Annotated in this window: 45 protein-coding genes and 2 pseudogenes (1 of these 47 cut by a window edge); 27 read left to right on the forward strand and 20 right to left on the reverse strand. The window is 73.8% G+C overall.

Annotated elements, in window-relative coordinates:
- Positions 1-42 precede the first annotated feature (42 nt).
- Complete coding sequence (locus ABZ354_RS01210) at positions 43-1,305, forward strand: D-arabinono-1,4-lactone oxidase (protein ID WP_358651627.1); 1,263 nt, start codon at positions 43-45, stop codon at positions 1,303-1,305.
- 245 nt (positions 1,306-1,550) lie between these two features.
- Entirely contained in the window at positions 1,551-2,129 is a 579-nt protein-coding gene (locus tag ABZ354_RS01215) for a WHG domain-containing protein (RefSeq protein WP_358651629.1), read from the forward strand.
- A 39-nt stretch (positions 2,130-2,168) separates the two neighbouring features.
- Here ABZ354_RS01215 and ABZ354_RS01220 read toward each other — a convergent pair whose 3' ends face one another.
- A complete protein-coding gene (locus ABZ354_RS01220; RefSeq protein ID WP_358651631.1) occupies positions 2,169-3,929 on the reverse strand; it encodes a DUF2264 domain-containing protein in 1,761 nt (586 codons plus the stop codon).
- 297 nt (positions 3,930-4,226) lie between these two features.
- Between ABZ354_RS01220 and mmuM the strand changes: the two genes are divergently transcribed.
- A complete protein-coding gene (gene mmuM / locus ABZ354_RS01225; protein ID WP_358651633.1) occupies positions 4,227-5,156 on the forward strand; it encodes a homocysteine S-methyltransferase in 930 nt (309 codons plus the stop codon).
- Positions 5,157-5,467: 311 nt separating this feature from the next.
- On the opposite strand, the gene ABZ354_RS01230 is transcribed toward mmuM, so the two are convergent.
- Positions 5,468-7,090 (reverse strand): carboxylesterase family protein, encoded by a 1,623-nt coding sequence (locus tag ABZ354_RS01230; RefSeq protein WP_358651635.1) that lies wholly within the window; start codon positions 7,088-7,090, stop codon positions 5,468-5,470.
- 311 nt (positions 7,091-7,401) lie between these two features.
- On the opposite strand from ABZ354_RS01230, the gene ABZ354_RS01235 reads away from it, so the two are divergent.
- Positions 7,402-7,896: a DUF3515 family protein gene (locus ABZ354_RS01235; RefSeq protein WP_358651637.1), complete on the forward strand. Its 495-nt coding sequence runs from the start codon at positions 7,402-7,404 to the stop codon at positions 7,894-7,896.
- A gap of 46 nt (positions 7,897-7,942) precedes the next feature.
- Here the strand turns inward: ABZ354_RS01235 and ABZ354_RS01240 are convergent, their stop codons facing one another.
- Positions 7,943-8,605 carry a ThuA domain-containing protein gene (locus ABZ354_RS01240; protein WP_358651639.1) on the reverse strand — a complete coding sequence of 221 codons (663 nt, stop codon included), beginning with the start codon at positions 8,603-8,605 and terminating at the stop codon, positions 7,943-7,945.
- 396 nt (positions 8,606-9,001) lie between these two features.
- Here ABZ354_RS01240 and ABZ354_RS01245 point away from each other — a divergent pair, with 396 nt between their 5' ends.
- Complete coding sequence (locus ABZ354_RS01245) at positions 9,002-11,665, forward strand: SpoIIE family protein phosphatase (protein ID WP_358651641.1); 2,664 nt, start codon at positions 9,002-9,004, stop codon at positions 11,663-11,665.
- A gap of 73 nt (positions 11,666-11,738) precedes the next feature.
- A complete protein-coding gene (locus tag ABZ354_RS01250; protein WP_358651643.1) occupies positions 11,739-12,140 on the forward strand; it encodes a VOC family protein in 402 nt (133 codons plus the stop codon).
- Between the two features lie 15 nt (positions 12,141-12,155).
- Here the strand turns inward: ABZ354_RS01250 and ABZ354_RS01255 are convergent, their stop codons facing one another.
- A complete protein-coding gene (locus ABZ354_RS01255; protein ID WP_358651645.1) occupies positions 12,156-12,848 on the reverse strand; it encodes a helix-turn-helix transcriptional regulator in 693 nt (230 codons plus the stop codon).
- 51 nt (positions 12,849-12,899) lie between these two features.
- The gene (locus tag ABZ354_RS01260) at positions 12,900-14,042 is read right to left on the reverse strand and encodes a YihY/virulence factor BrkB family protein (protein WP_358651647.1); all 1,143 of its coding nucleotides are present in this window, start codon (positions 14,040-14,042) and stop codon (positions 12,900-12,902) included.
- A 120-nt stretch (positions 14,043-14,162) separates the two neighbouring features.
- Here ABZ354_RS01260 and ABZ354_RS01265 point away from each other — a divergent pair, with 120 nt between their 5' ends.
- From ABZ354_RS01265 to ABZ354_RS01335, 15 genes are all read left to right on the forward strand, one after another.
- Positions 14,163-15,797, forward strand: a complete 1,635-nt coding sequence (locus ABZ354_RS01265) for an acyl-CoA dehydrogenase family protein (protein WP_358651649.1) — start codon at positions 14,163-14,165, stop codon at positions 15,795-15,797.
- 283 nt (positions 15,798-16,080) lie between these two features.
- Entirely contained in the window at positions 16,081-17,370 is a 1,290-nt protein-coding gene (locus tag ABZ354_RS01270) for a GAF domain-containing protein (protein WP_358651651.1), read from the forward strand.
- A gap of 342 nt (positions 17,371-17,712) precedes the next feature.
- Positions 17,713-19,080 carry a hypothetical protein gene (locus tag ABZ354_RS01275; RefSeq protein WP_358651653.1) on the forward strand — a complete coding sequence of 456 codons (1,368 nt, stop codon included), beginning with the start codon at positions 17,713-17,715 and terminating at the stop codon, positions 19,078-19,080.
- A 61-nt stretch (positions 19,081-19,141) separates the two neighbouring features.
- Positions 19,142-19,714, forward strand: coding sequence for a GNAT family N-acetyltransferase (locus tag ABZ354_RS01280; RefSeq protein ID WP_358651655.1), 573 nt, complete (start codon positions 19,142-19,144; stop codon positions 19,712-19,714).
- A 126-nt stretch (positions 19,715-19,840) separates the two neighbouring features.
- Positions 19,841-19,924 (forward strand): putative leader peptide, encoded by an 84-nt coding sequence (locus tag ABZ354_RS01285; RefSeq protein WP_310591794.1) that lies wholly within the window; start codon positions 19,841-19,843, stop codon positions 19,922-19,924.
- A 150-nt stretch (positions 19,925-20,074) separates the two neighbouring features.
- On the forward strand, positions 20,075-21,772 hold the full coding sequence (locus ABZ354_RS01290; protein ID WP_358652221.1) for a nitrite/sulfite reductase: 1,698 nt from the start codon (positions 20,075-20,077) through the stop codon (positions 21,770-21,772).
- The gene (locus ABZ354_RS01295) at positions 21,769-21,951 is read left to right on the forward strand and encodes a hypothetical protein (RefSeq protein WP_358651657.1); all 183 of its coding nucleotides are present in this window, start codon (positions 21,769-21,771) and stop codon (positions 21,949-21,951) included. The genes ABZ354_RS01290 and ABZ354_RS01295 overlap by 4 nt, the downstream gene beginning before the upstream one ends.
- Positions 21,948-22,658 (forward strand): phosphoadenylyl-sulfate reductase, encoded by a 711-nt coding sequence (locus ABZ354_RS01300; RefSeq protein ID WP_358651659.1) that lies wholly within the window; start codon positions 21,948-21,950, stop codon positions 22,656-22,658. Before ABZ354_RS01295 ends, ABZ354_RS01300 begins: the two co-directional genes overlap by 4 nt.
- A complete protein-coding gene (gene cysC / locus ABZ354_RS01305; protein WP_358651661.1) occupies positions 22,655-23,269 on the forward strand; it encodes an adenylyl-sulfate kinase in 615 nt (204 codons plus the stop codon). Before ABZ354_RS01300 ends, cysC begins: the two co-directional genes overlap by 4 nt.
- Positions 23,266-24,201: a sulfate adenylyltransferase subunit CysD gene (gene cysD, locus ABZ354_RS01310; RefSeq protein ID WP_358651663.1), complete on the forward strand. Its 936-nt coding sequence runs from the start codon at positions 23,266-23,268 to the stop codon at positions 24,199-24,201. Before cysC ends, cysD begins: the two co-directional genes overlap by 4 nt.
- 2 nt (positions 24,202-24,203) lie before the next feature.
- Positions 24,204-25,538, forward strand: a complete 1,335-nt coding sequence (locus ABZ354_RS01315; protein ID WP_358651665.1) for a GTP-binding protein — start codon at positions 24,204-24,206, stop codon at positions 25,536-25,538.
- Positions 25,539-25,758: 220 nt separating this feature from the next.
- The gene (locus ABZ354_RS01320) at positions 25,759-26,865 is read left to right on the forward strand and encodes an aliphatic sulfonate ABC transporter substrate-binding protein (protein WP_358651667.1); all 1,107 of its coding nucleotides are present in this window, start codon (positions 25,759-25,761) and stop codon (positions 26,863-26,865) included.
- 50 nt (positions 26,866-26,915) lie between these two features.
- Complete coding sequence (locus ABZ354_RS01325; RefSeq protein WP_358651669.1) at positions 26,916-27,704, forward strand: ABC transporter ATP-binding protein; 789 nt, start codon at positions 26,916-26,918, stop codon at positions 27,702-27,704.
- Positions 27,691-28,608, forward strand: a complete 918-nt coding sequence (locus ABZ354_RS01330; protein WP_358651671.1) for an ABC transporter permease — start codon at positions 27,691-27,693, stop codon at positions 28,606-28,608. The genes ABZ354_RS01325 and ABZ354_RS01330 overlap by 14 nt, the downstream gene beginning before the upstream one ends.
- An 8-nt stretch (positions 28,609-28,616) precedes the next feature.
- Entirely contained in the window at positions 28,617-29,354 is a 738-nt protein-coding gene (locus ABZ354_RS01335; RefSeq protein WP_358651673.1) for a sirohydrochlorin chelatase, read from the forward strand.
- Positions 29,355-29,394: 40 nt separating this feature from the next.
- Here ABZ354_RS01335 and ABZ354_RS01340 read toward each other — a convergent pair whose 3' ends face one another.
- Positions 29,395-29,769, reverse strand: coding sequence for a nuclear transport factor 2 family protein (locus tag ABZ354_RS01340; protein ID WP_358651675.1), 375 nt, complete (start codon positions 29,767-29,769; stop codon positions 29,395-29,397).
- Positions 29,762-30,307: pseudogene (locus tag ABZ354_RS01345) on the reverse strand (DUF1697 domain-containing protein). The gene ABZ354_RS01340 and the pseudogene ABZ354_RS01345 overlap by 8 nt, the downstream one beginning before the upstream one ends.
- A gap of 534 nt (positions 30,308-30,841) precedes the next feature.
- On the opposite strand from ABZ354_RS01345, the gene ABZ354_RS01350 reads away from it, so the two are divergent.
- Positions 30,842-33,109 carry an MMPL family transporter gene (locus ABZ354_RS01350; RefSeq protein ID WP_358651676.1) on the forward strand — a complete coding sequence of 756 codons (2,268 nt, stop codon included), beginning with the start codon at positions 30,842-30,844 and terminating at the stop codon, positions 33,107-33,109.
- A gap of 172 nt (positions 33,110-33,281) precedes the next feature.
- Here the strand turns inward: ABZ354_RS01350 and mgt are convergent.
- The 4 genes and pseudogenes from mgt to ABZ354_RS01370 form a co-directional block, all read right to left on the reverse strand.
- Positions 33,282-34,566: pseudogene (gene mgt, locus ABZ354_RS01355) on the reverse strand (macrolide-inactivating glycosyltransferase).
- 159 nt (positions 34,567-34,725) lie between these two features.
- A complete protein-coding gene (locus ABZ354_RS01360) occupies positions 34,726-35,988 on the reverse strand; it encodes an extracellular solute-binding protein (RefSeq protein WP_358651678.1) in 1,263 nt (420 codons plus the stop codon).
- A 122-nt stretch (positions 35,989-36,110) separates the two neighbouring features.
- Positions 36,111-36,944, reverse strand: a complete 834-nt coding sequence (locus tag ABZ354_RS01365; RefSeq protein ID WP_358651680.1) for a carbohydrate ABC transporter permease — start codon at positions 36,942-36,944, stop codon at positions 36,111-36,113.
- Positions 36,941-37,837, reverse strand: coding sequence for a sugar ABC transporter permease (locus ABZ354_RS01370; RefSeq protein WP_358652223.1), 897 nt, complete (start codon positions 37,835-37,837; stop codon positions 36,941-36,943). Before ABZ354_RS01370 ends, ABZ354_RS01365 begins: the two co-directional genes overlap by 4 nt.
- Before the next feature lie 218 nt (positions 37,838-38,055).
- Here ABZ354_RS01370 and ABZ354_RS01375 point away from each other — a divergent pair, with 218 nt between their 5' ends.
- A complete protein-coding gene (locus ABZ354_RS01375; RefSeq protein WP_358651682.1) occupies positions 38,056-38,943 on the forward strand; it encodes an aminoglycoside phosphotransferase family protein in 888 nt (295 codons plus the stop codon).
- A gap of 108 nt (positions 38,944-39,051) precedes the next feature.
- On the opposite strand, the gene ABZ354_RS01380 is transcribed toward ABZ354_RS01375, so the two are convergent.
- Together ABZ354_RS01380 and ABZ354_RS01385 are read right to left on the reverse strand one after the other, a co-directional pair.
- Positions 39,052-39,774 (reverse strand): 3'-5' exonuclease, encoded by a 723-nt coding sequence (locus ABZ354_RS01380; RefSeq protein ID WP_358651684.1) that lies wholly within the window; start codon positions 39,772-39,774, stop codon positions 39,052-39,054.
- 114 nt (positions 39,775-39,888) lie between these two features.
- Positions 39,889-41,127 carry an SAV2148 family HEPN domain-containing protein gene (locus ABZ354_RS01385; RefSeq protein ID WP_358651686.1) on the reverse strand — a complete coding sequence of 413 codons (1,239 nt, stop codon included), beginning with the start codon at positions 41,125-41,127 and terminating at the stop codon, positions 39,889-39,891.
- A 994-nt stretch (positions 41,128-42,121) separates the two neighbouring features.
- Between ABZ354_RS01385 and glgX the strand changes: the two genes are divergently transcribed.
- From glgX to ABZ354_RS01400, 3 genes are all read left to right on the forward strand, one after another.
- Positions 42,122-44,239, forward strand: coding sequence for a glycogen debranching protein GlgX (gene glgX / locus ABZ354_RS01390; RefSeq protein WP_358651688.1), 2,118 nt, complete (start codon positions 42,122-42,124; stop codon positions 44,237-44,239).
- 142 nt (positions 44,240-44,381) lie between these two features.
- The gene (gene treY, locus ABZ354_RS01395) at positions 44,382-46,748 is read left to right on the forward strand and encodes a malto-oligosyltrehalose synthase (RefSeq protein WP_358651690.1); all 2,367 of its coding nucleotides are present in this window, start codon (positions 44,382-44,384) and stop codon (positions 46,746-46,748) included.
- A gap of 158 nt (positions 46,749-46,906) precedes the next feature.
- Positions 46,907-48,157: a M14 family zinc carboxypeptidase gene (locus ABZ354_RS01400; protein ID WP_358651692.1), complete on the forward strand. Its 1,251-nt coding sequence runs from the start codon at positions 46,907-46,909 to the stop codon at positions 48,155-48,157.
- Positions 48,158-48,227: 70 nt separating this feature from the next.
- On the opposite strand, the gene ABZ354_RS01405 is transcribed toward ABZ354_RS01400, so the two are convergent.
- The 3 genes from ABZ354_RS01405 to ABZ354_RS01415 all read right to left on the reverse strand — a co-directional run bounded on the left by ABZ354_RS01405 (position 48,228) and on the right by ABZ354_RS01415 (position 50,704).
- Positions 48,228-48,659 carry an SSI family serine proteinase inhibitor gene (locus tag ABZ354_RS01405; RefSeq protein WP_358651694.1) on the reverse strand — a complete coding sequence of 144 codons (432 nt, stop codon included), beginning with the start codon at positions 48,657-48,659 and terminating at the stop codon, positions 48,228-48,230.
- Positions 48,656-49,975: a M14 family zinc carboxypeptidase gene (locus ABZ354_RS01410; RefSeq protein ID WP_358651696.1), complete on the reverse strand. Its 1,320-nt coding sequence runs from the start codon at positions 49,973-49,975 to the stop codon at positions 48,656-48,658. Before ABZ354_RS01410 ends, ABZ354_RS01405 begins: the two co-directional genes overlap by 4 nt.
- A 177-nt stretch (positions 49,976-50,152) precedes the next feature.
- Entirely contained in the window at positions 50,153-50,704 is a 552-nt protein-coding gene (locus tag ABZ354_RS01415; RefSeq protein ID WP_358651698.1) for a DUF1707 and FHA domain-containing protein, read from the reverse strand.
- A gap of 239 nt (positions 50,705-50,943) precedes the next feature.
- Between ABZ354_RS01415 and treZ the strand changes: the two genes are divergently transcribed.
- Positions 50,944-52,689, forward strand: coding sequence for a malto-oligosyltrehalose trehalohydrolase (gene treZ / locus ABZ354_RS01420; protein WP_358651700.1), 1,746 nt, complete (start codon positions 50,944-50,946; stop codon positions 52,687-52,689).
- Positions 52,690-52,772: 83 nt separating this feature from the next.
- Here the strand turns inward: treZ and ABZ354_RS01425 are convergent, their stop codons facing one another.
- From ABZ354_RS01425 to cyc2, 4 genes are all read right to left on the reverse strand, one after another.
- Positions 52,773-53,726: an aminoglycoside phosphotransferase family protein gene (locus ABZ354_RS01425; protein ID WP_358651701.1), complete on the reverse strand. Its 954-nt coding sequence runs from the start codon at positions 53,724-53,726 to the stop codon at positions 52,773-52,775.
- A 61-nt stretch (positions 53,727-53,787) separates the two neighbouring features.
- On the reverse strand, positions 53,788-54,915 hold the full coding sequence (locus ABZ354_RS01430) for an aminopeptidase P family protein (RefSeq protein WP_358651703.1): 1,128 nt from the start codon (positions 54,913-54,915) through the stop codon (positions 53,788-53,790).
- Between the two features lie 130 nt (positions 54,916-55,045).
- A complete protein-coding gene (locus tag ABZ354_RS01435) occupies positions 55,046-55,699 on the reverse strand; it encodes a PDZ domain-containing protein (RefSeq protein WP_358651705.1) in 654 nt (217 codons plus the stop codon).
- Between the two features lie 173 nt (positions 55,700-55,872).
- A protein-coding gene (cyc2, locus tag ABZ354_RS01440) for a germacradienol/geosmin synthase Cyc2 (protein ID WP_358651707.1) crosses the window boundary here: on the reverse strand, positions 55,873-57,671 show its 3' portion. It continues 358 nt past the right edge of the window; only the last 1,799 of its 2,157 coding nucleotides appear in the window; the start codon falls outside the window, past its right edge; it ends in the stop codon at positions 55,873-55,875.

The following is a 57,671-nucleotide window of genomic DNA, read 5'->3' on the forward strand; positions in this document are numbered from 1 at the left end:
CGGGGACCCTCCCGGTCCTTCACGCCCCGGGGAAGGACGACGATGACCGAGACCGCGACCGTGACCAACTGGGCCGGCAACATCACCTACGCCGCCGGGGAACTGCACCGGCCGCGCTCGCTGGACGCGCTGCGCGCGCTCGTCGCGGGCAGCGCCCGGGTGCGGGTGCTCGGCAGCGGGCACTCCTTCAACGAGATCGCCGAGCCCGGCGCGGACGGCGTCCTGCTGTCGCTGGCGGACCTGCCGGCCGGGGCCGACGTCGACACGGCGGCCCGTACCGTGCGGGTCGGCGGCGGGGTCCGGTACGCGGAGCTGGCCCGGCTGGTGCAGGCCCGGGGGCTCGCGCTGCCCAACATGGCGTCGCTGCCGCACATCTCGGTGGCCGGTTCGGTCGCGACCGGCACGCACGGCTCGGGTGTCGGCAACGGCCCGCTCGCCGCGGCCGTGCGCGAGGTGGAGCTGGTGACGGCGGACGGCGCCACCATCACGATCAGCCGGGGGGAGGAACGCTTCGGCGGCGCGGTCACCTCGCTCGGCGCGCTCGGCGTGGTCACCGCGCTCACCCTCGACCTGGAGCCGACGTTCGACGTCGAGCAGTACGTGTTCACGGAACTGCCGCTGGACGGGCTGGACGCCGGCACGTTCGAGACGGTGATGTCGGCGGCGTACAGCGTGAGCCTGTTCACCGACTGGCGCGCGCCGGGCTTCCGGCAGGTGTGGCTGAAGCGCCGCGCCGACCGGCCGCTGCCCGGCTTCCCGTGGGCGCCGCCCGCCACCGAGAAGATGCATCCCGTACCGGGCATGCCGGCCGTGAACTGCACCGAGCAGTTCGGGGTGGCGGGGCCCTGGCACGAGCGGCTGCCGCACTTCCGGGCCGAGTTCACGCCGAGCAGCGGCGCGGAACTCCAGTCGGAGTACCTGCTGCCGCGGCGGTACGCCGTGGACGCGCTGCACGCGGTCGACGCGATCCGGGAGACGGTCGCCCCCGTGCTGCAGACCTGCGAGGTGCGCACCGTCGCCGCCGACGAGCAGTGGCTGAGCCCGTCGTACGGGAGGGACACCGTGGCGGTGCACTTCACGTGGGTCGAGGACTCGGCGGCGGTGGTGCCGGTGGTACGGCGGCTGGAGGAGGCACTGGACGGATTCGGGGCCCGGCCGCACTGGGGCAAGGTGTTCACCACTCCGGCCGCGGTGCTGCGCGGGCGGTACCCGCGGCTCGGCGACTTCCGGGAACTGGTCCGGTCGCTGGACCCGGAGGGCACGTTCACGAACGGGTTCGTGCGGACGGTTCTCGGGGAGGCGTAACGCGGGACCGTCCTCGCGGGGAGGCGTGATGCGGGACCGTCCTCGCGGGCGGTTCCGGGGCGGGCCCGGCCGCAGCAGAGAGGAGGCTGCGGGAGGCGGCACCGCACGCGCCTGCCGGCCCGGCTGCGGGAGGCGGCACCGCTGGCGCCCGCCGGCTCCCCCTCACCGCGCTGTGGGAAACTGCGCTCCCGGACCTCGGCCCCCGCGACCGTCCCCCAGTCTCTCCTTCCGGAGGCATCCCGCCCATGCCCCGCGCCGGCCTCAGTGCCGACCGCCTCGTCGAAGCCGCCGTCGCACTGGCCGACGAGACGGGCTTCGAGAACGTCACCCTGTCGGCGCTGGCGCGGCACTTCGGGGTGAGGGACGCCAGCCTGTACTCGCACGTCAAGGGGCTGCGGGACCTGCGGACGCGGATGGCGCTGCTGGCCGGGGCCGACCTGATCGAGCGGATCGCGGCGGCCGTCGAGGGCCGCTCGGGCCGGGACGCGCTGGGGGCCTACGCCGACGCGTACCGGGCGTACGCGCTGGAGCATCCGGGGAGGTACGCGGCCACGCAGATCCGCGTCGACCAGGCCGTCGTCGCGTCCAGCCCGGCGATGGCCAGGACCGCCGAGGTCACCTACGGCCTGCTGCGGACGTACGGTCTCGACGAGCCCGACCTCACGGACGCCGTACGGCTGCTGCGCAGTGCCTTCCACGGTTTCTGCACGTTGGAGGCCGACGGCGGTTTCGGCGCCCCCCGTGACCTGTGCGCGTCGTGGGAGCGTGTCGTGGACGCCCTGCACGTCGCGCTGGAGAACTGGCCCGCCCGGCCCCGCCCGTGACCGTCCGCCCTCCCGGCCGAGGTGTCCCGGACGCCGCGCCTACACGGCGCGCACGGACCAGGTGCCGTCCTCGGTCCGCGTGAACCGGAAGCGGCGGTCGGCGCCCGAGGCCCAGTGGACGGTGATCTCGTCGCCGTCCGGTACCGCCGCCACCTCCACCGACACCAGGTCCGCGAGCGGCGCCGGTGCGGGTTCGCCGGTCAGGCGTGCCAGCGCGACGAACAGCGTGCCGCCGTCCGTCGGACCGGTCACGCCGACGGCCTGTTCGGAACCGGAGAGGCCGTGCACGGGCAGGAGTTCGGCCCGTGTCCCCTCTCCCGGCGTCCAGCCCGTCACCCGTACCGGCGTCCCCGGCGCGGCGCCCGCCACCAGGAAGGCGCGCACCTCGGCCGGCCCCGAGGCCGCCACCAGACTCACCACGTGGGCGCCCGCTGCGGCGGTGTGCCGGGATGCCGCCCAGCCGTCTCCGTCTCCGTCTCCGGCCCCGGCCCCGGCCCCGGCCCCGGCCCCGGCCCCGAGCGGCACGATGCCCGTGCGGCCCGGGTCACCGCCGACGATCACACTGTTGTCGTGGGCGGGTGACGGGCGCGTGGCCGTCGAGTAGGCGAGGCGCGTGTAGTGCGGGTCGTAGCGGACGTCCTCGCTGCCGTGGTTGTGGAGCCGGACCAGGCCGTCGGAACGCGTCGACTGAAGCAGCCAGTTGGGGGCCGTGGCGGGGGTGACGGCGTCGGCGCGCCCGGCCGGGCCCGGCTGTTCGGCGGCCGTCCACACCTCGTGGTCGGCGGGCAGCAGCAGACCGAGGAAGCCCTTGCTCGCCCAGTACGGGGAGGCGGGGCCCGAGTAGCCCTGCAGGACGGTCTCGTCGGGGCCGTGCCAGCCCAGGGTGAGCAGTCCCCGGTCGTCCACCGCGCCCCGCTCCAGGAAGTACCGCAGCGCCCCCGAGGCCAGCCGGCGCGTCTCGCCCGGCGGCAGCGGGGTCCGGCCGGTCAGCGCGCCGAGCCACAGCGGGGCGGCGGTCGCGAACCGGTAGGTGAGGGAGCGGCCCTGGTGCACGGGGGCGCCGTCGCCGCCGAACAGCCGGGCGTAGTCGGCGAGGTGTGCCTCCAGGCGGGCCCCGTACCGGTCGAGGAGGCCGGCGTCGTCGGCGAGCCAGGCGTGCAGCACCGGATAGAGGTGCAGGGCCCAGCCGTTGTAGTGGTCGAAGGCCCGGTGCGGGCCGTCCGTGTACCAGCCGCCGCCGACGTACCACTCCTCTACGCGTCCCAGACCCCGCTCCACCGCCGCCCGGCACGCCTCGGGCTCGTGACCGGCCTCCTGGAGGAACCCGGCGACCGTGACGGGGAACAGTTCCCAGTTGCACGGCCAGGGTTCGGCGGTCAGCGCGGCCCCGAGCCAGCCGGCCGCCCGCTGCCGTACGGCGTCGTCGAGGCGGTCCCACAGCAGAGGGCGGGTGAGCCGCAGCGCGAGCGCGATCGACGCCGCCTCCACCAGGGGCTGGCCGCGGTCCTCGATACGGGGCCACACGCCGCCCACCCCGGCCGCGAGCCCCTCGGCATACCGGCCGAGGGGCTCCTCGTCGCGCCGGAACGCCGCGAGCAGCAGGGTGCGGGCGTAGCCCTCCAGCCCGTCGGAGAGCCGCCCCGACCAGCCGGCGCGGTCGCCCGGCAGGTGGTAGAGCGCGCGGTCGGCGGTGGCGTACGGCTCGACGGCGGCGAGCAGCGCGTCCGCCGCGGCCTCCCAATGGGCGCGGGTGTAGCCCGTGTACGGGCTGCGGGTGCGGTCGTCGGGAGGCAGTCGCATGGGGTCGTCCTTCTCGCGGGTCTCGTCTCGTACGGGCCTGGGGAGGGCGGGGACACCGGGCTCGGGTTCCGGTCCCGCTGTGCTTCCGGCTCCGGCGGTCCTTCCGGTTCGGGGCTGTTCTCCCGGTTCCGGCGGGGCTGCGGTCTGGTTCCGGCTGGCTGCCGTTCCGACTACGGCTGCGGGTCTGGTTCCCGTCGGGGCGTCGTCAGAACCTCCGCGCGGATCGGACCGGACGTCACTCCCGCCGGGGCCGGCCACCGCCCTGCCCGGTGACCGTGCGTCGGTTACCGTCGCCGCATGACCGGCACGCCCACCCTGCTCGAAGCCCTCACCGCCGGAACCGTCGTCCTCGACGGCGGGATGTCCAACCAGCTGGAGTCCGCGGGGCACGACCTCGGCGACGAACTGTGGTCGGCGCGGCTGCTCGCGGAACAGCCCGAGGCCGTCACCGAGGCGCACCTCGCCTACTTCGAGGCGGGCGCGGACGTGGCGATCACCGCCAGCTACCAGGCCACGTACGAGGGCTTCGCGCGCCGCGGCATCGACCGCGCCGGCGCCGGTGAGCTCCTCGCCCTCAGCGTGGCGTCGGCCCGTGAGGCGGCCCGTCGCGCCCGGGCCCGCGGGATGACGCGCCCCCTGTGGGTGGCGGCCTCGGTCGGCCCGTACGGGGCGATGCCGGCGGACGGCTCCGAGTACCGGGGCCGGTACGGCCTGACCGTCGGCGAGCTGGAACGCTTCCACCGCCCCCGCGTCGAGACACTGGCCGCCACCGGGCCCGACGTCCTCGCCCTGGAGACGGTTCCCGACGCGGTCGAGGCCGAGGCGCTGCTGCGGGCGGTGCGCGGGCTGGGTGTTCCGGTCTGGCTGTCGTACAGCGTCGCCGGGGACCGCACCCGCGCCGGACAGCCGCTGGAGGAGGCCTACGGTCCGGCCGCCGACGCGGACGAGGTGATCGCGGTCGGCGTCAACTGCTGTGCGCCCGAGGACGTCCGGCCCGCGATCGGGACCGCGGCCCGCGTCACCGGCAAGCCGGTCGTGGCCTACCCCAACAGCGGCGAGACCTGGAACGCCGGCACCCGCGCCTGGACCGGCCGCCCCACCCTCACACCCGACCGGGTCCGCGCCTGGCACGCCGCCGGCGCCCGACTGATCGGCGGCTGCTGCCGGGTGGGACCGGAGACGGTCGCGGAGATCCGGCGGGCGCTGTCGGAGGTACGGGACGGGTAAGGGGCTCAGGCCCGGGAGGGTGCGGGGGCGGGCCGGTCCGTCTCCCACGACCATGTGCCCGACCCCCACAGCGCCCGCCCGCGCCCGCGCCCGCCCGCCGGCCTCCGCCCCCTTGCCCCGCCCGCCTCCCTGGACCGTCGCGCCTTCGGTGTCTTCGCCCCTCTCCGTGGTCCGGTGTGCTCGCCCGCTTCCGTGAACCGACGGCCTCGCCCGTCTCCGTGGTCCGGCGGCCTCGCCCGCCGTCGTGAACCGGTGCCGTCTCCGGTGCCGTCTCCGGTGTCTTCGCCCGTCTCCGCGGTTCCGGTCCGGGGTCAGGGCCTCCGCAGGGCTCCGGCGCGCCGCAGTCGCCCTATCACCGCGCGGAGTTCCGCGCGCCGGACGGCCGTGTCAGCGGGCAGGAATTCGGACAGGGGGCGTGGCCGGAACTCGGGCCTGGGTCGTGGCCGGCCGGGGGCCGCCCGGCGGAGGGTGCTGTCGGCGGTCCACACGGCGTATTCACGGTCCCGGGGACCGTACGCCGTGTGCGGCGCGCCGTCGCCGAAGATCCTCACCGGGTGGCCCGGGTCCCAGCGCTCCCAGCCCGGGTCGCCGTCCGTGGCGAAGCGCACCCAGGCCGTGTGCATGGCCTCGGCCAGGTCCCGCGGGGTGTCCTCGCCGGCGAGAAGGGCGGAGGCGGGTGTCGTGCCCGTGTCGAAGACGAAGCCCAGCTCCAGGGCGTGGCAGGCGCCGAGGCCGGGCCGGCGGGAGGGCCAGGCGAACTCGTAGACGTACGACGCCTCCCGGCGCGCGTCGGCCAGCCGGTGCAGCGGGATGCGCAGCAGGTGGTCGGTGACCAGCTGGCCGACGAGTTCGGCGGCGCCGGCGTCCGGGTGCAGGGCGCGGTAGGCCCGCGGCACCTCGGGGCCGCAGCGGCAGCGGGCACGTGCGCCGGCCAGGGCGAACGAGCCGAGCCGGTCGACGCGTTCCAGCAGCCCGCCGGGCACCAGCCAGAGCCGGTACTCGTCCCGGGTCCAGCCCGCCAGCAGGTCCACGCCACGGGCCGCGCCGCCCTCGGTGAGCGCCTGCAGCGGATCACGCGGCACGACGTCGCCGTCGACGACGATCCCGAAGGCGGGCCCGCCGAGTACGGGACTGCTGAGCCTGCCCACCTCGGCCTGGGTGCGCAGCAGCAGGTCGCGGTCGACGGCGGCGAACGCCTCCGCGGTCGCGGGCACCTTCAGCCGGGCCGCCATTCGGCGCACCACGCGCCGCACCTTGTCACGGTCGGTGGCCTCGGGCGCGCCGCTCTGCAGGACGGCCCGCCGCACCAGGCCCTGGGTCTGCGGTGCGGCGAGCAGGGCGCCGACGCTGACGGCGCCCGCGGACTGGCCGCCCAGCGTGATCCGGTCCGGGTCGCCGCCGAAGGCGTCGATCGCCTCGTGCACCCAGGTCAGGGCGGCGATCTGGTCACGCAGGCCGGCGTTGGCGGGGGCGTCCGGGAAGAGGCCGTACCCCTCCACGCCGAGGCGGTAGTTGAGGGAGACGCAGACGACGCCGTCGCGGGCGAAGGCGTGGCCGTCGTACACGGGGACGGCGGACGAGCCCCGGGTCAGGGCGCCGCCGTGCAGCCAGACCAGCACGGGGAGCCGGGCGGCCGGGTCGGGGCCGGGGGTCCAGACGTTGAGGTTGAGGCAGTTGTCGCCGGGCAGCGCGGGGTCGTGGAGGTACTGCGCGAAGGCCTCCGAGTACGGCGGTTTGGGCGCCGTCGGCCCGAAGGAACCCGCGTCGCGGACACCGTCCCAGGGTTCGGGCGGCACGGGCGGCCGGAACCGGCGCGGGCCGAAGGGCGGCGCGGCGTAGGGGACGCCTCGGAATACGGCGATCCCCCGGTCGTACCGGCCGCGCACCGCCCCGTACGGGGTTGTCACCACGGGCTCCGCCCGGTCTGCCGTCATCCGCTCACCAGCCTCCTCCGCCCGCGCGCTCACCGCGTGTCCCTGTGTATCCGGGTTCTACCCACCGGGTTCCCTCGAACCCGGTCCCATGGTCCCCCGGTCCCCCGGGTGGAGTGGCGGGCGATCCGCCCTGGTGGGCGGCGGCTCCTCGGGCGGGGCTAGGCTGGCGGTCGCCGCGTCGCCGGCCGCACTGTCCCGGCAGCGGCGGACGACCGTGGACGACACCAGACACCAGACACCAGACACCAGTGGACAACCGCGGACAGCAGCGCACGACGACGGATCGGACCATGCAGGCCGGAAGCCCTCCAGTGAGCAGGTGGCGCAAGAAGCCCGGCCCGAGGACGTGGATCGTCCTCGCCGTGGTCGTGGCGGCGGTGATCGCCGGGGTGCGGATCGTCGACAGTCACCGGATCGGCCCCGCCCCGCACGCCGATCACCCCCGGTGCGACAAGGTCCTCTCCCGCGCCCCCGAGACCATCCCCGGCATGTCGCGCGACTGGACGATCGGGGACGCCGTCGCCTCCTGGGGCGACCGGGCGGCGGTGCTGCGCTGCGGCGCCGAGGAACTCCCCCCGAACATCAACCTCTGCCTCACGGTCGACGGCGTCGACTGGGTCCTGGACGAGAAGCGCCTGCAGGCGGACGGTGTGAGCGTGCTGAGGACGTACGGCCGCTCCCCCGCCGTCGAGTTCACGTACACCGGGTCACGCTCCGAGGTGGGCGGCCTCCTCGCCGCGCTGAATCCCGCCGTCGACTGGATCCCGCAGAAGCGGCGGTGCGTCGGCCTCCAGGACGCCGCGTAGTCACCGCCCGCTGCTCCGTTCGCGGCCGCTTCCGCGCTGGCGCCTTCTACGTCCGTGCCCGTTCCTGCGTCCGTGCCGCCCAGGTGACGCCGCCCAGCAGGTGGGCCCGGAAGTCCGGATCCCGGTACGCCTCGGAGGTGTGTCCCAGCGCGGTGTAGAAGACGCGGCCCCGGCCCTGCTCACGGCACCAGGCCAGCGGATGGTCCCCGCCCATGCCACCACCGTCGTACGACGTCTCGTCGGCGCTGACGAGGACGCGTACCGCCGGGCGCGGGTTGGTGCGGAAGTCGTACCACTCGTCGGTGAAGTCCCACACGGCCGGCAGGTGCCGGGTGGCCGGGTGGTCCCGGTCCTCGACCACGGCCCGGCCGGGCTGAAGGGCGGGGTGGCGGTCGAAGCGGGCGCCGAGCAGCTCGCCGTAGTAGGGCCAGTCGTACTCGGTGCAGGCCGCCGCGTGCACGCCGACGAAGCCGCCGCCCGCCTCGGCGTACGCGGCGAGCCCGTCGCGGCCGGCCGGGGTCAGCACCTCGCCGCTGGTGGACAGGAACACGACGGCGGCAAAGGCGTCCAGGGGCGCTTCGAGGGCCGTCGGGTCCTCGGTGGCGGTGACGTCGAAGTCGCCGAGGGTGCGCAGGGCGGCGACGGCGGCCGGGATGGACTCGTGCCGGTACTCGGTGGTGCGGGTGAAGACGAGCAGTCGGGGCGCCATGCCGCCGAGCCTATGCGGGGACGACGGGCCAGGCCGACGGCCGTGCGGCAGCCGTCCTCCGCCGGCGGCGTGCGGGCCGCGGGACGGTGGGCGAGCCACGGGACGGTGACCGAGCCACGGGACGGTGGGCGGGCCACGGGACGGTGGGCGGCACGCCCGCCCGGCCCGGCCACGGACCGAACCGGGGACCTGAACCCGTTCACCGACCGGACCCGAACCCGGGACCCGCCCGGCGGACCCGGACCCGGATGCTCCGGACCGGGCAGTGCGGTGGCGCGGGCGCCAGGGCACGGACCGGCCGTGTTCACCCGCCCGGCCTACCCCGCCACCCCGTCGGCCTGCGCAAACGTACGTGATCTTGGCCTCCCCGCCGCCTCGTGCGGCACACTTGACCGCATGGGCAGTCCCGATCCACCCGGGGCGCTGCGGAGCCGGTTCCCGCGGAGTCCGAGAAGCGCGGCGTCGGCTCGGAGTCTGGTCGCGGACGCGTTGGGCGCGTGTGCTCCGGACGTGGTCCACACGGCCCGGCTGCTGGCGGGTGAGCTGGTGACCAACGCGCTTCTGCACGCCGCCACCGAGGTCGAGGTGGCCGCCTGGACCATGAACGGCAGGGCCTGTGTGCGGGTCGGCGACCACCGGCCGAGCCGCGCGCCGGTGCCGCACGACCTGCCGCCGTACGCCGGTACGGGCCAGGGGCTCGCCCTGGTGCGGCGGCTGGCGTCGCGGCACGGCGTGGAGAGCGACGCGTGCCGCAAGACGGTGTGGTTCGAACTGTGGCCCGAGGGTCCGCCGGCGCCGCCGTCCGAGCCGCCCTCCGAGTGGCGCTCCCCGGCGGCGTCCACCACGGACGACGCGACCCGCGAGACCGTGACGCTGGTCGACGTGCCGGCCGCGCTCTGCTCGGCGTCCCTGCAGCACCGGCACGCGCTGCTGCGCGAGGTGCTGCTCGCCGTGGCGGGCGGAACGGACCTCGGGGTGGCGCCGGAGGACCTCGCCGTCGCGCTCGACACCAACAACGTGATCAGCGCCTGCGTCACGGCGGCACTGCTGGAGCAGCCGTCCGGCACGGACATGCGCGCCCTGCCCCTGGTGCTGCCGGCGGACACCGCCCCCGAGGTACGCACCCTGCGGCGGGTACTGGACGCGGCCGAGCGGGCGGCCCGGGAGGGGGCCCTGCTGACGCTGCCCGCACTGCCCCGTGTCCGGTTCTTCCAGGAGTGGCTGTTCGACCAGATCGTCGGCCAGTCGGCGGGCGGGCGGCCCATGGCGTGGACGCTGGTGCCGCGCGTCCCGGGAGCGGGACCGTCGGAGCTGGCGCCGTGGGACGCCGCCCACGCGCGGACCGGCCGGACCCCGACCGTCGCCGCGGACGAGAGCAACCGCATCGTCGCCGTCAACGGGCCCGCGGCCGAACTGCTCGGCTGGCACGCCGACGACCTGGTCGGGCGGAAGCTGACCACGCTCATCCCCGAACACCTGCGGGAACGGCATCTCTCCGCCTTCACGTCCCTGCTGCTGACCGGCGAGTCCCGCATCGTGGACCGGTCGGTTCCGCTGCCCGCGCTGCACCACGACGGCCACCACATCCCCGTCCGGCTGTTCGTGCAGACGCAGGAGATGGCCGACGGGCGCACCGTGTTCGTCGCCCAGCTCACTCCGAGGGCGGCGGCGTCGCCCGAGATCCAACCGACGCCCCACGTGCCCAGCAGGCAGAGCCCACCGCGCCCGGATCCACCCTCATCGACGACTGCGGCGGAACACCCGGCCCACACGGAACACCCCGCGGCCGAGGCCGGCATGTCCGCGCTGGACCGGCTCTCCCTCCTGGCCGAGACGAGCGGGACGCTGAGCACCACCATGGATCTGGAGGAAGGGCTCCGGACCGTGGGCCGGCTCCTGACGCGGCGGCTGGCCGACTGGTGCGCGGTGGACCTGCTCACCGAGGACTCCCAGGTGGACCGGGTGTGTGTGGTGCACCGCGAGCCCGGCGAGCTGCGCCCGGAGACGTACGAGGGCAGGCTGCCGCCGGTGGACGAGACGACGCGCGGGCCCCTCGCACGCGTCCTGCGGGGCGCGGGCCCGCTGCTGCTCCCCCAGACGTTCCCGAGCCAGGCCGCGGGCCGGCTGGACGCCGGGTACCGGCAGCTGTTCCGGCACCTCGACGCCACCAGCGCGATCGTGGCGCCGCTGCGGGCCCGGCGGGAGATCGTGGGCGCGCTGACGGTGGCCCGGACGGGCGGACGGCGGCCGTTCGGCGAGGAGGACCTGTCGCTGGTCGACGACCTGGTCCGCACCCTCGCGCTCGGCGTGGACAACGCCCGCCTCTACCAGGACACCCGACACGTCGCCGAACGCCTCCAGCGGTCCATGCTGCCCGTCCTGCCGGACATCCCGTACCTGGGGCTGGCCGCCCGCTACGCCGCGTCGTCCACGACCACGCAGGTCGGCGGCGACTGGTACGACAGCTTCCTGCTGCCCAGCGGGCACCCGGCGCTGGTCATCGGTGACGTGACCGGGCACAACCTCGACGCGACGATCGCCATGAGCCAGCTGCGCAGCATGCTGCGGGGTATCGCCGTCGACCGGCAGGAGCCCCCGGAGACGGTGCTGCGCCGCCTGGACCTGGCGAATCACACCCTGTACCGGGAGGCCACCGCCACCTGCATCTACGGCCTGCTGCGGGGCGGCGACACCGGCCCGTGGGAGCTGGACTGGTCGTCCGCCGGGCATCTGCCACCGCTGCTGACCGCCGCCGACGGCGGCACCCGCTACCTGTCGGAGGGCTCGGGCCTGCTGCTCGGCATGGACCCGGAGGCGGCACGGCAGCGGGCCACGTGCGCCGTACCGGCCGGTTCCACGCTGCTGTTCTTCACGGACGGGCTTATCGAGCGGCGCGGCGAGCACCTCGACGAGGCGCTCGACCGGCTGCGCGGGCGGACCGCCGACCTGGCGCGGGAGCCGCTGGACGTGTTCTGCGACGAACTCCTGATCGGCCTCGGCGCGGACAACGACGACGACATCGCGATCCTCGCGGTGCGCGTCGAGCCGCAGGACGGCTGACGCCCGTCCCGCGCACCGGTCCGCGTCCGATTCCTTCAAGACCGCCCGCCGGGGCGCCTCCTACGGTGGCCCCATGAGTGCACGATTCGATGCCGTGGGCCTGGTCGTCTCCGACATGGCCGCTTCCGTCGCCTTCTACCGCCGCCTCGGGTTCGCCTTCCCGGAGGGGTCCGAGGTGCTGCCGCACGCCGAGGCCGCACTGCCCGGCGGGCTGCGTCTGCTGCTGGACACCGAGGAGACCGTGCGGTCCTTCCACCCCGCCTGGCGTCCCCCGCGCGGCGGCGCCCGCGCCTCGCTGGCCCTGCGGTGCGACGACCCGGGCGAGGTGGACACGGTGTACGCGGACCTGGTGGGCGCCGGCTGCCACGGGGAGCGGGCTCCGTGGGACGCCGTGTGGGGCCAGCGGTACGCCGTGGTGCTGGACCCCGACGGCAACGGCGTGGACCTCTTCGCCCCGCTGCCGGCAGCCCCGTGAACCCGCCTTCCCCCTCTACCGGCGGCCCAGCAGCCGGCAGGGCGTGAGGCCCGTCAGGTCGCGCACGTCGCGGGCGAGATGGGCCTGGTCGGCGTATCCGGCGCGGGCGGCCGTCGTGGCCAGGGGGACCCCGGACCGGGCGAGGGCGAGGGCTCGTTGCAGGCGCCGTACCCGCGCCAGGGTCTTGGGGCCGTAGCCGAAGGCGGTCAGCGAGCGGCGGTGCACCTGACGTGCGGTGAGACCGAGTTCGTCGGCTACCGCGGCCACGGGGCGGCCCGCGTCCAGGCCGGTCACGAGGTGCCGCAGCAGCGGGTCGGGGGTGTCGGCCCCGGTCTCGCGGGCCAGGCGCAGCGCGAGTTCCTCCAGGCCGGTCGCCGGGTCGTCGGCCGCGTTCACGCCGGCGGTCAGGCGCCGTACGAGGGGCGTCGGCCACAGGTCGCCGAGCGGCAGCCGCCGGTCGCGCAGCTCGTGGGCGGGTACGCCGAGGAGGGAGGGCGCGGTGCCGGGGAAGAAGCGGACACCGGCCCAGGCGCCGGGCGTCCCGTCGGTGACATGGGCGCGGGTGTCGGGCCCGGCGACCAGCAGGGCGCCCTGGTGCTCGCTCCACAGCAGGTCCATGCAGCCGTCGGGCAGGACACGCCCCGGCCCGGCCGGGTGGCTGGTCCACAGGACCGCCCCGGTCAGCCGGGCCGCCCGCTCGGTGTACACGCGGCCAGGCTACGCGCGCCCACCGGCCCGCCGGCCGTCGGCCGGCCGGCGTCACTTCTCGTCGTGGGGCGGCCCGGTCCCGTGGCGCGAGGCGCTCCTGGCGTGGGTGCGCAGGCGGGCGGTGACGTCCTCGGGGGGCAGGAAGCGGGACCAGCGCTCGGGGAACTCGGACGGCATGTCCGGGTCGCCTCCGCTGTCGGCGGCGGCCGCCGTCCGCGCGACGTATTCGGCGACCTGCGCCTGCCGCAGCCGTTCGTTCGCCTCGCGGGCGGCGGCGGTGGCCGCGGCGGGCCAGACCCGGTCGATCGCGGCGTTGACGGCGGCGCCCACGAGCACGGCGAACGCGGACACGCCGATCCAGAGCAGTACGGCGACGGGTGCGGCGAGCGAGCCGTAGATGGTGGGGCCCTCGACGGTGCTGGTGAGGTAGATGCGCAGCAGGGAGCTGCCCAGTACCCACATGCCGAGGGCGACGAGCGCGCCGGGCACGTCCTCGATCCACGGCGAGCGCACCGGGACGGACACGTGGTACAGCGTCGTCAGGAAGGCGATCGACAGGAGGATCACCACGGGCCAGTACAGGATCTGCACGACCGTCGTCGACCAGGGCACGATCCGGACGACGGCGTCGGGCCCGGCGACCATCAGGGGCAGCGCGATCGAGCCGATCAGCAGCGCCACGATGAACAGCAGGAAGGCCAGCAGGCGGGTGCTGACGATGCCGCGGACGCCGTCGAGGCCGTACATCACGGTGATCGTGTCGATGAAGACGTTCACCGCCCGCGAGCCGGACCACAGCGCGAACAGGAAGCCGAGGGAGATGATGTCGGGCCGGCCGCCCTTCATCACGTCGTGCAGGATCGGCTCGGCGACCTGTTCGACACCCCGGTCGGACAGCACGGTGTGGGCGGCTTCGAGGATGTTCTTCTGGAGGCTCACGATGGTGTCGGCGCCGGTCCAGGCGTCGACGTAGCCGAGCAGTCCGATCATGCTGAGCAGCAGGGGCGGCACCGACAGCAGCGTGAAGAAGGCGGCCTCGGCCGCGAGGCCCAGGATGCGGTACTCGATGCACGAGTTGACGGTGTCCTTCAGCAGCAGCCAGGCGGTCCTGCGCTTGGAGACGTTCCGGTAGAGCGCGCGGGCTCGGTGGAGGCGGCCGGAGGGCCTGTCGGGGGTTTCACTTGCTGGCTGCACGCCTTAACGGTATCTGCCACGCGAGGCCCCGTTCATCCACCGGCCCCGGCTCCGTCCGCCCGGCCCGCCCGCCGTGTCACTCTGGTGACCTCCGACGTGCCGAGGGATAGGTTCGCAGACATGCCAGGCAGCACCCACAGCGTGACCAACCAGGCTCCGCCGCTGGTCGGATACGACGTCTTCGCCGCCGACCGGCCCCTGACGGAGGCGGTCGGACGGCACCTGGACCCGGCGGTGCTGGACGAGGCGCGCGGCGAGTTGTCGGCGCTGGGGCGGTCGGCGGGGTCGGCGCAGGTGCGGGAGTGGGCGGCGCAGGCCAACGACCACCCGCCCGTGCTGCGCACCCACGACCGGTACGGGAACCGTGTCGACGAGGTCGACTTCCATCCGGCGTGGCACCGGCTGCTCGGCAAGGGCGTGTCGGCGGGGCTCACGTCGGCGTGGACGCGGCCGGGCGGGCATGTGCGGCGCGCGGCCGGGTTCCTGGTGTGGACGCAGGCCGAGGCGGGCAGCGGCTGCCCGCTGTCGATGACGCACGCGGCGGTGCCCGCGCTGCGCACGGACCCGGCGCTCGCCGCCGAGTGGGAGCCGCGGCTGACGTCCACGATCTACGAGCGTGAGCTGCGGCCCGCCGGACGCAAGCCCGGTGTCCTGTTCGGAATGGCCATGACGGAGAAGCAGGGCGGCAGCGACGTACGGGCGAACACCACGGCGGCCCGGCCGCTCGCCGAGGACGGCACGTACGGGCTGACCGGGCACAAGTGGTTCTGCTCGGCGCCCATGTCGGACGCGTTCCTGGTGCTGGCGCAGGCGCCGGGCGGGCCGACGTGCTTCCTGGTGCCGCGGGTGCTGGCGGACGGCACGCGCAACGTGTTCCTCCTGCAGCGGCTGAAGGACAAGCTGGGCAACCGGTCGAACGCGTCGGCGGAGGTCGAGTTCGACGGCACCTGGGCGCGCCGGGTCGGCGAGGAGGGTCGCGGGGTGCGCACCATCATCGGGATGGTGGCGGCGACCCGGCTGGACTGTGTGCTGGGCTCGGCGGGTCTGATGCGGCAGGCCGTCGCGCAGGCCGTGCACCACTGCGCGCACCGGGAGGCGTTCGGCGGGAAACTCGTCGACCAGCCGCTCATGCGCAACGTCCTCGCCGATCTGGCGCTGGAGTCGGAGGCGGCGACGACGCTCGCGCTGCGGCTGGCCGCCGCGTACGACGACGGCGGCGAGCAGGAGCGGGCGCTGCTGCGGCTGGCGCTCCCGGCCGCCAAGTACTGGGTGACGAAGCGGTGCGCGCCGGTCGCGGTCGAGGCGGCGGAGTGCCTGGGCGGCAACGGGTACGTCGAGGAGTCGGGGCTGCCGCGGCTGGTGCGGGAGTCGCCGCTGAACTCGGTCTGGGAGGGTGCGGGCAATGTGCAGGCGCTGGACGTGCTGCGGGCGCTCGGCCGGGAGCCGCAGGCCCTGGACGCGTATCTGCGGGAGGTGGGTCTGGCGCGCGGCGCGGACCACCGTCTGGACCGGGCGATCAGGGACCTGCTGACGGAACTCGCGGACCTGGCGGGTGTGGAGGCGCGGGCGCGGCGGCTCGCGGAGCGGCTGGCGCTGGTGCTGCAGGGTTCGCTGCTGGTGCGGTTCGCGCCGCCGGAGGTCGCCGACGCGTTCTGCGCGTCCCGGCTGGGCGGCGACGGCGGCGCGGCCTTCGGGACACTGCCGCACACCCTGGACCTGGCGTCCGTGGTGGACCGGGCCCGCCCGGAGAGCTAGGGGGTGTCCGTCCCGGTGTCGCGGGGGTGGTGCTGCGCCGACACGGCACCACCCCCGCCGCACTGGCCCTTTCAGGCCACGCGCGTCGCCGGGGCGACGCGCTCAGTTTCCGGGACCGTACGGGTGCCCCACCAGGGTTGCGGAAGGTTGCAAGTTAGTTGCCACTGTGAGTGGACCCGGTGCTTCCGCCCGTCCGGGACGGCACTATGAGACAACCAGTCAGGGAAGGCTCACCCCCTCCGCCTTCCCCGTTCTTCCTTCGCTCTACTTCACGGGAGGACCAGTGGCGCTCACGTCGGCGGACGTGGCTCGGCTCGCCGTCGTCGACGCGACCCGCGCGGCCCGGGTACTCAGCGAGGTCCGCTCCGCGGCGCTCTCCGGCCGGCCGACCCCGCTCCCGCCGCGCCCGGTGATCGGCCAGTCCTGGGAGCGGGTGCTGCGCGGCGGTCTCGACCCGGATCACCCCTGCAGAGTCGCGCCGCTCGGCGCCGACGAAGTACGGCGGCGGCGCGAGACGTCCCCGCTGCGCCACGTCCTGCCCGTGCTGCGCGAGGGCCTCGTGTCGGTCGCCGACCTCACCCGGCACATCGTGGTGGTGGCCGATTCGGACGGCCGGGTGCTGTGGCGGGAGGGCAGCACGCCCGTCCTGCGCAAGGCCGACGTGATCGGCTTCGACGTGGGCGAGGACTGGGGCGAGCACGTCGTCGGCACCAACGGTGTCGGCACCGTCGCCGTGACCCGCCGTCCGGTCCAGGTGTTCGCCTCCGAGCACTTCACCCGCTCACACACCGGCTGGACCTGTGCCGGGGCGCCCATCACGGACCCCCGGGACGGCCGGCTGCTCGGCGTGGTGGACGTGAGCGGGCCGCTGGACACGATGCATCCGGCGACGCTGGCCTGGGTCGACTCGGTGGCCAAGCTCGCCGAGGCGCGGTTGCGGGAGCTGCACGTCGGGTCGCTGGAACGGCTGCGGGCGGTGGCGGCGCCGGTGCTGGCCCGCATCGGGGGCCGCGCGCTGGTCGTGGACCGGGACGGCTGGACGGCGGCGGTGACGGGGATGCCGTACACGGAGCGGATCGCACTGCCCAAGTCGCCGACGGCGGGCCCGCGCTGGCTGCCGGCGCTCGGGCTGTGCTCGGTGGAGCCGATGGCCGGCGGCTGGCTGGTGCGGGTCGAGGAGCAGCCGGTGCGGCACGGCGTCACCCGGATGGTGCTGGACCTGCGCCGGCAGCGCCGCTGGTCGCTGGAGGTGGCGGGCAGCGCGGGTTCGTTCCGTCATGAACTGAGTCCCCGGCACGCAGAGCTGCTGTTCCTGCTGGCGACGCATCCGGCGGGGCGCAGCGCGTCGGGGCTCGCCGAGGACATGTTCGGCGACCCGGCCCGCACGGTGACGGTACGGGCCGAGATGTCGCGGATCAGACGGTATCTCGGAGGGTTTCTGGAACACCGGCCGTATCGTTTCTGCGACGGGGCGGAGGTCGAGATCCTGTTCCCGGACGATCCGGCCGGCCTCCTCCCCCACTCGACGGCCCCGGCGGTCGACCGCCACCGCACCGGGAGGACGCGTGGCTGAACCGGCCCGCGGAACCGCCCCGATGACGCGGGGCCGGACCCACTACGCGGAAGTGAGACGCCCTCACGGCAGCGATCCGCTCCGCACCCCGGGCGCACCGAGTCGCCGGACCGACACCCGGTCAACTCCGGCCTCGGTGGCCGAAACAGACCGGACGGGCGGCTTGGCCGGAGGGCCCGATGCCGCATCCTTCCCCCAGACAACTCCCGCATCTGCCGCATATGTTCGGGCGTTCGTCTCCGGGCCGCCCGGTCTGTCGTAGCATCCGAGTCCGGGCCGACCCACCCGTCTCACGCACCATGGGGACCGCCCGGCGCAGTTGGCCCGCATCGGGAGGACGGCATGAAGCAACGTGGCAGACACCGTCGGCGCAGGCGTGGCCGTGTGCTGCGCGGCGTCCTGTCAGGTGCCGCCTTCGCACTGACGGCCGCGGCGACCATGATCAGCGCCTCGCAGGCCACGGTCGCCGAGTATCCGGGCGCCGCGAAGGCCACGGTCGCCAAGCCCCCCGCCCCGCACCCGCTGACCGCGGTCGCCGAGACGGGCGCGCTGCGCCTCACGGAGCACCCGACACCCCCCGCGGCCGGCCGGCTCGCCTCCGCGCTGGGCCGCCCCGTCGGAGTGGGCGCCGTACTCGCCGAGGCCGACCGCGCCCTGCGCGAGAAGGCCCGCTGCACGGCCCGCGAGCGGGCGGCCCTGCCCGTCTCTCCCGCGGCCACCCGCGCCTACTGCTGGGACGACGCCGACACGGCGGGCTGGCGGCCGGGGGCCGTCACCACCTCCGGCGACGCGGACGACGACGGCCGCTGGGGCGAGAACCGCGTGATCCTGTCCGCCTGGAGCCGGGAAGCGCCCGCGGGCCGGACCCCCGGACGGGGCGCCACGGCGCGCGGGGGCCTCGCCCGGGTCGCCTTCGTCGACGCGAACGACCCCCAACACCTCGCCTACACCTGGGTGCTGCTCGCCGCCCCCTCCCCCGACGGCCGCGACCTGCGCGGGCTCGGCTCTCCGGTGTCCGGGATGGTCTGGTACCAGAACAAGCTGCTCGTCACCGCGGGCCGCGCGGACCGCGCCGCACTGTACGTGTACGACGTGGAGCACATCCGCCGCGCCGGCCCCGGCTCCCGCCCCGCTCCCGGTTCCGGCGCCGCGGCCCGGGTCGCCGACGACGCGTCCGCGCACGACTGCCGTTTCATACTGACGCCGATCGCGTCCTACCGGCTGTCCGGCGGCGCCGACGCACCGCGCCCCGACAGCGTCTCCCTGGACCGCAGCACGGTCCCGGACAGCCTGGCGGTGACCGACCGGGTCCCCCTGGGCGACAAGGGGGAGCGCGAGGGCCGTACCCGGCTGTGGCGCTACCCGTTCAGCGGGGACCCGGACCGCCCGGGCCTGCTGGAGACCGACGCGGCCGGGTACGTGCGGGCCGGCGAGGCGTACGAGAGCAGGGTGACCGGCGTCCAGGGCGTGCTGTCGCACCGCGCCACCTGGTACCTGGGCCGGCCGGCCCGGACCGGGCAGGGACACGGCGCGCTGTGGCGCCAGGACACCGAGGACGCCCACCCCGTCCGCTGCGGCACCGACCGGACCCGGCGCTGCTGGAGCGCCCCGGCCACCTCGCTGTCCCACTGGGAGAGCACGGGCGAGGTCTGGTCGCAGTCGTCCGGCGCCCTGTTCGCGGTCCCGCTGGCCTCCCTCGCGAAGCCCTGAGCCCGGGCATCCCGCGGCCCTCGATCGACAGATTCCCGACCGGGATGATTCTCTGGCCGGCATGACTCGCATCGTCGTGACCACCTGGTCCCTGGAGCAGACCGCTCCGAGCGACCTGCTGCCCGCCGCCGCACCCGAGGGCGATGTGCGGATCGTGCGCGCCGAAGTGCCCTCCCCGGAGTTCAGCCGCTTCCTGTACGCGTCGGTGGGCGGCGACATCCGCTGGATCGACCGGCTGGGCTGGACGTACGCACGGTGGCGGGAGTACCTGGAGCGGCCCGGCGTGGAGACGTGGGTGGCCTACGACCGCGGCACGCCCGCCGGGTACGTGGAGCTCGATGCGCAGGACGCCGGTGTCGTCGAGATCGCCTACTTCGGTCTGATCCCCGCCTTCCGGGGCCGCGGCATCGGCGGGCACCTGCTGTCGTACGGCACCGCGCGCGCCTGGGACCTGGCCGAGCGCCGGCCGGGGCTCGCTCCGACGAAGCGGGTGTGGCTGCACACGTGCAGCAAGGACGGCGAGCACGCCATGGCGAACTACCTGCGCCGGGGCTTCACCCTGTTCGACACCCAGGTCGAGGACGAAGCGGACGGCCCTACTCCGGGTCCCTGGCCCGGCGCCCAGCCGGCCTGACCGGCCCGGCAAGACCACTCGCGCGACGTGTGACCAACGACACCCGCATCTCGCAGCGCGAGACAATGTGGTCCACATACTGGAAGATGCTGGACTGGTTCCAGATCGCCGTGCCACGCTTCCGTCATGTCCGGAACTGGAATTGCCTTGGTGAGTCGGCGGCACGTCGACCTCGGCCGCATGTCCAGCGCCATCTGTCCGGCGCGCTGACGCACCGCCCCCGCCCCCGAGGCCACGGGTTCCAGCAGCGCCGACACCTCTTCTCTCTCGTTCCCGCGCAATGACGCGCACGTATGCCCATACACACATGTGCGCACGTCAAAGCCGATGTCCACGCCTGTCCCGGAGGACGTATCCACCATGGCCGCCACCCCGCAGAAGCCTGCCGCCGCGACTCCCCGCCGCAAGGTGAGCCGTCACCGCGGTGAGGGCCAGTGGGCTGCGGGGCACTTCACCCCGCTGAACGGCAACGAGCAGGTCAAGAAGGACGACGACGGTCTCAATGTGCGGACACGCATTGAGACGATCTATTCCCAGCGCGGTTTCGACTCGATCGACCCCGCCGACCTGCGCGGCCGCATGCGCTGGTGGGGGCTCTACACCCAGCGCAAGCCCGGCATCGACGGCGGCAAGACCGCCGTACTGGAGCCCGAGGAGCTGGACGACGAGTACTTCATGCTGCGCGTCCGTATCGACGGCGGGGCGCTCACCACGCGGCAGCTGCGCGTGATCGGTGAGATCTCGCAGGAGTTCGCCCGCGGCACGGCCGACATCACCGACCGGCAGAACGTCCAGTACCACTGGATCCGGATCGAGGACGTGCCCGAGATCTGGAACCGGCTGGAGGCCGTCGGGCTGTCCACCGTGACCGCCTGCGGCGACACCCCGCGTGTCATGATCGCCTCCCCCGTGGCGGGTATCGCCGAGGACGAGATCATCGACGGCACGCCGGCGCTGGAGGAGATGAAGCGCCGCGTCCTGAACAACCCCGCGTACTCCAACCTCCCCCGGAAGTTCAAGACCGCCGTCTCCGGGTCGCCGCTGCTGGACGTGGTGCACGAGATCAACGACGTCGCGTTCGTCGGCGTACGCCACCCCGAGCACGGGCCGGGCTTCGACGTGTGGGTCGGGGGCGGGCTGTCCACCAACCCCAAGCTGGGCGTACGGCTCGGCACCTGGGTGCCGGGCGACGAGGTCCCCGACGTCTACGAGGGCGTCCTCTCGATCTTCCGCGACTACGGCTACCGGCGGCTACGCAACCGCGCCCGGCTGAAGTTCCTGGTCGCCGACTGGGGCGCGGAGAAGTTCCGGCAGGTGCTGGAGGACGAGTACCTGAAGCGGAAGCTCGTCGACGGCCCCGCCCCCGCGCAGCCCGTGCAGCAGTGGCGCGACCACATCGGCGTCCACCGCCAGAAGGACGGCCGCTTCTACGTCGGGTTCGCGCCGCGTGTCGGCCGCGTCGACGGCGCCACCCTGACGAAGATCGCCGACCTGGCGGAGGCGCACGGCTCCGGCCGGGTGCGGACCACCGTCGAGCAGAAGATGATCGTCCTCGACGTCGAGGAGGGCCAGGTCGACTCGCTGGTGGACGGCCTGGAGGCACTGGACCTCACCGCCCGGCCGTCCACGTTCCGGCGCGGCACCATGGCCTGCACCGGCATCGAGTTCTGCAAGCTCGCCATCGTGGAGACCAAGCAGCGCGGCTCCCGGCTGATCGACGAACTCGAGCGCCGTCTGCCGGACTTCGACGAGCCCATCACCATCAACCTCAACGGCTGCCCGAACGCCTGCGCCCGTATCCAGGTGGCGGACATCGGTCTCAAGGGGCAGCTGGTCGTCGACGAACGGGGCGAACAGGTCGAGGGCTACCAGGTGCACCTGGGCGGCGCGCTCGGCCTGGAGGCCGGCTTCGGGCGCAAGGTGCGCGGCCTGAAGGTCACCGCCGACGGTCTGGCGGACTACATCGAGCGCGTCCTCAAGCGGTTCGAGGCGGAGCGCGACGAGGGCGAGCGGTTCGCCGCGTGGGCGGCGCGCGCCTCCGAGGAGGCCCTGTCATGAGCGAACGGGCGGCACCCTTCTACTGCCCCTACTGCGGCGACGAGGACCTGCGGCCGGGCGGACAGGGCCACGGCGCGTGGGAGTGCGCGGCGTGCAATCGGGCCTTCCGGCTGACGTTCCTGGGGCTGCTGGCCCAGGGACTGAGGCGACCGGACGCGGGAGGGACAGGGGCAGCATGACGGCCATTCGGGAAGAACGAACGTCCGGGGAACTGAAGGCGCTGGCCGAGCAGGCGGGCCGCGACCTGGAGGACGCCTCCGCGGCGGAGATCCTCACGTGGGCGGCCGACACGTTCGGGAAACGATTCTGCGTGGCGTCCTCGATGGAGGACGCGGTGGTCGCCCACCTCGCCTCCCGCGCCATGCCCGGCGTGGACGTGGTGTTCCTCGACACGGGCTACCACTTCGAGGAGACCATCGGTACCCGGGACGCGGTCGACGCCGTGATGGACGTCCGCGTCATCACGCTGACGCCGCGGCAGACGGTCGCCGAGCAGGACGCCGAGTACGGCCCCGAGCTGCACGACCGCGACCCCGACCTGTGCTGCAGGCTGCGCAAGGTGCGACCCCTGGAAGAGGGCCTGGCCGGCTACCTCGCCTGGGCGACCGGGCTGCGCCGCGACGAGTCGGAGACCCGGGCGAACACCCCGGTCGTCGGCTGGGACGACCGGCGGCAGAAGGTCAAGGTGTCCCCCATCGCCCGCTGGACGCAGGACGACGTGGACGCCTACGTCGCCGAGCACGGCGTGCTGACCAACCCGCTGCTGACGGACGGCTACGCCTCCGTCGGCTGCGCCCCCTGCACCCGGCGGGTGCTGGAGGGCGAGGACGCGCGCGCCGGCCGCTGGGCGGGCCGCGCCAAGACCGAGTGCGGGCTGCACGGATGACGCCGGCTCAGGCGTACCGGACGCCCCCCGCACCCCAGACGACTCAGACGACTCAGACGACTCAGGAGACCGACGTGACGACCGGAGCCACCGTCTGGCTCACGGGTCTGCCGAGCGCCGGCAAGACCACGATCGCCCGCGAGCTGGCCGGCCGGCTGCGCGAGGAGGGCCGGCGCGTCGAGGTGCTCGACGGCGACGAGATCCGCGAGTTCATCTCCGCGGGCCTCGGCTTCGGCCGCGAGGACCGGCACACCAACGTGCAGCGCATCGGCTTCGTCGCCGAACTGCTCGCCCGCAACGGCGTCACGGTGCTGGTCCCGGTGATCGCGCCGTACGCCGACAGCCGCGAGGCCGTCCGCACGCGGCATCGGGCGAACGGCACCGGCTACCTCGAGGTGCATGTGGCCACGCCCGTCGAGGTGTGCAGCGAACGCGACGTGAAGGGCCTGTACGCCAAGCAGGCCGCGGGTGAGCTGACCGGGCTCACCGGCGTCGACGACCCGTACGAGGCGCCCCTCTCGCCCGACCTGCGCATCGAGTCCCAGAACCAGACCGTCCAGGAATCCGCCGCGGCGGTGTACGCCCTGCTCAGCGAAAGGGGACCGGCATGACGACCGTCGCCACCGTCACCGAGGAGACCGGCAGCCCGTACGCCCTGTCGCACCTGGACGCGCTGGAGTCCGAGGCGGTGCACATCTTCCGGGAGGTCGCCGGCGAGTTCGAGAAGCCGGTGATCCTGTTCTCCGGCGGCAAGGACTCCATCCTCATGCTGCACCTGGCGCTGAAGGCGTTCACGCCGGCGCCGGTGCCGTTCGCGCTGCTGCACGTCGACACCGGGCACAACTTCCCCGAGGTCCTCGACTACCGCGACCGCGCGGTCGAGCGGCACGGGCTGCGGCTGCACGTGGCCTCCGTGCAGGACTACATCGACCGCGGTGTCCTCAAGGAGCGCCCGGACGGCACCCGCAACCCGCTGCAGACGCTGCCGCTCACGGAGAAGATCCAGAGCGAGGGGTTCGACGCCGTGTTCGGCGGCGGGCGGCGCGACGAGGAGAAGGCCCGCGCGAAGGAACGGGTGTTCTCGCTGCGCGACGAGTTCTCCCAGTGGGACCCGCGCCGCCAGCGCCCCGAGCTGTGGAACCTGTACAACGGCCGGCACGCGCCCGGCGAACACGTCCGGGTCTTCCCGCTGTCCAACTGGACCGAGCTGGACGTGTGGCAGTACATCGCCCGGGAGAACATCGAACTGCCCGGGATCTACTTCGCGCACGAGCGCGAGGTGTTCCGGCGCGGCGGCATGTGGCTGACCGCGGGCGAGTGGGGCGGCCCGAAGGACACCGAGCCCGTCGTGACGCGGCAGGTCCGTTACCGCACCGTCGGCGACATGTCCTGCACCGGCGCCGTCGACTCCGACGCCGACACCATCGAGAAGGTGATCACGGAGATCGCCGCCTCCCGGCTCACCGAGCGGGGCGCCACCCGCGCCGACGACAGGCTCTCCGAGGCCGCGATGGAAGACCGCAAGCGCGAGGGGTACTTCTAACCATGAGCACGACCACCACCGAGGAACTCTCGGCGACCACCCTGCTGCGGTTCGCCACCGCCGGTTCCGTCGACGACGGCAAGTCCACGCTGGTGGGCCGCCTGCTGCACGACTCCAAGTCGGTCCTGGTGGACCAGCTGGAGGCCGTGGAACGCGCGTCGGCCGGCCGGGGCCAGGAGACTCCCGACCTCGCCCTGCTCACCGACGGCCTGCGCGCCGAGCGCGAGCAGGGCATCACCATCGACGTCGCGTACCGCTACTTCGCCACGCCCCGGCGCCGGTTCATCCTCGCCGACACCCCGGGTCATGTGCAGTACACGCGCAACATGGTCACCGGAGCGTCCACCGCCGAGCTGACGGTGATCCTGGTCGACGCACGCAACGGCGTCGTGGAGCAGACCCGCCGGCACGCGGCCATCGCCGCGCTGCTGCGCGTCCCGCACGTCGTCCTCGCCGTCAACAAGATGGACCTGGCCGGCTACCGGGAGCCGGTGTTCGCGGCGATCGCCGAGGAGTTCACCGCGTACGCCACCGAGCTGGGCGTCCCGGAGGTCACCGCGATCCCCATCTCGGCGCTGGTCGGCGACAACGTCGTGGAACCGTCGTCGCACATGGACTGGTACGCGGGCCCGACCGTGCTGGAGCACCTGGAGTCGGTGCCGGCCGCGCACGACCTGACGCACTGCCACGCCCGGCTGCCCGTGCAGTACGTGGTGCGGCCGCAGACCGCCGAGCTGCCCGACTACCGCGGATACGCGGGTCAGATCGCCGCGGGCACGTTCCGCGTGGGCGAGTCCGTGACGGTCCTGCCGTCCGGGCGGGCCACCCGGATCGCGGGGATCGGCCTGCTGGGCGAGAGCGTCGACGTGGCGTGGACGCCGCAGTCGGTGACGCTGCTGCTGGAGGACGACATCGACATCTCCCGCGGCGACCTGATCGTGCCCAGCAAGGACGCGCCGCCGACCTCGCAGGACATCGAAGCCACCGTCTGCCACGTCGCGGACGCCCCGCTGACCGTCGGCCACCGGGTGCTGCTCAAGCACGGCACCCGTACGGTGAAGGCCCTGGTCAAGGACATCCCGTCGCGGCTCACGCTGGACGACCTGTCCCTGCACCCGCATCCGGGGCAGCTCGCCGCCAACGACATCGGCCGCGTGAAGATCCGTACCGCGGAGCCGCTGCCCGTGGACTCCTACGCCGACTCGCGGCGCACCGGCTCGTTCATCCTGATCGACCCGAGCGACGGCACCACCCTGACCGCCGGCATGGTCGGCGAGTCGTTCGCCTCGCCGGAGCCCGTCAAGGACGAGGCCGACGACGACGGGTGGGACTTCTGAGCATGGACTCCCCCGACGTCTACTCCACGTTCGCGAAGGAGGGCGGCCGCATCGGCAGCGGGGCTCTCGGCAGCGGGCAGGGCGGAGTGGGCCGATGTGTGCGCTGACGTACGCGCACCGCTCGCGCGCCCTCACCCCCCACCGCCGTAGACACCCTGCCGAGCTCCCGGCCACGACCTGAAGAACCGTGACGACCGGGCCGACGAGAGGAACACCTCCCGTGCCAGCCAGCCAAACCGCCCGCCGCACCCTCGCGGTGATCGCCGCGCTTCCCCTGCTCGCCCTCGCCGCCTGCGGCTACGGCTCCGAGGCCGAGGGCGACGACACCGCGAAGGTCGCCGCCGACGCGAAGAAGATCGACGGACTCGGCTCCGTGCGGATCGGGTACTTCGGGAACCTGACGCACGGCACCGCACTCGTCGGCCGGCAGAAGGGCTTCTTCCAGAAGGAGCTCGGCGCCACCGAGGCGAAGTACGCCACCTTCAACGCCGGTCCGTCCGAGATCGAGGCGCTCAACTCGGGCTCCGTCGACATCGGCTGGATCGGCCCGTCCCCGGCGGTCAACGGCTACACCAAGTCCGGCGGCAAGAACCTCCGCATCGTCGGCGGGTCCGCGTCCGGTGGCGTGAAACTCGTGGTGAACCCCGGGAAGATCACGTCGGTCAAGGACGTGAAGGGCAAGCGGATCGCGACGCCGCAGCTCGGCAACACGCAGGACGTGGCGTTCCTCAACTGGGCCGCCGAGCAGGGCTGGAAGGTCGACGCGCAGAGCGGCAAGGGCGACGTCACGGTCGTGCGCAGCGACAACAAGGTCACCCCGGACGCCTACCGGGCCGGGTCGGTCGACGGCGCGTGGGTGCCGGAGCCGACCGCGTCGAAGCTCGTCGCCGAGGGCGCCAGGGTGCTGCTCGACGAGGCGGACCTCTGGCCGGACAAGAAGTTCGTGATCACGAACATCATCGTGTCGCAGACGTTCCTCAGGGAGCACCCGAAGGCCGTCGAGGCGGTGCTCAGGGCCTCCGTGAAGACCAACAGGTGGATCGGCGCCCACCCGGACGAGGCGAAGACGGCCGCGAACGCGCAGCTGAAGACCGACGCGGGCAAGGCGCTGCCGCCCGAGGTCCTCGACCCGGCGTGGAAGTCGATCCGGTTCACCGACGACCCGCTGGCCGCGACCCTGGGCACCGAGGCGGACCACGCCGTCAAGGCGGGCCTGCTGGACGAGCCCGACCTCGCGGGCATCTACGACCTCACCCTCCTGAACAAGGTCCTCACGGCCGAGGGCGGCACGGGCACGGTCGACGACGCCGGTCTCGGCGCGAAGTAAGCCCGGACGAGCAGCCCGCATCCCGAAACAGTCCCCAGGAGGTGACGACCATGGCCACGACCCTCGCCAGGGCCGCCGACGGCACCGGGGCGGCCACGCACGCCGCCCGGATCGAGCACGTCTCGAAGTCGTTCGCCGGGCCCGCCGGGCAGCAGCTGGTGCTGGACGACATCACGCTCGATGTCGCGCCCGGCGAGTTCGTCACCCTCCTGGGGGCCTCGGGCTGCGGCAAGTCCACGCTGCTGAACCTGGTGGCGGGACTCGACAGGCCGAGCGCCGGTGCGATCACCACGGACGGCCGCCCGGCGCTGATGTTCCAGGAGCACGCCCTGTTCCCGTGGCTGACCGCCGGCAAGAACATCGAACTCGCCCTGAGGCTCAGCGGCGTACCCAAGAACGAGCGGCGCGGGCGCGCCGAGGAACTGCTCGAACTGGTCCGGCTCAAGGGCGCGTACGGCAAGCGGGTGCACGAGCTGTCCGGCGGCATGCGCCAGCGCGTCGCGCTGGCCCGCGCCCTCGCGCAGGAGAGCAGGCTGCTGCTGATGGACGAGCCGTTCGCGGCGCTCGACGCGATCACCCGGGACGTGCTGCACGACGAGCTGACCCGGATCTGGCGCGAGACGCGGCTGTCCGTCCTGTTCGTCACGCACAACGTGCGCGAGGCCGTCCGGCTCGCGCAGCGCGTGGTGCTGCTGTCGTCGCGCCCGGGACGCGTCGCGCGGGAGTGGACGGTCGGCATCCCGCATCCGCGCCGCATCGAGGACACCGCCGTCGCGGAGCTGTCCGTCGAGATCACCGAACAGCTCCGGGGGGAGATCCGCCGCCATGGCCAGCACTGACACGACGACCAGGACGACCGGGACGACGGCCACCGGGGACGGCGGGAGCGATCTCGCCGGCCTGGAGGCGGGCCTGGACGCGCTGGAGACGGTGCAGCACGCCCGTACGCCCTTCCGGCAGACGCTCGTGGAGAAGATCCTGCCGCCGGTCAGCGCCGTCCTGCTGGTGCTGCTGGTGTGGCAGGGCCTGGTCTCCTTCGGGATCGTCGACGATCCGACGAAACTGCCCGCCCCGGCCGACGTATGGAACGTGCTCCGGGACGCCTGGCTCGAGGGCGAACTGCTCGGCTACATCTGGACGAGCGTCTCGCGCGGCCTGCTCGGCTTCCTGTTCGCGCTGGCCATCGGCACCCCGCTGGGTCTGATCGTGGCGCGCGTGAAGTTCGTGCGCGCGGCCATCGGCCCGATCCTGTCCGGCCTGCAGTCGCTGCCGTCGGTGGCGTGGGTGCCGCCTGCGGTGATCTGGCTGGGTCTGAACAACTCGATGATGTACGCGGTGATCCTGCTCGGCGCGGTCCCGTCGATCGCCAACGGCCTCGTGTCCGGCGTCGACCAGGTGCCGCCGCTGTTCCTCCGGGCGGGCCGCACGCTGGGCGCCACCGGCCTGAAGGGCACCTGGCACATCACCCTGCCGGCCGCCCTGCCCGGCTATGTGGCGGGCCTGAAGCAGGGCTGGGCGTTCTCCTGGAGGTCGCTGATGGCCGCCGAGATCATCGCGTCCTTCCCCGACCTCGGCGTCGGTCTCGGCCAGTTGCTGGAGAACGGCCGCAACGCCTCCGACATGGCCATGGTCTTCGAGGCGATCATCCTCATCCTCGTCGTCGGCATCGCCATCGACCTGCTGATCTTCAGCCCGCTGGAGCGCTGGGTGCTGCGCAGCCGCGGTCTGCTGGTGAAGGGCTGAGGCACGTCATGCGCGAACCGGTCCTGCTCGTCGTCGCCCACGGCAGCCGCGACCCGCGGCACGCCGCGACCGTGCACGCGCTGGTGCGGCGCGTCCGGTCGCTGCGGCCCGGGCTGCGGGTGGAGACCGGTTTCCTCGACTTCGACGTGCCGTCCGTGCGGGGCGTCCTGGAGTCCCTGGACGCGCAGGGCGTGCGTGATGTCGTGGCGCTCCCCCTGCTGCTGACGCGCGCCTTCCACGCGAAGGCCGACATCCCGGCCGTCCTCGCGCAGGCGCCGCCGCGCCTGCGCATCCACCGGGCGGACGTCCTCGGCCCGTCCCCGCTGCTGCTCACGGCGCTGGAACGGCGCCTGTACGAGGCGGGTCTCACGCCCGCCGACAAGTCCTCGACCGGGGTCGTGCTGGCCTCGGCGGGGTCCACCGACCCGGAGGCGATCGCAGTGATCGCTGACATCGCGCGGGAGTGGCGGCACACCGGTTGGCGTGCCGTGCGGCCTGCGTTCGCCTCCGCTTCCCCGCCCCGCACCGAGGACGCGGTACGCGACCTGCGCGCCCTCGGCTGCGGACGCGTCGCCGTCGCCCGGTACGTCCTGGCCCCCGGCCGCCTGCCGGACCGGATCGCGCGGGGCGCGGCCGGGGCGGACGTCCTCGCGGACGTCCTCGGCCCGGCGCCGGAGGTGGCGCGGGTACTGTTGGAGCGCTACGACGGGGCACGGATGCCCCTGGCGGCGGCAGCGAGCGCCTGAGAGCCGGGGCCGAAGGCCCGGGGCCGCGCGAGGCCGGCTGTCAGTCGTCCCCGTCGTAGAGCGTCCCCTGGTGGAAGTAGAGCTGCCAGCCCTGCTCCGTGCGGCGCCACAGCGAGCTGCGGTGGGCCCGGCGGCCGTCGGCGTCCGTGTCGAAGGTCAGATGGACGAGGCCGGGCGCCAGCCGGACGCCCTTCATACGGGACGCGACGATCGGCGGGCCGCCGGGATCGGTCCCGTCGAGCATCACCATGACCGAGTCGCGGTCCCAGATCCGGCCGGACGCGCCGTGCTCGCGGAAGTCCGGGTGCAGCAGGGCGTCCACACGGCGCCGGTCGCCGCGGACCCCGGGGTCGAGGAGGGCCAGCTCGCAGGCGATGGCGGCGGCCACGGCATCCTCGTCGAGGGCGTCAGGCACGGGTCAGCTCCACGAGTGTGCGGACGGTGTTCCAGTTGCGGGTGGTGGCGATCAGGCCCTTGGTGAGGCGCGGCCTCGCCAGGTGGTCGGCGAGCCTGGAGCGGCCGAGGCCTTCCGGGACGTACAGGTACAGCTCGCGGTCGCCGAGCCGGAACTCCTCGGGGAGGTACGCCGCCCGGTCGATCTCGGCGAAGCGGGCCGCGTCGACCGGCTCCGAGAAGTACGTGACGTGCAGCTGCCGGCCCTCCAGCTCGGCCGCCGGGAAGGGGCACGCCTACGCGACCGCCTTCAGGTAGGCGTGGTCGCGCACGAGGACGTCGACGCCGAAGCCGAAGTGCCGCTCGATCGCCGCCGTGATGTCGGCGGCCAGCGAGGCCTCGTCGCCGCCGGAGGGCGTGAACACGGCCTGCCCGCTCTGGAGATAGGTGCGTACGCCGTCGTAGCCGAGGCTTTCCAGGGCGGCGCGCAGCTGCGCCATCGGGACCTTCTTGCCGCCCACGTTGATGCCGCGCAGCAGTGCCGCGTACGTCGTCGTCATGCGCACACCATAAGTCGGCCGTCGTGCCCCGTGGGGGTGGGCGCGACGGCCGGGTCCGGATGCCGGACTCGGCGAAACTCTCGCCGAACACCGGGCGCGGATCAACCGCTGCACCCGCCTGTGACTTATTCGACACTGATTCAACACGGGTCCGCCATGGGTCATCCGGACCATGGGCTCGCCGGTACGCCGGTACGCCGGTACGCCGATCCGCTGCTCCGCCGGTCCGCCGGTCCGCCGGTCCGCAAAGCTGATCCACCGGCGGTCCACCGGTGCGCACAGTGCCGGTCGGCCGACGGGGCCTCCGGCGCCACGGGGAAGCCGGCGGGAACCCCGAGCGTCCTCCCCCACGGCGCCCGGTAGATGTAAGGGGCCGCCGTCCTCCCCAGTGCGGAGGTGCCGGGGTCCATGGGGAGGACCCGGGCACGCCGTACTTCACCGGACAGCACGAGGAGACGGGTCTGTCCGGCCCATACCGTCGAAAGGACAGGCGAGGGCAGGGGGCCGTCGCCGCACACCGAGGGCAGGCCCGTCATGGGGAAGAGAGAGACGCGGGTGCGAGGGCTCGCCGCGCGGGCCGGCGGCTGGAGCGCCCGGCATCGCTGGGCGGCCGTCGGGATATGGGTGCTGTTCGTCGTCCTCGCGATGGGGCTCGGTTCGGCGGCGGGCCGCGTCGACGTCAAGGACAGCGATCAGCTCTCCGGGGAGACACACACCGCCGCGAGGATCGTCGAGGACGCCGGCATCGACGAACCGGCGAGCGAGAGCGTCCTGGTCCAGGCGAAGGACCGCTCGCTGAAGGCCACGGACGCCGCGTTCCGGTCGGCCGTGAGCGCGGTCGTCCGCGCGGTGGAGGCGACCGGCGAGGTCACCGACGTCACCACCCCGTACGACACGGGGACGATCTCCGAGGACGGCCGCAGCGCGCTGGTGCAGTTCGACATGCGCGGCGAGGCGGACACCGCCGGGGAGCGCGTGGAGCCGGTGCTGCGGGCCGTGGAGAAGGCCGGAGAGGGCCACGAGGCGGTGCGGATCGAGGAGATCGGCGGCGCCAGCATGATGAAGACGTTCGACGACGCCTTCGGGGACGACTTCCGGAAGGCCGAGTACTCCGCGGTGCCGGTGGCCCTCGGCATTCTGCTCATCGCCTTCGGCGCGCTGGTGGCGGCGCTGCTCCCGGTGGCGCTGGCGGTCACCGCGATCATGGCGACGATGGGACTGATGGGCGTCGTCAGCCATGTGATGCCGATGAGCGACACCGCCAACTCCGTGATGCTGCTGGTGGGTCTGGCCGTGGGCGTCGACTACTGCCTGTTCTATCTGCGCCGTGAGCGCGAGGAGCGGGCGGCGGGCCGGGACGCGCAGACGGCGCTGCGGATCGCCGCCGCGACCAGCGGACGGGCGATCGTCGTCTCCGGTGTCACGGTGTGCGTGGCGATGGCGGGCATGCTGTTCACCGGTCTCGCCGAGTTCGAGGCGATGGGCCTCGCGTCGCTGATGGTCGTGGCGGTCGCCATGGTCGGCTCCGTGACGGTGCTGCCCGCGCTGCTGTCGCTGCTCGGCGAACGGGTCGAGAAGGGACGTGTCCCGTTCCTGCGCCGCCGGAACGCGCACCAGCGCGCCTCCCGTGGCAACGGTGAGAGCCGCTTGTGGACGGCGGTGCTGCGGCGGGTGCTCGCCCGTCCGGTGCTGTCGGTGGTCGTCGCGACCGGCGCGCTGCTCGCCCTCGCGGCCCCCGCGGTCGGCATGAAGACGCAGAACCTCACGCTGGACCAGGAGTTCGGCGACTCGCTGCCCATCGTGCAGACGTACAACCGGATCAACGAGGCCTTCCCGGGCGGTTCGGAGCCGGCCGAGGTGGTCGTCAAGGCGGCCGACATCAACGCCCCGGAGGTCAAGCACGCGCTGGCCGGCTTCAAGGAGCGGGCGATCAGTTCGGGTGCCTCGCGCGGGCCGGTCGAGATCAGGCTGCACGACGAGCAGAACATCGCCTTCGTGTACGTCCCGCTGGTCGGCGGCTCCGACCAGGACGAGGCGGGCGCGAGCCTGGAGAAACTGCGCGACGAGGTGCGCCCGGCCACGCTCGGCACGGTCGACGGGGTCGAGGCGCCGATCACCGGCCAGGTCGCGGGCTCCCACGACTTCAACGAGCAGCTGGTCGGCTCCGTCGTCCCGGTGTTCGTGTTCGTCGTGGTGTTCGCGTTCCTGCTGATACTGCTGTCGTTCCGCTCGCTGACCGTCGCCGTCACATCGATCGTGCTGAACCTGCTGTCGGTCGGCGCCGCCTACGGCATCCTCGTCGCCGTCTTCCAGCACGGCTGGGGCGCGTCCCTGGTGGGCGCGGAGGGTGTCGGCGCGATCATCACCTGGCTGCCGCTGTTCCTCTTCGTGATCCTGTTCGGCCTGTCGATGGACTACCACGTGTTCGTGGTGTCCCGGATCCGCGAGGCGCGGCTGCGGGGCCGTACGACGACGGACGCGATCCGGCACGGTGTGGTCACCACGGCCGGGGTCGTCACCAGCGCCGCGGTCATCATGGTCGCCGTGTTCGCGATCTTCGGGACGCTCTCCATGCAGTCGATGAAGCAGATGGGCGTGGGCCTCGCTGCGGCCGTGCTCATCGACGCGACGGTCATCCGGGGCGTGCTGCTCCCGGCCGTGATGGCGCTGCTGGGCGAGCGCAACTGGTACTTCCCCACGTGCCTGCGATGGCTGCCGGACATGACGCACGACGAGGCCCTCGAGGAGCCAGCCCCGGCGTCCCGGGGCGGCGAGGGAGAGTACGCGCCGGTACGGGTCTGACGGGCCCCTGCCCACCCGGTCGGTCATGCCGTGCGGCCCGGCCGGGACCGGTCACGCGATACGGCGCGGCCCGGCCGGTCGTACGCAACGGAAGGGGCCCGCCGGCGGAAGGGGCCCGCCGGCTCCGCGGGGAGTCGGCGGGCCCCTTGCGCGCGCTGCCCTGCCCTGCCGGTCAGGCGGTGGGCAGTCCGGCGTCGATCGGTCCTGCGGCGATCGGTCCGGCCCCGATCAGTTCGGCCTCGATGAGGTCGGCCGCGCGCCGGGTGCCGCCCTCGTGGGCCATGTCCGCCTGGACGGCCTTCAGGCGGCGGGCCACCTCCGGGTCGTCGACCAGCGCGAGCGCGGTGGAGCGCAGGGTGTCCGCCGTCGCCTCCGCGAGGGGGACGTGCCGGGCGACGCCGAGCGCCTGGAGCACGTCGGCGTTGCCGAACTGGTCCACGGCCTGCGGTACGGCGATCATCGGGGTGGCCGTGGCAAGGCCCTCCTGGCTGCCGCCCGCGCCCGCGTGGGTGACGAACAGGTCGGCCTGCCGCAGGATCGTCAACTGCGGCACCCAGGAGTGCACTTCGGCGTTGGGCGGGATCTCCCCCAGCTCCGCCGGTTCGACGTGCCGGCCGACCTGGAGGACCAGGTGCCAGCCGGGCAGCTCGCCGAAGGCCTTCAGGCACTCCCGGTAGAAGCCCGGCTGCTTGGTGAAGGACGAGCCGAGCGAGACGAGGACGACCTTCCCGGCGCCCGCGGGACGCTGCCAGTCGCCCTCGCCGCCCCGGTCGCCCTGACAGGCGCCGACGAAGCTGTACACACTCTCGTCCACCCGGTCGGCGTTCGGCTGGAGCGCCTTGGGGATGAGGACGAGGGAGCGGTCGGGGCGGCCGACGAACGGATCCGGGTGCTGGGTGATCCCGTTCTGCGCCAGCCAGGCCGCGAAGCGGGCGTAATAGGCCTTGCCCCGGTCGGTCTTCTTCGGCTCCTCCCACATCGGCTCGGCGACTTCCTGCTCGTAGCCGTCCCAGGCGACGAGGTTCGGTGAGAGGGAGACGGCGGGCACGCCCCAGCGGTGGGCGAGGACGCGCGCCGGGTAGGAGGTGATGTCGTGCAGCACCAGGTCGGGTTCGTCGCCCTCGTAGGCTTCGATGAGCTGCGGCAACGCCTGGATCGCGTCGTTGAGGAAGGGCTCCACGTTGTCGAGCAGGGTCGTCCCCCACGCCTCGGGGTCGTCGTCGGGCGACGGCAGCGTGGAGTTCCACGGCTTCACCTCGGCGCCGGTCGCGGCGACCTTTTCGGCGAACACGGGCGGAATGGCGTACGTGACCCGGTGCCCGCGCGCCACCAGCTCGCGGATCACCTCGAGACTCGGGTTCACGTGACCGTGGGCGGCGATGGAGAACATGGCGATGTGCGCGGGGCTGGTCATGCCGATGACCCTAGGCGAGACGATACGTCTCGTACAACTGGATTGTTCTGCAGTCCCGCGCAGCGAGGTACGCACCGATTGCGGCGCGGATGCGGATGCGGATGCGGATGCGGTCGAGCGACCACCTGCGGCAGGCGCGTCCGGAGGACCGGCAGCCGCTCTCAGCCCCCGCGCCCGCGCCCCGCCGCACCCGCACCCCCTGTCAGCGCTGGTAGCGGGCGAGCACCAGGTTGCCGTCCTTTTCCAGGCGGTCGCGGAGCTCACCCAGGCCGATCGCGCCGCTGTAGTACTCCTGGTACGCCGGGGTGGCCACCTTGTCCTTCCACTCGGGGTAGCCCCGCACGGACTGCGCCGGTGCCGGACTGAGGTGTGCGGCGAGGGCCGTGCCGGTGGCCCAGCCGTACTTCGCGGTGCGCAGCGCCGGGTCCTTGAGGGCTTCGGTGCCCGTGGGCAGCATCCAGTCGCCGAGGGCCAGGCACACCATGTTGCGGGGCCGCAGCAGGAAGTCGAGGAAGCGTGCCGCCTCCCGCTTGTGCGGACTGTCCTCGGCGATGGACAGGGTCTGCGGGCTGACGCCCTGGGTGAGTCCGTCCGCGCCGGCGGGAGCGGGCAGCACCTGCCAGTCGAAGCCCTCGGGTGCCTGCTGCACGATCTGCTGGCGGTAGGAGAACCCGAGGGGGACCATGGCGTACCGGCCGCCGAAGAACCCGGGGAGCGTGTCCGAGCCTCCGCTGCCGAGCGTCGTCGCCGAGGCGCTGTGATCGGTGTTGACCTGGTCGTGGATGGTGCGCGGCACGACCTGGTCGCCCGGCTCGAAGCGGACGGTGACCCTGCCGTCCGCTCCGCGGTGGAACAACGCGCCGCCCGCCGACAGCGACAGGTTCAGCGTGGCGGACACGGGTTCCTTCAGCGCCCAGGCCACGCCGTACTTCCCGGCGCCGCTCAGCCGCTCGGTGATCCGCCGGAACTCCGGCCAGCTCCAGGGCCGTTCGGGGGTGGGGACGCGGACGCCGGACTTCTTCAGCCACGTGCTGTTGGCGATCAGCACGCGCGGTTCCTGGAGGAAGGGCACGCCGTAGACGCCGTCCCCGAAGGTCGTCGTCTCCCAGCTGCGCGGCGGGATGTCCGCCTTGAGCCGGTCGGGCAGCAGGTGGGTCAGGTCGGCGAGCCGGCCGCCGTAGGCGAAGTCCGCGAGGTCGTCGGAGGCGTCGTGGATGATGTCGGGCGCCTCGCCGCCCTCGAAGGAGGTGAGGAGCTGGTCGTGGACGCTGTCCCAGTTGCCCTGGACGTACTCGACGCGCACGTCGGGGTGCGTCGCGTTCCACTCCTCGACCAGTTCCCTGTTGGCCTCCACCGACTCCTGCTGCCAGGCCAGGGACTGGAAGCGCAGGGTGACCCGCCCGTCGTCCCGGGTACCGCCCGGGGAGCAGCCGGCCAGGAGCAGCAGGCCGACGAGGGCCGGCATGACCAGTCGCGTACGCGTCCGTCTCGCACGCGTCCGTCTCGTACCCGTCGCTCCCGTACGCGTCGGCCCCGTACCCACTGCTTCCGTGTCCACTGCTTCCGCACCCGTCGCTCTCGTACGCATCAGGCCTTCACCGCTCCCGTGAGCATGCCGCCCGTGATCCGCCGCTGGATGAGCGCGAACACCATCAGGGAGGGCAGTGTCGCGAGGAAGGCCGCCGCGGCCAGCGGTCCGAGGTCGGCGACTCCCTCGGCGCCGATGAAGTGGGTCAGCACGACCGGCAGGGTCTGCTTCTCCGGGGTCTTCAGCAGGATCAGCGCGAAGAAGAACTCGTTCCACGCGGTGATGAACGCGAACAGTGCCGTCGCCACGATGCCCGGCGCGAGCAGCGGCGCCGTCACCGACACCAGGGTGCGCAGCCGCCCGGCGCCGTCGACCGCCGCGGCCTCCTCCAGCTCGCGCGGCACGGCCCGTACGTAACCGGTGAGCATCCACAGGGCGAACGGCAGCGCCCACACCACGTACACCATGACCAGTCCCGGCAGCGAGTCGATCAGCCGCAGGCTCTTCAGTACGAGGAACAGCGGGATGATCAGCAGGACGAACGGGAAGGCCTGGCTGACGACGACCCAGCCGGTCGCGGCCTTCGCGAGCCGGGTGCGGCGCCGTGCCATGACGTACGCCATCGGGGTCGCGATCAGCACGGCGATCAGGGCCGCGGCGAGCGCGGCGGCCAGCGAGTTGACCGCGGCGTGCAGCAGGGGCTGTTCGTCGAAGGCCTGTCGGAAGTTGTCCAGGGTGGGGTTCTCCGGGATCCAGGTGGGGTGCAGGCTGCCCAGTTCGCGCGCCGGTTTGAAGGCCGTGGAGATCAGCCACAGGAACGGGAACGCCAGGAACACGAGATACGCGAGCAGGGCCGCGTACTGGCCGGTGCGGGCCGCCGGTCTCGTCCTCACGCGTCGTCACCTCCCCGGAGCCGGCCGACGAGGAAGACGGCCAGGAGCACCGAGATCACGGCGACCATGACGCAGCCCATCGCCGCCGCGTACCCGAACTGGCCGTAGCGGAAGGCCTCCTCGTAGGCGAAGAGCATCGGCAGCCGGGTACGTCCGCCGGGGCCGCCGTTGGTCAGGACGTAGACCAGGGCGAAGGAGTTGAAGTTCCAGATCAGGTTGAGTGCGGTGATGGCCAGCGCGACCGGTCTGATCGCGGGCCAGGTGACCGTGCGGAAGCGGCGCCAGGCACCGGCGCCGTCGACCGCGGCGGCCTCGTGGAGTTCGCGCGGGGTGTTCTGCAGACCGGCGAGCAGGGCGACCGTCGTCTGCGGCATGCCCGCCCAGACGCCGACGACGACGACGGCGGGCAGCGCGGTCCCCAGTCCGCTGAGCCAGTCGCGGCCGTCGCCGAGACCGAGGTCGCGCAGGGTCTCGTTGAGGATTCCGGCGTCCGGGTTGTAGACCAGGCGCCACATGATGCCGACGACCACCTCGGGCATCGCCCACGGGACGATCGCCAGGGCGCGGGCCGCCCAGCGCAGCCGGAGGTCCTGGTGGAGCAGCAGGGCGAGGCCCAGCGCGAGCAGGAACTGCGGGACGGTCACGCCGACGGCCCACGCCAGCCCGATCCGGAACGACTCCCAGAACAGCGTGTCGTGCAGCAGGTCCTGGAAGTTGAGGCCGCCGATCCACCGGGTGGGCGTGGTGCGGCCCGACTGGGCGTCGGTGAAGGCCAGCAGGATGCCGTACAGCAGCGGCCCGACGCTGAGGACGAGGATGGGGATCAGGGCGGGCAGGACCAGGAACCAGGCGCCGTGCCCGCCGCCCCGCCCTTTGCGGCCGGAGCGGGTCACTTCCGGCTCCGGTCTCCTCACCTCGGTCAGCAATGTCACAGAATCTACCCCTTTGCACGGCGTGGACGGCCTCGTCATGGTCGTGAACACGATCAGCCACGTCAAGCCGTCGCGTGCCCCGCCCGGCCGGTGCGGATGGGAAACTGACGGATGACGGCCGGATTTCGGCGCGCTGAGCGCGTACGGACGGCGGACGGAAGCGGATTCGGAGGCTGACGATGGACGAGGCACGGGCGCGGGAGGTACTGGCCGCGGCGGAGGTGCTGCCCGGCGCCGGCGCGCATGCCGGGGCCGGTGCCGCGGCCCGCGCGCGGCTGCTCGCCCTGGGTGAGAACGCGGTGTTCGCCGCCGGTGACCTGGTCGTCAAGGTGGGCCGCCACGCCGAACTCCTGGACCGGGCCCGGCGCGAGCTGGCCGTGGCCGGGTGGCTCGCACAGTCCGACGTGCCCGCGGTACGGGCCGCACGGTCCGACGCGCTGCTGGTGGACGGGCACCCGGTGACCGTGTGGCACCGGCTGCCGGACGCGGTACGGCCCGCCGAGCCCCGGGACCTGGCGGAACTGCTGCGCGTGATCCATGCGCTGCCCTCTCCTTCCTTCGGGCTTCCGCCCCGTGAGCTGCTGGGCGGTGTCGAGCGGTGGCTGCGGCTCGCGGGGGACGCGATCGACCCGGCGGACGCGGCCTACCTGCGGGAGCGGCGCGACGGTTTCGCCTCGGCCGCCGCCGCTCTGACACCCCGTCTGCCGCGCGGCCCGATCCACGGCGACGCCCTGCCGCGCAACGTGCACGTGGGCCCACAGGGACCGGTCCTGGTCGACCTGGAGACGTTCTCCGGCGATCTGCGGGAGCACGATCTGGTGGTGATGGCCCTGTCCCGCGACCGGTACGGCCTGGCCCCCGGGGCCTACGCGTCGTTCGTGGAGACCTACGGGTGGGACGTACGGGAGTGGGACGGGTGCGCCGTGCTGCGCGGGGCGCGGGAGACGGCGAGCTGCGCATGGGTGGCGCAGCACGCGCCCGGCAATCCGAAGGCGCGGGCGGAGTTCGAGCGGCGGGTGGCGTCACTGCGGGACGGGGATCCGGCCGTGCGGTGGTACCCCTTCTGAGCGGTACGGCCGAGCCCGCGACCGCGGCGGCGACCGGTCCGCACGGCGGACCCCTCCGCCCTGTCCGATCGCTCTCGGGCCCGGCTCAGGCCGGGCTCAGGCCGGGTTTCAGGCCCGGCTCGCCGTCAGTTCCCTGAACGGCCACATGCCGTCGACCGTCGCCGTCTCGTCGCCCTTGCGGCGCAGGAAGGCCTGGTAGTCCGCCGCCCATTGGGCGTACCACTCTATTTGGCGGTGGTGCAGGTCGGCCGGGCCGAGGGAGGCGACCTTCGGGTGCCGGTCGGCTATGGCGCAGGCGAGGCGGGCCGCGGCCAGGGCGTCACTCGACGCGTCGTGGGCGGTGTCCAGGACGATGCCGTACTCGGCGCAGACCGCTTCGAGGTTGCGCTTGCCGCGCCGGTAGCGGTCGGCCCAGCGGTCGATGGTGTACGGGTCGATGACGGGCGCCGGGTCCTGGCCGCCGAGGCGGTCGCGCAGGGACGGCAGGTGGTACCGGCGCAGTTCGGCGGAGAGCAGGGTGAGGTCGAAGGCGGCGTTGTAGGCGACGACCGGGACCCCGGTCCTCCAGTACGTGACGAGGACGTCGGCGATGGCGTCGGCCACCCGGTCGGCCGGCCGGCCCTGGCTCGCCGCGCGTTCATTGCTTATGCCGTGCACCGCGACCGCGTCCGGCGGGATTTCCACGCCGGGGTCCGCCAGCCATTCGCGGCGGCCCATCTGCTCCCTGTTCCTGACCTCGATCACGGCTCCCGTGACGATGCGTGCCTCGCGCGGGTCCGTGCCCGTCGTCTCCAGGTCGAAGCCGATCAGCAGCTCCCGGTGCCAGCCCATGCGGCTGCCCCCCTTCTTGGTGTGCGTCCCCCAGTGATCTCCACCTTCGCACGCGGCACTGACAATCCCAGGACCGCTTCCCGCTCGGCCGTCCGGTGGGGGAGCCGGCGCACGTCACGACACCGGCCGCGAATCCGCCCACATCACTTCGAACTCCTCGCGATAGGTGGAGAAGAGTCCCCCTTCGTCGACCCCGTCCGACGTGACCACCTTGCCCGCGTTGCGCAGGACGAACACGGGTGCCTCCATGCCGCGGGTGCGGCGGAGGTAGTTCTGCACGACGGCGATGCCGTCCGCGCCGTCGCCGTCCACGAGGTAGGAGGTGAAGCGGGGCGTCTCGTCGAAGACCTGGATCGCGAAGGCGTCCGGATCGCGCAGCCGGGCCCGCACCCGGCGCATGTGCAGGATGTTCATCTCCACGGCCCGGCTCAGCTCGCCGCGTTTGATGCCGAGCTCGCGCTCGCGCCGTTTCACGGCACTGGATGCCGGGTTGAGGAACAGTAAGCGCACCCGGCAGCCGGACTCGGCGAGGCGGACGAGGCGGCGGCCGGAGAAGTTCTGCACGAGCAGGTTGAGGCCGATGCCGATGGCGTCGAGGCGGCGGGCGCCGCCGAAGATGTCCTCGGCCGGGAACTGGCGCAGCAGCCGGACCCGGTCCGAGTGCACGGCCACCACGTCGGCGTACCGGTCGCCGACGAGGTCCTCGACCGCGTCGACGGGCAGTCGGCGCGCGGACGGCACGTCGCCGCCGGCGCCGAGGATCTCCAGCAGTCGCGCCGAGGCCCGCTCGGCCTGTCCGAGGACCGCCTCGGACAGGGCGCGGTTGCGGGAGACGACGTTCCGGGTGACCTCCAGCTCGTCCAGCGCGAGTTCGACGTCCCGGCGGTCGTCTATGTAGGGCGCGAAGCAGGGCCAGTGCTGCACCATCAGTTCGCGCAGCTGGGGAAGGGTGAGGAAGCTGAGGACGTTGTCGTCGGCCGGGTCGAGCAGGTAGCCCTTGCGGCGGCTGACCTCGCGGACGGCGACGGCGCGCTGCACCCATTCCTGCCCGGCGGGCCCGGCCGCGGCGACCACCCACTCGTCGCCGTGCACGGGCTCGTAGACGGGCCGCAGTACGGCGGCCACGACGGCGCGCAGCCGCTGTTCGACGAGGTTCAGCCAGATGTAGGCGCGACCGGCGCGCTGGGCGCGGGTGCGGACCTCGCGCCAGGAGTCGGCGTCCCAGTCCAGCTCCGGGCCGATCGCACCGGCGTCCATCGGCCGGGCCAGGGACACGGCGCCGGGCGGGACATCTGTGGAGTTCCCCTCGTGACTCTCGTCACCAGGCGGCAGCTCCAGCCCTCCCGAGCCCACCTCGCACCGCCTTCCGCTCCCCCGAGCACAACCCCGTGTCAACGATCAAGGAAGGGTACTCCGGTAGCGGCACGCGGTGCAGCCCGATGGACAGGCTGGTCCCTCAACCCGAGTCGTCCGTGTGGCCGTTCCGGTCGGCGGGCTGACGGGAAGCGAGCGGATTCATGCCGGTGACGTTGCGCGGGGCGAGGGTGAAACCCGCCGGTGGGCCGGCAGGGACCGCTGGTCCTCGTCGCGGGCGGTGAGAGGGAAGCCGGCGTTCACCGGGAGCGCGGGGCGAGTGAGGGTCTGTCCGCCGCCTGTCCGCCGCCTGTCCGCCGGCCGGCCGTGCCCGGAGCAGGTGCCGGTGCAGGGCGGGGGCGCTGGGACCGGTCCTCGCCCTGCCCGGGACAGGTGCCAGTGCACGGCGGGGCGCTGGGACCGGTGCCAGCCCTGCCCGGAGCAGGTGCCGGTGCCGGTGCCGGTGCACGGTGGGGCGCTGGGCCCGGCCGTCTCGTCGCCGGTGAGCGGGTCGCGCCCCGGCCCGCGGCTCCCTCGGCGGGCGCCTGCGCCCCGACGCCCGGCGGGGCGCCGTCCCACTCCTGCCCTCCCGATCCCCGGACGGGCCCCCGGACTGGCTCCCGGACTGGCTCCCGGACCCGGCCCCCGGCCGCCTGTAGCACGGGGCGGCCACCCCCTTCCGGCGTGTCGGCGGCGAACGCCGCCCCCGGCAGGGTGACCGCGAGCGTCCGGGTCGTCCCCGGCGCGGCGAGAGCCGTGCGGGGCACGGCCTTTCCCAGGTGGCGGTGCGTTCCCCCGCGCACGCTGTCCCCCCGCTCCCCCCAAAGCCCCGGGAGTGTCTGTGCGCTCCAGCGCTCGGCATACCTGGCGTGTACGGGGTATGCGTGGGTCGTCCGGTAAGAGGGCCATAAGTCCTAGGTGGTTCCGTCACTTTCGGGGACACTCGGGGCCAAGGCGTCACCAGGGGCGCCGCACACCGGAAAGAGTCGTATCCATGCAGGTCTGGCCTGGAGAGGCATATCCGCTCGGTGCCACGTACGACGGCGCCGGAACCAACTTCGCGGTCTTCACGGAGGCCGCGGACCGAGTAGAGCTGTGTCTGCTGCACGACGACGGTTCGGAGACGGCGATCGAGCTGCGGGAGAGCGACGCGTTCGTGCGGCACGCGTTCGTGCCCGGCGTGATGCCGGGGCAGCGGTACGGCTACCGCGTGCACGGCCCGTACGCGCCCGAGCGGGGGCTGCGCTGCAACTCGGCGAAGCTGCTCCTCGACCCGTACGCGCGTGCGATCAGCGGCAGGATCGCCTGGGGCGAGGAGGTGTACGGCTACCACTTCGACGCCCCGGACAGGCGCAACGACCTGGACTCGGCGCCGCACACGATGACGTCGGTCGTGGTCAACCCGTACTTCGACTGGGGCGACGACCGCCGGCCCCGCACCGAGTACCACCACACGGTGATCTACGAGGCCCATGTGAAGGGCCTGACCATGCGCCACCCGGGCCTCCCGGAGGAGCTGCGCGGGACGTACGCGGGGCTCGCGCACCCCGCCGTCATCGGGCATCTGACGGAGCTGGGCGTGACGGCGCTGGAGCTGATGCCGGTGCATCAGTTCGTGAACGACCACCGGCTGGTCGACACCGGCCTGAACAACTACTGGGGCTACAACACGATCGGTTTCTTCGCCCCCCACAACGCGTACGCGTCCTGGGGCGACCGCGGGCAGCAGGTGCTGGAGTTCAAGTCGGCGGTGAAGGCGCTGCACGAGGCGGGGATCGAGGTGATCCTCGACGTGGTCTACAACCACACCGCCGAGGGCAACCACCTGGGACCCACGCTGTCCTTCAAGGGCCTGGACAACCCACAGTACTACCGGCTGGCGGACGACCCGCGGTACTACACGGACACGACGGGCACCGGGAACTCGCTGCTCATGCGGTCCCCGCACGTCCTTCAGATGATCATGGACTCGCTGCGGTACTGGGTCACCGAGATGCACGTCGACGGGTTCCGCTTCGACCTCGCGGCGACGCTGGCGCGGCAGTTCCACGAGGTGGACCGGCTGTCCTCGTTCTTCGACCTGGTGCAGCAGGACCCGGTCGTGTCGCAGGTCAAGCTGATCGCCGAGCCGTGGGACGTCGGCGAGGGCGGCTACCAGGTGGGCAACTTCCCACCGCTGTGGACGGAGTGGAACGGCAAGTACCGCGACACCGTGCGGGACCTGTGGCGGGGCGAGCCGCGCACGCTCGCCGAGTTCGCCTCCCGGCTGACCGGCTCCTCCGACCTCTACCAGGACGACGGGCGGCGCCCGCTGGCCTCCATCAACTTCGTGACCTGCCACGACGGCTTCACACTGCACGACCTGGTGTCGTACGACCACAAGCACAACGAGGCCAACGGCGAGGGCAACCGGGACGGCGAGAGCCACAACCGGTCCTGGAACTGCGGCGTCGAGGGCGAGACGGACGACCCGGACGTGGCGGTGCTGCGCGCGCGGCAGATGCGGAACTTCGTCGCGACGCTGATGCTGTCCCAGGGCGTGCCGATGATCAGCCACGGGGACGAGTTCGCGCGCACCCAGGGCGGCAACAACAACGCCTACTGCCAGGACAACGAACTGTCGTGGGTGGCGTGGCCGGGGCCGGACGGGCCGGCCCGGGAGCTGTTCGACTTCACGCGCGCGATGGTGTGGCTGCGCAAGGACCATCCGGCGTTCCGCAGGCGGCGCTTCTTCCACGGACGGCCCGTGGAAGGCACCCACGACGAGCTGTCGGACATCGCCTGGTTCACCCCGGAGGGCAAGGAGATGACCCAGCGGGACTGGAACTCGGCGCGGGCCTCGGCGCTCACGGTGTTCCTCAACGGCAACGCGATCTCGGAACCGGGGCCGCGCGGGGAACGCGTGACCGACGACTCGTTCCTGCTGATGTTCAACGCCTCGCCGAAGCCGCTGGACTTCGTGGTGCCCGTCGACCACGGCCGGCAGTGGCAGGTCGTCGTCGACACGGCCCGCCCGGACGGGGTGCCGCCGGGCACCGGCCCGAAGGTGCAGGCCGGAGCGAGGCTGACGCTGACGGACCGCAGCATGACGGTGCTGCAACGGCCGGTGTGACCGGGGCTTCCCCCGCGGGACGGCCCCGGTGGCGGCCGGTGGCCCCGGATCGTCCGTCCGGGCGAGCCGGGGCGCACACCCGGGGGTGCCGCGGAGCGCCCGTGATGACACGAAATGCGGCCGGGCGGGTACGTACGTCTGCATGACACCCGAGCGACGCGACCCCACGGTGCCCACGGCCACCTACCGGCTCCAGCTGCAGCCCGCCTTCCCGTTCGAGGCGGCAGCGGCGGCCGTGCCGTACCTGGCCTCGCTCGGCGTCTCGCACCTGCACCTGTCCCCCGTGCTGGAGGCCGTGCCGGGCTCGCCGCACGGGTACGACGTCACCGACCCCGCGCGCGTGCGGGCGGAACTGGGGGGCGAGGACGGGCTGCGGGCGCTGGCCCGTACCGCGCGGGAGCACGGCCTGGGACTGGTGCTCGACATCGTGCCGAACCACATGGCGCTGGCGCCGCGCCACAACCGCGCCCTGTGGGAGGTGCTGCGGGAGGGGCCTGCCTCGCCGTACGCGCGCTGGTTCGACATCGACTGGGAGGCGGGCGGCGGGCAGCTGCTGCTACCGGTGCTCGGCGGGCCCCTCGGCGACGAGATCGGCCGGCTGACGGTGGACGGCGACGTGCTGCGCCACCACGACCACGCCTTCCCGCTGCGCGAGGGCACGGCCGGTCTGCCGATGCCGCGGCTGCTGGACGCGCAGTGGTACCGCCCGGTGTGGTGGCGGCTGGCCCGCACCGAGCTGAACTACCGGCGCTTCTTCAGCATCTCCGAGCTGATCGGAGTGCGCGTGGAGGACCCGGAGGTCTTCGACGCCACCCACGGCACGATCCTGCGGCTGCTGCGCGAGGGCGTGATCGACGGCCTGCGCGTCGACCACCCGGACGGCCTGGCCGACCCCGGCGCCTACCTGCGGCGGCTGCACGGGGCGACCGGCGGGCACTGGACGGTCGTGGAGAAGATCCTCGCCGACCACGAGCACCTCCCGGCGTCCTGGCCGGTCGCGGGCACCACCGGATACGACGCCCTGCGCCGCGTGGACGGCCTGTTCACGGACCCGGCGGGACACGCCGGCCTCCTGGACGCGTACCGGCGCTTCGCGGACCCCCAGCCGGATCTGGGCGGCGACTGGGCGGCGACGGCACGCCGGGCCGCGTACCGGGTGATCGGGCACGAGCTGGCCGCCGAGCTGGACCGGCTGACCCGGGCGGCGGGCCGGGCCTGCGCCGCCGCGCCCGAACCCGCGCTGCGCGACCGGGCACCCTGGGCGCTGCGCCTCGCACTGCGGGAACTGCTGGTCCGCCTGGAGGTGTACCGGCCCTACACACCCGGGGACACGGCCTCGGTCGTCACCGAGGAGGCCGCCGCCGGGGCCCGCCGTGCCTTCCTCGTCCCCGAGGAGGCGGGCGCGGTCGACGTCGTACGGGACCTGCTGCTCGCGCGGTACGGCGACGGTCCGGAGCACGTGGAGTTCCGGACGCGGTTCGCGCAGACCGCGTCGGCCCTGCGCGCCAAGTCCGTGGAGGACACGGCGTTCTACCGGTACGTGCCGCTGCTGTCCGCGACCGAGGTCGGCGGCGACCCGGGCCGCCCGGCCCTCACCCCCGGCGACTTCCACGCGTACGCCACGCGCGTGCAGCGCGACCGGCCGCTGTCCGGGACGGTCGTGTCCACGCACGACACCAAGCGCAGCGCCGACGTACGGGCCGCGCTCGCCGTGCTCACCGAGTGCCCGGCCCGCTGGGCGGACCTGGTGTCGGAGGTGACCCGCGCGGGGGGCGACGTGCCGGACGCGCAGCTCGCGTGGGTGGCCTGGCAGACGGTGTTCGGACTGGGCCCGGCGGACCCGGAGCGGGTGCGGGGCGCGCTGCTGAAGCACGTGCGCGAGGCCGGTCTCCACACCGGCTGGACCGAGCGGGAGCCGTCGTACGAGGAGGCGGTGACGCGTTTCGTGACGGCGGGGCCGTGCGGGGTGCCGGGCGAGCGCGTACAGGCGTTCCGGCGTGAGCTGGGGCCGCACATCCGGGCGAACGTCCTCGGCGCGGCCCTGGTCCATCTGACGATGCCGGGTGTGCCCGACGTGTATCAGGGCACCGAGGCCGAGTGCCTGGCCCTGGTCGACCCCGACAACCGGCGCCCGGTGGACTTCCCGCCGGCGGACGAGGACGACAAGACGCGGCTCACGCGGGCGGCGCTGCGGCTGCGGGCCCGGCGCCCCGACGTGTTCGGCGCGGCGGCGACATACGAGCCGCTGACGGCCGAGGGCCCGGCGGCGGCCCACTGCGTGGCGTTCGCCCGCTCGCACCGGGTCGTGACCGCCGTGACGCGCCTGTCGTTGCGGCTCGCGGGGGCGGGCGGCTGGCAGGACACGGAACTCGCCCTGCCGCCGGGCCGGTGGAGGGACGCCCTGGACGACTCCCGGGAATTCGAGGGTCGCGCGCGCGTGGCGGCCCTGTTCGCCCACCGGCCGGTGGCTCTGCTGGAGCGCGCGGAGGGCGAGAGCGGGGAGGCGTGAGCGGACCGGGTACGGTCCCCGCGGCAGGCCCGGGGGCCGACGGGACGCCCCCTCCGGCACCGGAGTCCCGCCCCGCCGGGACTCGCCCGTGTCTCCCTTGACATGGCCCGTCGGGCGTGGGGTACTGCGAGAGGCGGGACCGGGCGGACGAGTCGGGGGTGAGTCTCCTGCCGGAGCTGCGCTACCCCACGGTCACCGAACTCGTCTCGGACGCGCGCGCGTTGGCAGCCCGGTGGCCGGGCGTCTGCACCCTGCGGCAGGTGGGCGTGTCCCGGGCGGGCAGAGGACTGCACCTGCTGTCGGTGGGCCGGGCCAGGCGGTCCGTACTGGTCGTGGCGGGCGCCCACTCCAACGAACCGGCCGGCGGACCCACCCTGCTCGCGCTCGCCGAACGCGTCCTGGAGGAGCGGTCGTTGCGGGACGACACGTCCTGGCACCTCCTGCTGTGCGCGGACCCCGACGGGGCGAGCCTCCACACGACGCCGGCGCCGCGCAGCCTGCTCGACTACCACCTCGGGTTCTTCCGGCCCGCCGCGCCGGAGCAGCCCGAGTGGGCGCCGTCCGTGCTGCCGCCCGACCGGCTGCCGCCCGAGACCCGCGCCCTGACCGGCGTCATCGACGAGCTGCGCCCCTACCTCCAGGTGTCCCTGCACGGCACCGAGCTGGGCGGCAGCTGGGTGCAGCTGACGCGCGACGTGCCCGGTCTCGCCGAGCCGTTCGCCAAGTCCGCGGCGCAGCTCCACATCCCCGTCGAGACGGGCGCCTCGGACGCCGCGGGCTGGCCGGTGGCGGGGCCCGGTGTGCGGGTCATGCCCGCCGCCGAGGCGGGCCGGGCCTACCCGAGCCTGTCGGACGACGCGCGGCACAGCACCTGGTACCGCCCCCACCGGTACGGCGGTCTCAGCGCGGTCGTCGAGGTGCCGATGTGGGCGAGTGACCTGGTGGACGACCCGGCGCCGCATCCCGCCCCGGCCGCCGCGATCCGGCGGCTCGCGCACCGGCTCCAGAAGGACACGCGGGAGGTGCGGGAGGTGTTCGAGGACGTGCGGCCGCTTCTGGACGGGGCCGACGGGCCCCTGCCGCGGGCCGTGCGGTGGGGTCTTGAGCTGGTGCCGGGGCTCGCCGCCGACCTGATCGACACGCCGCCCGTCGACGGCACGCGCGCGTACGTGGGCAGCGTCGACGCGTTCACGCGCCGGGTGCCGTTGCGGGTGGCGGCCATGCTGCTGCGGGTCCTGCGGGAGACCGACGACCGTGCGGCGCCACGCCTCGAACAACTCGTCGTGCAGTGGAGCGACGCCTTCGCGGCACGGTTCCGCGCCCGGTGGGTGCCGGTGGCGCACCAGGTCGAGCACCAGTCGCGCACCGTCGTCGCGGCGGCCCTGCACGCGCGCGGGAGGACGGTGTGAGCCGCACCGCCCTCCCGGACCCGGCCGTCCCCGAGGGCGCCGCTCTCCCGGGCCCTCCCGGACGGTCCGCTCAGCCGTCCAGCGCGAACACCTCACCCGTACGCGCGGCCATCAGGCACGCGTTCGGGAACGTCTCCGTGTAGTTCACCGGGCGGCCGTGCCACTCCCCACGCGCGCGCGCCGTGACCGGCGCGTCGATCATCGTGCAGAAGGCGTCCCTCGGCGGGACGGCACGCGGGTCGCCGCCCGCCGCCTGGAGTTGCGCGCACGCCTCGGCCGCGTGGGCGTGACCCCGGGGCGGGCCGCACAGCAGCAGGGCGCCGCGCGTGCCGCTGGAGTCGGTCTGCTGGCGGAAGGAGACGCCGCCCGGGGTGACGGTGAGGTAGAGCCAGTCGCCGGGACCCTTGACGGTCGCCCCGGCCGGGGAGGCGCAGGTGACGAGGAGAGCGGCCGCCGCCAGCAGGCCGCCCCGTACCGCTTTCGCTGTGGTGGTGTACGTCATTCCCGGTACATCGGCACGGCGGGCTGCGAACCCCACCCGGACTCACCCGAACGGGAACACGCGCGCGTCTGTCCGGCCGTGAGCTCGAACGCGGCGAGCACCACCCGCGTCTGGTACTCCGCCTGCCGTGCGACCGGTATCCAGCGGGTCCCGTGCCCGTCGCGGTAGTCGGCGCACCACACGTCGATGAGCCGGTCGAGTTCCGGCAGTACGCCCGCCGGGTCGCGTCCGGCGGCGGTGACCAGCTGGTGCAGCAGCCCCGCGGTGCGCAGCGCCAGCCGTCGCCCGGCGATGCGCAGCGCCGCGAGGTGTGCGACGCCGAGCGGCGGGAGGGTGTGCCCGCCCGGCGTGTCGGGGTCCCAGGTGTCGGCGAGGCCGGGACAGACGAGCAGGTAGTCGTCGACGGGCGCGAGCAGCGGCGCGGCGTCCGGCAGGTCGGCGACGTGCGGCCGGAGCCGGTCGAGGAGCCGGCGCAGCAGCCGGGTGTCGTGGCGCAGTGTGCCGCTGATGGTGCGCAGGGCCGTAGCCGGGTCGGCGCAGGGCGCGGGGTCGGCGACGGCGCGCACGCCCCACATGGGTGCCTCGACGACGGCGGTGACGGTGCCGTGCCGGTGCGGGTGGTACCAGGTCGACTCGACGGCTGCCTCGGTGATGGCGGCGGCGAGGTCGCCGCGGCGCGGCGGTGGGATCAGGTAGACGGCGGGGCCCAGGCCGGGCCAGTACAGGGTGTCGTAGGCGCCGAGTTCGCGCGGGATGCCGAGCCGGGCGGCTGCCCGGGCGACGCGCTGCGCGAGCCCGGGCAGTTCGTCGGTCACCTCGACGAAGCCGCCGCCGACGTCGACGCCGTGCAGGGAGCACTGCAGGACGGGCCGCAGTTCGTCCTGGAGGTCGAGCAGGACGCGCGTCTCGGGCAGGGTGACGCGTGCCGGGCCGTCGGGCAGCCACTCGGGCTGTTCGAGGAAGCCGGGCCGGAAGAAGTTCCGGAAGTACCGGCCGAGGGTGTAGGGGCCCGGCAGCCAGCGCTCGTTGCGGCGCAGCCCGTCGGGGTCGAGGCACAGAAGCAGGTTCCAGGTGGCGTCGGCGCCCTCGGTGAGCCGGGGGTCGGCCAGGGCCCGTTCGGCCAGCCGCAGGACGGTGGCGCCGCCCACGGGTTCGTTGGCGTGCGGTCCGGCGACGACGAGGGTCTGACGGCTGCCGTGCCCTACGGACAGCAGCCACATGGGTGTGCCCGCGCGGGAGGTACCGACGCGCCGCAGCCGGGCGTCACGGGGGCGGCGGGCGGCGAGCGCGGCGGCGCGGGCGGCCAGCTCGTCCACTGTGTGGTAGCGCAGGAGTGCCTGCAGGACACACCTCCCCGAGGTGGTGCGATCAGCTCACCCGATATGCGCGGGATACGCAAAGTCAGTCATGACTTGGGGGGTACGTCAACACCTCGGTGCGATGCGGCATTTCTGCGGCACGGGTGGCGGCCCGGGCCCGGGACCCGGCGCGGCTCAGTCGGCGGAGAGGCGGTAGGCCACCCGGCCGAAGCCGATCTGGTCGCCGTCGCGGACGACGGCGGCGCCCACGACCCGCCGGCCGTTCACCGTCGTGCCGTTCGTGGAGCCGAGGTCCCGCAGGACCCACATGCCGCCCTGGCGGCTGAGTTCGGCGTGTACGCGCGACACCGTCTCGTGATGGAGCCGAAGGCCGTTGGCGGGGTCGCGGCCTATGCGCAGCGGGTGGCCGGTGCCGGGGTGCGGCAGCAGCAGCTTGGGAAGCCGTTCGGCCTGCCAGGCCCGGCGCAGCCGCACGGTGAAGCCGGACAGGGCCTCCACCGCGCCGAGGACCACGCGTGAGGCGCGACCCTCGTTCGGCAGGTCGGCCGTGAGCCGGGCGAGCTCGTCCGGGCGGCGGGCGACGAGCGCCAGCTCCATGCGGCGGATGAACGTGTCGTGGGACAACCGGCCCATGGCGACGCCGTCACGCAGCGCCTTCAGCGCCTTGTCGCGCTCCACGTCGGAGACCCGCGCGGGGAACGTGTTGAACTCGAATGACGACGTCACGCAGGTGATTGTCGGTCAGACGGGCCGGGGTGTCCAGGAGACCGAGGTCTCCTGGACCCCGCGGACACGGCCGCCCCCCGCACGTGCCGGACGGCACCGGCGCGGGTCCCGCGCACGGGCCCCGCGCGACCCCCGCGTCGAAAGAGGCGTGTCGGCGACCGGCGTCGACGGTGGTCCGGCCGCGTTTGGCGCACCATGGACGGGCTACGTCACGGTGAGCAGACGAAGGGGAACCGCCCGTGCAGTTCGAGGTGTGGGCACCACAGGCCGGCCGGGTGACGCTCCAGTGCGACGGCGTCACACGCGCGCTGGAACGCCATCCGGAACGGCCGGGCTGGTGGCGGGGCGAGGCCGAGGCCCGGGACGGCTCCCGGTACGGCTTCGCACCGGACGACGGGCCCGTGCTGCCCGATCCGCGCTCGCGCCGGCAGCCGGACGGCCCGGACGGGCTCAGCGCCGTCGTGGACCACACGCGCCACGTCTGGCGGGCCCCGTGGCGGGGCCGCCCGCTGCCCGGCGCGGTGCTGTACGAGCTGCACGTGGGCACGTACACGCCGGAGGGCACCCTGGACGCCGCCGCCGAGCGGCTCGGCCACCTCGTGGAACTGGGCGTCACGCACGTCGAGCTGATGCCGCTGTGCCCCTTCCCGGGGCGGCACGGCTGGGGGTACGAGGGGGTGTCGCTATGGGCGGTGCACGAGCCGTACGGCGGGCCCGCGGCGCTGAAGCGCTTCGTCGACCGGGCGCACGAGCTGGGTCTCGGCGTCGTCCTCGACGTGGTGCACAACCACCTGGGCCCGTCCGGGAACCACCTCCCGCGTTTCGGGCCGTACTTCACGGACACGCATCACACGCCGTGGGGCGCCGCCGTCAATCTGGACGCGCCCGGCTCCGACGACGTGCGTGACCACCTCGTCGGCAGCGCCCTGGCGTGGCTGCGGGACTACCGCGTCGACGGGCTGCGGCTGGACGCCGTGCACGCGCTCGCCGACACGCGCGCGTGCCATTTCCTGGAGGAGCTGTCGGCGGCCGTGGACGCGCTGGCCGCGGAGACGGACCGGCCGCTGTTCCTGATCGCCGAGTCCGACCTGAACGACCCGCGTGTCGTCACTCCCCGCGAGCGGGGCGGCCTCGGCGTGCACGCGCAGTGGAACGACGACTTCCATCACGCCCTGCACGCCGCGCTGACGGGCGAGTCCCGGGGCTACTACGCCGACTTCGCGCGCGCCCCTCTCGCCGCCGTGGCCAAGACGCTGACGGGCGGCTACTTCCACGACGGCACGTACTCCGGCTTCCGGCAGCGCCGCCACGGCCGCCCGCTCGACCGCACGCGGGTGGCCGCGCACCGGCTGCTCGGCTACAGCCAGACCCACGACCAGATCGGCAACCGCGCCCGGGGCGACCGGCTGTCCGCGCTGCTCTCCCCCGGCCTGCTGGCGTGCGCGGCGACGCTCGTCCTGACGGCGCCCTTCACGCCGATGCTGTTCATGGGCGAGGAGTGGGCGGCGGGCACGCCCTGGCAGTTCTTCACCGACCACACCGACCCCGGGCTCGCCGAGGCCGTACGGCGGGGCAGGCGGCGGGAGTTCGCGGCACACGGCTGGGCCGAGGAGGACGTGCCCGACCCGCAGGACCCCGCGACCCGCGACCGGTCCTGCCTGGACTGGTCCGAGCCCGGACGAGAGCCCCACGCGCGCGTGCTGGCCTGGTACCGCCGTCTCCTCGCCCTGCGCCGCGAACAGCCCGACCTGACCGGCCCGGACCTCGCCGACACGAAGGTGGCGTACGACGAGCAGCGGCGCTGGCTGGTCTTCCGGCGCGGAGACGTCCGCGTCGCCGTGAACCTCGCCCCCGGCCCGGCGGCGATCCCGCTGGGCGGCGGCGAGACCCACGTACTGGCCGCGTGGGAGCCGGTGGGGCCGCCGGGCCCGGACGGGGTCCTGCACGTGCCCGGGGAGTCGTGCGTGGTGCTGACCCTGGTGTGAGGGACCCCTGGCGGGGCGGGCGCACGGCGACGCGCGCGCAGGCGTTCACGTCGCCCGCCCGGCCCCGGTTCGTCCTCCGGCCTTTACTCCGTCGCCCGTTCCAGCAGGATCGGCTCCCAGGCGCGGCGCAGCCGGCTGCGGAGGAGCGGCAGGGCCGGCGGTACGGGCGTGACGTCTCCCGGACCCGGGCCCCGGCCCGTCAGCGCCCGGGCCAGGTGCAGGATCGTGTCGCAGCGGGCCAGCCACAGGCCGCGCAGGCAGGGGCGGGGCCCGTACCCGGCGAGGGTGGCGGCACGCACCGCGGCGGGTGAGCCGACGGCGCGGGCGAGTCCGGCGATGTCCTCGGCGGGGTCGCCGAGGACGGCGTCGGCCCAGCCGAGGACGCCGCGCACCCGCCCGTCCACGCCGACCATCAGATACTCCCCGGTCAGGGCGTGGTGGACGAGGACCGCCGTGCCGGGCTGCGCGGTGAGCCGCCCCGCGGCCGGGCCGGTCAGCCGGGTCAGCCGCGCGGGGTCGAACTCGTCGGCCCGCGCGAGGCGTTCGGCGGCGGGTCCGGCCGCCCGGCGCAGCGCCTCCACGGAGCGCGGGGCGGTGCGCGGCACACCGAGCGTCTCGGCGGCGCGTACGGGCACCTCGCGCAGCCCGGTGAGCAGCGCGGCGAGGTCGGCCTCGCCGAGGGCGGACACGTCGTGCTCGTCGGCCGGGCCCCCGGGCACCCGGGTGTCGAGGGTGTACGGCAGCCCGGGTGCCCACTCGCCGCGGGCCACGCTCACCGGCACGGTGACCGGGACGTGGGTCCGGGCGAGGTCGCGCAGGCGCAGGGCGCGGCGCAGGCGGAGGGCGGCGTCCCGGTCGGCGGCGAGGTGCAGCACGTGACGGTCGCCGACCCACCAGGTGACGGGGTGGCCGCCCGCCCCGGCCGGCCGGATCTCGGGCCCGTCGGCGCCCGCCGGGCCGGCGCCGCGTGCCTCCCGCAGCGCGGTGCGGACGATCCGGCGGACGGTGTCCGCGCCGGGTGTCGGTGCCTGAGTCATGATCGCGCCCGTTGTCGCTCGGGAGTGGCTCGGAACTGCTGGAGCGGGGACCGCCTCCCTCTCAGCCCACCACGACCATCTCGCGGGTCGTGTCGTTGAGGCGGCGTCCGCCGTCCTCGGTGACCGTGACGATGTCCTCGATGCGCACGCCGAAGCGGCCGGGCAGGTAGATGCCGGGTTCCACGGAGAAGCACATGCCGGGCACGAGCGGCTGTTCCTCGCCCTCGACCATGTAGGGCGGCTCGTGCGTGGTGACGCCGATGCCGTGGCCGGTGCGGTGGATGAAGTACTCGCCGTAGCCGGCTTCGGCGATGACCGCGCGGGCCGCCCGGTCGACGTCCTGGCAGGCGGCACCGGGCCGCACCGCCCGGAAGCCCGCCTCCTGGGCCGCGCGCACGGTGTCGTGCACCCGGCGCTCCTCCTCGGTGGGTTCGCCGACGTGGACGGTGCGGGAGGTGTCGGAGCCGTAGCCGTCGCGCAGCCCGCCGAAGTCGAGGACGACCATGTCGCCGTGTTCGATGACGCGCTCGCCCGCCTCGTGGTGCGGGTTGGCCCCGTTGGGTCCCGAGCCGACGATGGTGAAGTCGACCTGGGAGTGCCCGTGGCGGCGCAGCAGACCGGCGAGTTCGGTGGCGACGTCGGTCTCCCGGCGCCCGGCGAAGGGCACCTTCCGGATGTCCTCGAAAGCCGCGTCGGCGGCGGCGCCGGCGGCGGCCAGCAGGTCGAGCTCGGCGGTGTCCTTGACGGCGCGCAGCATGGGCAGCACGTCGGTGAGGGCGGCGTAGCCCGTGCCGGGCAGGGCCCGCTGGAGCGCGAGCAGGTGCAGGGCCCAGGTGTTGTCGCTGACGCCGTAGCGTCCGGCGTCGTCGAGGAGGCCGGTGGCGGCGAGGTAGGGGTCCTTGCCGTCGGTCCAGTCGCGCAGGGTCAGGGCGGACGCGCCGCCCGCCTTCTCGGCGTCGGGCGCCTCGAGCGCGGGGACGACGAGGACGGGGTCCCGGCCGGGCAGGAGGACCAGCAGGGTGAGGCGCTCGGTGTCGGCGGGGGGCGCGTATCCGGTGAGCCAGACGAGGTCGGGGCCCGGCGACACCAGGAGACCGGCCAGCCCGGCATCGGCCGCGGCCCGCGCGGCACGCGCCATGCGTGCGCGGTAGTCCTCGGCGGTGAAGGGTGCGGTCGTGGTGCCGCTCATCCGGGCCTCCTGGGGAGATGAAGGGGCTACGGGCAGCATCCTGCCCCGCCGGAGGGGGCCACGCGAGCCGGTTACGGGCTTTGCCCGTACATCGCGGCTCTGCCGGGTCCTGCCGTCCGCGCGGGGCCTGTCAGGTGACGACGCCGGGGACCACCGTCAGCTGCTGGTAGCCGCCGCTCTCGTGGCGCACGACGAGATTCACGCGCTCCCCGGGCCGGGCACGGGACACGGCGCGGGCCAGGTCGGCTGCGGTGTCGACGCGGGCCGTGCCGAGCACGAGGAGCACATCGCCGCGGACCAGGCCCGCGGAGTGGCCGGGTCCGGGAACGTGCACGCCGACCACCCGGGCCCCGGGCCCGTCGTCGTCCACGGCCTCCAGGCCCAGCGTGGCGCCCACGCGCGCGGGCGGTGGCGGCGGGTCGGTGGACGCGGGGGTGAGGGCGGCACCGGGGCGGGCGGCGGCCGGCCTTCCGGAGGCCGTCGGCCCGTGCGGCTGCGGGGCCGCCTGCCGGAGCCCGGCGAGCCGGCTCGTCCCGGCGACCTTGGCGCTCACCGCGCCGAGCCCGAACCCCGCGAGGGCGAGGACCAGGCCGGCGAACAGCGCGAGCAGCGGGTTCACCAGCCGTCGTCCCCCGCCGCGCGCGGCGGGCGGGGGCAGCACGGCGGCGGGGTCGGTGCCGGTATCGGGGTCGGTGCCGGTATCGGGGACGGTGCCGGTATCGGGGACGGTGCCGCCGAAGGCCCGGCCGGGCAGGGGTTTGGGACGCAAGGGTGTCTGTTCCATGGATCGCCTCCGGCCCAGAGCCCTACCCCCCGCACCGGCGCACGACGTGCCACGAAAGGATGAGACTGACCTGCGGTCGAGCGCGGAACGCGGCCCGGGGCACGGCCGGCGAAGGGCCGGGGCGCCTCGCCCGGTGCGAGGCGCCCCGGCCCGGGCTCGGGCAGCGCTGTCCGTCAGCGGAGCATCGGCACCGCCGCCGGCCGGTCGGGGACGAAGCCGTGGGCGCGGCGGGCGAGGTGGCCGGCCTGGTACCGGGGGACCTTCTGGTGCCAGTTGAGGATGCCGGCCATCCAGTTCTCCAGGCTCAGCACGTAGTCGCGGATGATGTCGCGGGCCTCCTCGGACAGCGCGAAGTCCTCGTACAGGACGGGCAGTTCGTGGGAGACGACGTGCTGGAACTGCCGCATGCGCTGCGTCATCAGGTCGTGCACGACGCCGAGCGCGTCCGGGTAGTCACAGCCGAAGAAGTTCTGCACGACGAGGATCGCGTTGTGCATCTCGCCCTCGTACTGGATCTCCTTCTGGTAGGAGAAGACGTCGTTGAGCAGGCAGGCGTAGTCGATGGCCGCGTTCTCCAGGGAGCGGACCGGGCCGCTGCGGTACACCTCGGGCGGGACGGCCGGGCCGTGGCCCATGCGGCACAGGCTCAGGGTGAGGTCGGAGCCGAAGGTGGCGCGGCGCATCTCCAGGTAGTCCACCGGGTCGGGGACGCGGTTCTGGAACTGGTTGGACAGCTCCCACAGCCAGCTCTCCAGCATGTCGCAGATGGCGGCCTTCAGAGTGCGGCGCTGCTCCGGGGTCATCTCGGCGGTGGTGCGCTGCCACAGGTCCGTCAGGGACCGCTCCATGGCGTTCGCCGGGACGAGGGACGCCTCACCCTCGACGTTCATGCAGGCCGTGAGGCGTTCGGTGCTGAGCTTGGCCCCGACCGGGTCGCGGCGGTGGCCGAACACGAGCGGGTAGTAGTCGTCGGCGTAGGTGCCCCAGGCGAGCCAGTGGGTGCCGAGGTCGAGTGCCCCGGGGCTGCCGTCCGGGTTCAGTCCGGCCGCGCACAGGGCCAGGTCGCTCGCCGTGAGCTTGTCCTCGTCCCACACCCCCTCGCTCAGGATGCCCATGCGGTGCGCCCACGGCAACAGGCGGGCGCGGGCTCCCTCGAGGCCGGGGTTGAGGCGCAGGGGGAACGGCATCGGGATGTCGGGGATCCGTGCGGGGCCGACCCGCTCGAAGGGCACGTACGTGTACGCGCGCAGGCGTTCCGCACCGGCCCCGGCGAGCAGGGCGCGGACGTCGACGCCGGACGTGCCGAGTCCGGTGGGTGTCCGCCAGGGGCTGGCGGGACGGGCCTCCTGGTTCATGTAGCGGCTGGAGCGCAGGTGCCATTCGTGGCCGCCGGACTGCCAGTCCTGCAGACCCTTCGTGTACGCCGCGACGGCCGCCACCCGGTCGGGGGTGAGGCCCTTCTCCAGGGCGACGGCGGGCACTTCGGTGAGCGCGGTGTGCTCGAACTGGTGCAGGCGCGAGGTGAGGATGTCGTTGACGGTGTCGGCGGCCTGCTGGGTGGTGCAGCCGAAGAAGGTCTCCAGGACGAGCACGCCGTTGCTGTTCTCGCCCTCGTCCTCGACCTCCCGCTGGTAGGAGAACAGGTCGTTGCGCAGGTGCACGGCGTCGGAGAACGTCTCCATCAGCACCCTGAGCGGCCTGGTCCCGGCGACGGCGGCGGGCACCTCGGCGGTGGCGTACTCCACGAGCCCGGCCGACCAGGGGGCGCCGCCGACCTTGCGGCGCATCTCGATGTACTCGACGGGGTTGGCGATCCGCCCCTCGTTGATGTTGGACAGTTCCCACAGGGACTCGTTGAGGAGCTGTTCGGTGGCGACGGCGAAGCGGCGGCGCCAGTCCGCGGACATGGCGGGCACGGTGCGCGCCCACAGGTCGGCGAGGCCCGCCTCGACCGGGTTCTCCGGCTCGGGCA

This window comes from Streptomyces sp. NPDC005925, assembly GCF_040638805.1.
GTDB lineage: Bacteria > Actinomycetota > Actinomycetes > Streptomycetales > Streptomycetaceae > Streptomyces.

Coding starts and splice junctions, on each gene's coding strand:
- ABZ354_RS01210 (WP_358651627.1), top strand. CDS start 43: ATGACCGAGACCGCGACCGTGACCAACTGGGCCGGCAACATCACCTAC.
- ABZ354_RS01215 (WP_358651629.1), top strand. CDS start 1,551: ATGCCCCGCGCCGGCCTCAGTGCCGACCGCCTCGTCGAAGCCGCCGTC.
- ABZ354_RS01220 (WP_358651631.1), bottom strand. CDS start 3,929: ATGCGACTGCCTCCCGACGACCGCACCCGCAGCCCGTACACGGGCTAC.
- mmuM (WP_358651633.1), top strand. CDS start 4,227: ATGACCGGCACGCCCACCCTGCTCGAAGCCCTCACCGCCGGAACCGTC.
- ABZ354_RS01230 (WP_358651635.1), bottom strand. CDS start 7,090: ATGACGGCAGACCGGGCGGAGCCCGTGGTGACAACCCCGTACGGGGCG.
- ABZ354_RS01240 (WP_358651639.1), bottom strand. CDS start 8,605: ATGGCGCCCCGACTGCTCGTCTTCACCCGCACCACCGAGTACCGGCAC.
- ABZ354_RS01245 (WP_358651641.1), top strand. CDS start 9,002: ATGGGCAGTCCCGATCCACCCGGGGCGCTGCGGAGCCGGTTCCCGCGG.
- ABZ354_RS01250 (WP_358651643.1), top strand. CDS start 11,739: ATGAGTGCACGATTCGATGCCGTGGGCCTGGTCGTCTCCGACATGGCC.
- ABZ354_RS01265 (WP_358651649.1), top strand. CDS start 14,163: ATGCCAGGCAGCACCCACAGCGTGACCAACCAGGCTCCGCCGCTGGTC.
- ABZ354_RS01275 (WP_358651653.1), top strand. CDS start 17,713: ATGAAGCAACGTGGCAGACACCGTCGGCGCAGGCGTGGCCGTGTGCTG.
- ABZ354_RS01280 (WP_358651655.1), top strand. CDS start 19,142: ATGACTCGCATCGTCGTGACCACCTGGTCCCTGGAGCAGACCGCTCCG.
- ABZ354_RS01285 (WP_310591794.1), top strand. CDS start 19,841: ATGTCCGGAACTGGAATTGCCTTGGTGAGTCGGCGGCACGTCGACCTC.
- ABZ354_RS01290 (WP_358652221.1), top strand. CDS start 20,075: ATGGCCGCCACCCCGCAGAAGCCTGCCGCCGCGACTCCCCGCCGCAAG.
- ABZ354_RS01295 (WP_358651657.1), top strand. CDS start 21,769: ATGAGCGAACGGGCGGCACCCTTCTACTGCCCCTACTGCGGCGACGAG.
- ABZ354_RS01300 (WP_358651659.1), top strand. CDS start 21,948: ATGACGGCCATTCGGGAAGAACGAACGTCCGGGGAACTGAAGGCGCTG.
- cysC (WP_358651661.1), top strand. CDS start 22,655: ATGACGCCGGCTCAGGCGTACCGGACGCCCCCCGCACCCCAGACGACT.
- cysD (WP_358651663.1), top strand. CDS start 23,266: ATGACGACCGTCGCCACCGTCACCGAGGAGACCGGCAGCCCGTACGCC.
- ABZ354_RS01315 (WP_358651665.1), top strand. CDS start 24,204: ATGAGCACGACCACCACCGAGGAACTCTCGGCGACCACCCTGCTGCGG.
- ABZ354_RS01325 (WP_358651669.1), top strand. CDS start 26,916: ATGGCCACGACCCTCGCCAGGGCCGCCGACGGCACCGGGGCGGCCACG.
- ABZ354_RS01330 (WP_358651671.1), top strand. CDS start 27,691: ATGGCCAGCACTGACACGACGACCAGGACGACCGGGACGACGGCCACC.
- ABZ354_RS01335 (WP_358651673.1), top strand. CDS start 28,617: ATGCGCGAACCGGTCCTGCTCGTCGTCGCCCACGGCAGCCGCGACCCG.
- ABZ354_RS01350 (WP_358651676.1), top strand. CDS start 30,842: ATGGGGAAGAGAGAGACGCGGGTGCGAGGGCTCGCCGCGCGGGCCGGC.
- ABZ354_RS01360 (WP_358651678.1), bottom strand. CDS start 35,988: ATGCCGGCCCTCGTCGGCCTGCTGCTCCTGGCCGGCTGCTCCCCGGGC.
- ABZ354_RS01375 (WP_358651682.1), top strand. CDS start 38,056: ATGGACGAGGCACGGGCGCGGGAGGTACTGGCCGCGGCGGAGGTGCTG.
- ABZ354_RS01380 (WP_358651684.1), bottom strand. CDS start 39,774: ATGGGCTGGCACCGGGAGCTGCTGATCGGCTTCGACCTGGAGACGACG.
- glgX (WP_358651688.1), top strand. CDS start 42,122: ATGCAGGTCTGGCCTGGAGAGGCATATCCGCTCGGTGCCACGTACGAC.
- treY (WP_358651690.1), top strand. CDS start 44,382: ATGACACCCGAGCGACGCGACCCCACGGTGCCCACGGCCACCTACCGG.
- ABZ354_RS01405 (WP_358651694.1), bottom strand. CDS start 48,659: ATGACGTACACCACCACAGCGAAAGCGGTACGGGGCGGCCTGCTGGCG.
- ABZ354_RS01425 (WP_358651701.1), bottom strand. CDS start 53,726: ATGACTCAGGCACCGACACCCGGCGCGGACACCGTCCGCCGGATCGTC.
- ABZ354_RS01430 (WP_358651703.1), bottom strand. CDS start 54,915: ATGAGCGGCACCACGACCGCACCCTTCACCGCCGAGGACTACCGCGCA.
- ABZ354_RS01435 (WP_358651705.1), bottom strand. CDS start 55,699: ATGGAACAGACACCCTTGCGTCCCAAACCCCTGCCCGGCCGGGCCTTC.